Annotated in this window: 34 protein-coding genes and 1 pseudogene (2 of these 35 cut by a window edge); 8 read left to right on the top strand and 27 right to left on the bottom strand. The window is 40.7% G+C overall.

Annotated elements, in window-relative coordinates; translation table 11 throughout:
* A protein-coding gene (locus RMX98_RS10310; RefSeq protein WP_322680931.1) for a vWA domain-containing protein crosses the window boundary here: on the top strand, positions 1–213 show its 3' end. 1,221 nt of this gene lie to the left of the window's left edge; 213 of the gene's 1,434 nt are visible here — the last part of the coding sequence; the start codon falls outside the window, past its left edge; the stop codon is at positions 211–213.
* Positions 214–262: 49 nt separating this feature from the next.
* Here RMX98_RS10310 and RMX98_RS10305 read toward each other — a convergent pair whose 3' ends face one another.
* Positions 263–853: a hypothetical protein gene (locus tag RMX98_RS10305; RefSeq protein WP_322680930.1), complete on the bottom strand. Its 591-nt coding sequence runs from the start codon at positions 851–853 to the stop codon at positions 263–265.
* 645 nt (positions 854–1,498) lie between these two features.
* On the opposite strand from RMX98_RS10305, the gene RMX98_RS10300 reads away from it, so the two are divergent.
* Positions 1,499–2,329, top strand: a complete 831-nt coding sequence (locus RMX98_RS10300; protein WP_322680929.1) for a hypothetical protein — start codon at positions 1,499–1,501, stop codon at positions 2,327–2,329.
* A 23-nt stretch (positions 2,330–2,352) separates the two neighbouring features.
* Entirely contained in the window at positions 2,353–2,991 is a 639-nt protein-coding gene (locus tag RMX98_RS10295; RefSeq protein WP_322680928.1) for a ThiF family adenylyltransferase, read from the top strand.
* Between the two features lie 408 nt (positions 2,992–3,399).
* Here the strand turns inward: RMX98_RS10295 and RMX98_RS10290 are convergent, their stop codons facing one another.
* Positions 3,400–4,773 (bottom strand): cytochrome P450, encoded by a 1,374-nt coding sequence (locus RMX98_RS10290; RefSeq protein WP_322680927.1) that lies wholly within the window; start codon positions 4,771–4,773, stop codon positions 3,400–3,402.
* A 148-nt stretch (positions 4,774–4,921) separates the two neighbouring features.
* Between RMX98_RS10290 and RMX98_RS10285 the strand changes: the two are divergent.
* Positions 4,922–5,323: pseudogene (locus RMX98_RS10285) on the top strand (phosphodiester glycosidase family protein).
* Positions 5,324–5,399: 76 nt separating this feature from the next.
* On the opposite strand, the gene RMX98_RS10280 reads toward RMX98_RS10285, so the two are convergent.
* The 18 genes from RMX98_RS10280 to RMX98_RS10195 form a co-directional block, all read right to left on the bottom strand.
* Positions 5,400–6,458: a GHMP kinase gene (locus RMX98_RS10280; RefSeq protein ID WP_322680926.1), complete on the bottom strand. Its 1,059-nt coding sequence runs from the start codon at positions 6,456–6,458 to the stop codon at positions 5,400–5,402.
* Between the two features lie 287 nt (positions 6,459–6,745).
* Positions 6,746–8,764, bottom strand: coding sequence for an ABC transporter ATP-binding protein/permease (locus tag RMX98_RS10275; RefSeq protein ID WP_322680925.1), 2,019 nt, complete (start codon positions 8,762–8,764; stop codon positions 6,746–6,748).
* A gap of 161 nt (positions 8,765–8,925) precedes the next feature.
* Positions 8,926–9,456 carry an MFS transporter gene (locus RMX98_RS10270; RefSeq protein WP_322680924.1) on the bottom strand — a complete coding sequence of 177 codons (531 nt, stop codon included), beginning with the start codon at positions 9,454–9,456 and terminating at the stop codon, positions 8,926–8,928.
* Between the two features lie 86 nt (positions 9,457–9,542).
* A complete protein-coding gene (locus tag RMX98_RS10265; RefSeq protein WP_322680923.1) occupies positions 9,543–14,204 on the bottom strand; it encodes a non-ribosomal peptide synthetase in 4,662 nt (1,553 codons plus the stop codon).
* A 96-nt stretch (positions 14,205–14,300) separates the two neighbouring features.
* A complete protein-coding gene (locus RMX98_RS10260) occupies positions 14,301–15,278 on the bottom strand; it encodes a hypothetical protein (RefSeq protein WP_322680922.1) in 978 nt (325 codons plus the stop codon).
* An 86-nt stretch (positions 15,279–15,364) separates the two neighbouring features.
* Positions 15,365–16,621, bottom strand: coding sequence for a glycosyltransferase family 4 protein (locus RMX98_RS10255; RefSeq protein ID WP_322680921.1), 1,257 nt, complete (start codon positions 16,619–16,621; stop codon positions 15,365–15,367).
* Between the two features lie 215 nt (positions 16,622–16,836).
* Positions 16,837–18,639: an ABC transporter substrate-binding protein gene (locus tag RMX98_RS10250; protein ID WP_322680920.1), complete on the bottom strand. Its 1,803-nt coding sequence runs from the start codon at positions 18,637–18,639 to the stop codon at positions 16,837–16,839.
* A 22-nt stretch (positions 18,640–18,661) separates the two neighbouring features.
* Positions 18,662–19,828: an aldo/keto reductase gene (locus RMX98_RS10245; protein ID WP_322680950.1), complete on the bottom strand. Its 1,167-nt coding sequence runs from the start codon at positions 19,826–19,828 to the stop codon at positions 18,662–18,664.
* A 291-nt stretch (positions 19,829–20,119) separates the two neighbouring features.
* A complete protein-coding gene (locus tag RMX98_RS10240; RefSeq protein WP_322680919.1) occupies positions 20,120–25,069 on the bottom strand; it encodes a non-ribosomal peptide synthetase in 4,950 nt (1,649 codons plus the stop codon).
* A gap of 229 nt (positions 25,070–25,298) precedes the next feature.
* Positions 25,299–26,093 (bottom strand): SDR family oxidoreductase, encoded by a 795-nt coding sequence (locus tag RMX98_RS10235; RefSeq protein ID WP_322680918.1) that lies wholly within the window; start codon positions 26,091–26,093, stop codon positions 25,299–25,301.
* A gap of 13 nt (positions 26,094–26,106) precedes the next feature.
* Positions 26,107–26,793: a cupin domain-containing protein gene (locus tag RMX98_RS10230; RefSeq protein WP_322680917.1), complete on the bottom strand. Its 687-nt coding sequence runs from the start codon at positions 26,791–26,793 to the stop codon at positions 26,107–26,109.
* Positions 26,786–27,394, bottom strand: coding sequence for a LysR family transcriptional regulator (locus RMX98_RS10225; RefSeq protein WP_322680916.1), 609 nt, complete (start codon positions 27,392–27,394; stop codon positions 26,786–26,788). Before RMX98_RS10225 ends, RMX98_RS10230 begins: the two co-directional genes overlap by 8 nt.
* 16 nt (positions 27,395–27,410) lie before the next feature.
* Positions 27,411–29,630, bottom strand: coding sequence for a Rieske 2Fe-2S domain-containing protein (locus RMX98_RS10220; RefSeq protein WP_322680915.1), 2,220 nt, complete (start codon positions 29,628–29,630; stop codon positions 27,411–27,413).
* 83 nt (positions 29,631–29,713) lie between these two features.
* Positions 29,714–30,541, bottom strand: coding sequence for a hypothetical protein (locus RMX98_RS10215; protein WP_322680914.1), 828 nt, complete (start codon positions 30,539–30,541; stop codon positions 29,714–29,716).
* Positions 30,542–30,614: 73 nt separating this feature from the next.
* Positions 30,615–35,507, bottom strand: a complete 4,893-nt coding sequence (locus RMX98_RS10210) for a non-ribosomal peptide synthetase (RefSeq protein WP_322680913.1) — start codon at positions 35,505–35,507, stop codon at positions 30,615–30,617.
* The gene (locus RMX98_RS10205) at positions 35,508–39,596 is read right to left on the bottom strand and encodes an SDR family NAD(P)-dependent oxidoreductase (protein ID WP_322680912.1); all 4,089 of its coding nucleotides are present in this window, start codon (positions 39,594–39,596) and stop codon (positions 35,508–35,510) included.
* 1,233 nt (positions 39,597–40,829) lie between these two features.
* Positions 40,830–41,414, bottom strand: a complete 585-nt coding sequence (locus RMX98_RS10200) for a DUF99 family protein (protein WP_322680911.1) — start codon at positions 41,412–41,414, stop codon at positions 40,830–40,832.
* A gap of 292 nt (positions 41,415–41,706) precedes the next feature.
* Positions 41,707–42,021 carry a YciI family protein gene (locus RMX98_RS10195; protein WP_322680910.1) on the bottom strand — a complete coding sequence of 105 codons (315 nt, stop codon included), beginning with the start codon at positions 42,019–42,021 and terminating at the stop codon, positions 41,707–41,709.
* A gap of 439 nt (positions 42,022–42,460) precedes the next feature.
* Between RMX98_RS10195 and RMX98_RS10190 the strand changes: the two genes are divergently transcribed.
* The 3 genes from RMX98_RS10190 to mtnB all read left to right on the top strand — a co-directional run bounded on the left by RMX98_RS10190 (position 42,461) and on the right by mtnB (position 44,585).
* Complete coding sequence (locus RMX98_RS10190) at positions 42,461–43,033, top strand: cupin domain-containing protein (protein ID WP_322680909.1); 573 nt, start codon at positions 42,461–42,463, stop codon at positions 43,031–43,033.
* A 272-nt stretch (positions 43,034–43,305) separates the two neighbouring features.
* The gene (locus RMX98_RS10185; RefSeq protein ID WP_322680908.1) at positions 43,306–43,941 is read left to right on the top strand and encodes an HAD-IB family phosphatase; all 636 of its coding nucleotides are present in this window, start codon (positions 43,306–43,308) and stop codon (positions 43,939–43,941) included.
* A 5-nt stretch (positions 43,942–43,946) separates the two neighbouring features.
* Entirely contained in the window at positions 43,947–44,585 is a 639-nt protein-coding gene (gene mtnB, locus RMX98_RS10180) for a methylthioribulose 1-phosphate dehydratase (RefSeq protein ID WP_322680907.1), read from the top strand.
* A gap of 189 nt (positions 44,586–44,774) precedes the next feature.
* Here the strand turns inward: mtnB and RMX98_RS10175 are convergent, their stop codons facing one another.
* The 4 genes from RMX98_RS10175 to RMX98_RS10160 form a co-directional block, all read right to left on the bottom strand.
* Positions 44,775–47,567: a response regulator gene (locus RMX98_RS10175; RefSeq protein WP_322680906.1), complete on the bottom strand. Its 2,793-nt coding sequence runs from the start codon at positions 47,565–47,567 to the stop codon at positions 44,775–44,777.
* A 64-nt stretch (positions 47,568–47,631) separates the two neighbouring features.
* Complete coding sequence (locus tag RMX98_RS10170; protein WP_322680905.1) at positions 47,632–48,075, bottom strand: response regulator; 444 nt, start codon at positions 48,073–48,075, stop codon at positions 47,632–47,634.
* 180 nt (positions 48,076–48,255) lie between these two features.
* Positions 48,256–49,803: a sensor histidine kinase gene (locus tag RMX98_RS10165; protein ID WP_322680904.1), complete on the bottom strand. Its 1,548-nt coding sequence runs from the start codon at positions 49,801–49,803 to the stop codon at positions 48,256–48,258.
* Entirely contained in the window at positions 49,772–51,748 is a 1,977-nt protein-coding gene (locus tag RMX98_RS10160; protein ID WP_322680903.1) for a CHASE3 domain-containing protein, read from the bottom strand. Before RMX98_RS10160 ends, RMX98_RS10165 begins: the two co-directional genes overlap by 32 nt.
* Positions 51,749–52,296: 548 nt before the next feature.
* Here RMX98_RS10160 and RMX98_RS10155 point away from each other — a divergent pair.
* Positions 52,297–53,865 (top strand): GMC oxidoreductase, encoded by a 1,569-nt coding sequence (locus RMX98_RS10155; protein ID WP_322680902.1) that lies wholly within the window; start codon positions 52,297–52,299, stop codon positions 53,863–53,865.
* A 497-nt stretch (positions 53,866–54,362) separates the two neighbouring features.
* Here the strand turns inward: RMX98_RS10155 and RMX98_RS10150 are convergent, their stop codons facing one another.
* From RMX98_RS10150 to RMX98_RS10140, 3 genes are all read right to left on the bottom strand, one after another.
* Positions 54,363–55,997: a mucoidy inhibitor MuiA family protein gene (locus RMX98_RS10150; RefSeq protein ID WP_322680901.1), complete on the bottom strand. Its 1,635-nt coding sequence runs from the start codon at positions 55,995–55,997 to the stop codon at positions 54,363–54,365.
* A gap of 127 nt (positions 55,998–56,124) precedes the next feature.
* Positions 56,125–57,066 (bottom strand): LysR family transcriptional regulator, encoded by a 942-nt coding sequence (locus RMX98_RS10145; RefSeq protein WP_322680900.1) that lies wholly within the window; start codon positions 57,064–57,066, stop codon positions 56,125–56,127.
* Between the two features lie 251 nt (positions 57,067–57,317).
* Positions 57,318–57,671 carry the final stretch of a BMC domain-containing protein gene (locus RMX98_RS10140; RefSeq protein ID WP_322680899.1) on the bottom strand. It continues 435 nt past the right edge of the window, so the window shows 354 of its 789 coding nt (coding positions 436–789); its start codon lies off the right edge, out of view; its stop codon occupies positions 57,318–57,320.

The following is a 57,671-nucleotide window of genomic DNA, read 5'->3' as shown; positions in this document are numbered from 1 at the left end:
ATAATGCCCAATGTAGTGATTGTCCGTGTAGGTGGTCATTACGACTGGGTGGAGACACAATTGAAGCAGCAGCAAGCACCTGTAGATATGTTCACTTTTGCAGGTGACTACTACAGTTTGCCGAATATCGTCCCACTCCTGACGCGCCCCTCTCGTCTGGATTTACTGATGGAGATTTTGGATATGCCGTTGCCTGTGCGAGATGATAAGTAGAGTGTATCGGGGTGCGTCATACTTACTTCTAACGCATCCTGATATTATCTCACTTCACGTCTATAGATTTTCCAATCCCTTCATTTTTCAAGAAAACACTAGCTTGAGCAATCTGCCCGTAGTAACCCAAACTCAGGGTGCGCCATACATACAAAGTTGAAACAATACCTATTCCAAAAGCTAAAGCACTAAAGATAGAAAGACTTAATCGTAAACTAAAGCGCATTAGTGATAATTGAGACCAAACAAAAATAAGAGTACTAATGGCTAAAATAAAGCAATTTATACTCCATGCACGGACAATTCGTATCCTGCTCCTATCATATTCAAGCCGATTTATGATATTGATTGTTGCATAAGTGTAAACGTATATTCTTGCACTCTCAGATTCTTCCTTGTTAATAAATTTCTGTCTGCGAAGTCTCTTATCCCACTTGCCGTAAAGTAGAAAAGCGAGGTAATCAACGACTATACCCAGTACATAAACCACAGATAAAACGGGAATGAGTGCGACTAAAGCTGTAGTTTCTTTCCAAGGAATCCATGTATAACCAAATATACTCAATAATAAGATAATTAGCCAAATTGCTGCTCCTGTACCAATAACAATAAGTTCTACAAATAGAGCAGTTGTATTCATTACGAATCCTTCTGATAAAATGTCTCTCACACAAGTTTAGGATAAGACAATAACAGTGTCTTAATCCACTATGTGCATAGTGAGCTGCATTATTAAAATTACTACTGACTGGCTATACTTAGTCTATTTTGATGCCTTTTACTACTTACGTTAAAACGGTTGATTTAACAAATTTCCTGATCGCAAACAAGAGTCACATCGAAAAAGAAATAATTTGATCGCTCAACCCAATGAGGTAATACTGATGAGTGACATGAAAAATGCGTATAAATTAACAGCGATCGCTCTACTCCAAAATCTCTCTTTTCATCTCTTCCAATATTATGTAGTATGTTGTATTATATTAATATCCTGCGTGCCCCAACTCTTGGAGCCTACATACTAGTACGAGAGGAAAAGTAACACTGTCAAATACAGTGGGCGTGTGTGAACGGGGAGTGCGAAGAACCTGGGAGGTAGGCTTAAAAGTAGCCATCCTTGAAAAAGTGTGTAACAACTCACCAGTGGAGTCCCTCTAGTAACTGAGAACACGCAATGCTCCACCAACTTGCACGCAGAATTATATTAATTCGTAATTCGTAATTAAGAAAGTCAGATTTTATAGGGTTGCATTGGTAGCCTTATTTTTGAAAATTGGTATTAGTTATGACTAACATACTTAAGCTAATCAACCAAATTGCGATCGCAGAAGCACAATTATCTGCTACCCAATTCCTTGCACCCTGCGTCAAGGGTGGACGAGTTCGCACAAAGGTATCTGGGATGGTTTACACCTTCAGCCCAAAGCCTAGTAAATTTGAAGGTTGGGGCATCTTTCAGCCTGTGGATCAAAAAACCGCAACGGTTGTAGAAGAAGCAGACTTACCCCAGATTACAGAATATCTGCAACACTTTCCCCAAATACGACTGCGGTTAGCACACCAACTGCAAAAACAAACCTGGTTAGCATACCCTGTAAATGAAGCAGATATGCGTCAACGGTTGAAGGTAGTTAAGCCGATCGCAGTCCACTTAGTTACCGAGGGTATCGCCTTTGAGCAAATCATTGCCCGATGGAACGGACAGTCTTGTTGGTTCGAGGAAGTAGATCGCCGAACCGATCCGGTAATTGTTGAAACTCTGCAATCTACCATCAAACAACTCATTCCGGCTGAAGAATTACAGTTTAAAGGTATTACTCCAGAAATCCGCACAGTGTATGAATTAGCAACTCGGCGCATTGAGGGATTTACTCAACCCCAACAGGATGAAAAGCGATTGAAAAAGGCATTGCAAATGGGCGGCGGTACCTTAAATCAATTCCACGATCGCAACGATTATTGGACAGTCGATTGGACAACTGCTGATGGTGTTCGCCATAGTAGTGCGATCGCTAAAACTGATTTGACTGTTATCAGTTCTGGTATTTGCTTGAGTGGACGCGATCGCGATTTTGACTTGCAATCCTTAGTAGCTGTCATAGAACAACAAGAGTAGTTAATTACGAATTACGAATTATTATGAGTGTCTTTTTTCACGAACAGCTTTACCGCAGCAATGCTGTGATGGCAAAACTAAAAAATTATCCTGTAACCATTTGTGGCGCTGGAGCATTAGGAGCTAACATTGCAGAAAATTTAGCTCGCTCTGGTTTTGATAAACTTACAGTGATAGATCGCGATCGCATTGAAGAACGCAATCTTTCAACTCAGCCTTACTACCGTTCTGATGTGGGAGCGTTCAAAGCGAAAATCTTGGCAAACAATTTATATCGAGCAATTGGTACTAAAGTTGATGCCAAAACAAAGGAGTTGACACCAGCAAATACAACTCAGCTACTCAAAGATAGCCAGTTAATTGTCGATGTTTTTGACAATAGTGTGGCACGTCAAGCAGTGAAAGATTATGCTGACCAATTAAGCATACCTTGTCTTCATGTTGGACTATCGGCTGATTATGCAGAAGTGATTTGGAATGACGTTTACCGCGTTCCTTCCGAGGTTAATGATGATGTCTGTGATTATCCGTTGACGCGAAACCTGGTGATGTTAACCGTTGCTGTGGCGTGTGAAGCGATCGTTTCATTCATTGCCACAGCAGAACAGCGTAACTTCAGTATCACCCAGAAGGATCTAACTGTTCAATCTCTATTTTTGTAGATTGCGTGGATGCTTGTGATTTTAACAATAAATTGACCAAAAAGTGACTCGTAATATTATGTCCGCTTGATTACTTATTAAATCCGAAGAATTCCACCCCACTAAAACTGCGCTTTGTCTCCCCTCTCGAAAAGCGGGGAGGGGTTGGGGGTGGGGTGCAATGAATGTGGGAATCATAACTAATATATGCGGACATGATATACTTGACCATCAGCAACGTCGTGCTATGAATCAAATTGTGACTTAAAGGATAAGACTGCCGTAATTTAGCGTGGGGAAATCATCGCAAGCTTATCACTTGTATATGTGAAGGGCGATCGCCTCCGGCGGACGGGTACGCCATCACATTCCAATTTTTACTATATACTGATTTCTGGCTTAATCTTCTCCTAAAAAGTGCCCTAGAAGTTACTTCTTTACCCGTAAACGTACACCTCCAGGTGGGGCAAATACTATACCTCGACGTACTGGTTTAAGCGGCACTTGATCGAGTAATTCCAACGAATATTGTGAGAGGATAGTTGCCAACACTAGTTTCATTTCAAACAGTGCAAATGTCATACCTAAACAGCGACGATTACCGCCGCCAAAGGGTAAAAATTCATAAGGAGAAAACTGACGTTCTAGAAAACGTTCTGGCTGAAAACGCTGAGGTTCTAGGTAAATATCTGGACGATGATGAGTTAAATAAATGCAAGGAGATATCATTATCCCTTTTGGTAAATCGTAACCCATAAATTTCATGGGAGCTTTGAGAATGCGGGGAAAACTGAAGAAAGCCACTGGAGTAATTCGCAACGTTTCTGAACAGACAGCATTTAAATAAGGTAGTTGCGTAATTGTTGTGGGATCTGCATGAGCTAGATCGAGAGAATTCAATTCAAGTAGTAGTTTTTCGCAGACTTCTGGAACGTAATGAATCCAATATAATGCCCAAGCTAAAGAAATAGCTGTGGTTTCATGTCCAGCAAATAGCATGGTCATAAGCTCGTCGCGTAATTCGACATCGCTCATGGGTTGACCTTGTTCATCACGTGCAGACATTAACAAGCTAAGAATATCTTCACCGTATTCAGCTTGATGACGGCGTTCATGGATTTCTTGATAAATCAGTTCATCAAGCTGCTGTCTGCGTCTGATAAACTTGCCCCAAGGACTCCACGCACCTAAATCTCTTTGCAACGACTTAAAAAACAAAAAAATCGCACTTAAAGGTGTATTAAAGGTATCCAACATCTCAGTTAAGATGTGCTTGATTTGTTGGTAACGTTCTCCTTCCTTTAATCCGAAAACAGCTCGTAAAATTACCTGTAGAGAAATATCCTGCATACTCGCACGGGCGATAAACGGTTTGCCAATACTCCACTGGCTAGTGACCTGAACTGTAATTTCCCTGATTAACTCACCATAAGCTCGCATCCTTTCGCCATGAAACGTAGGCATTAATAGTTTACGCTGCTGCAAATGGCGATCGCCATCTAGCAAAATTACCGAATTAGCCCCTACTAAGGGCTGAATTATCTCATTTCCTGATCCGGAATCAAATAACTGAGAATCCGCCGTGAAAAGTGCTTGAATGGCTTGAGGATTACTAATAAGTATTTGTGTAGGAAAGCTAGCAAACTTAGAGGTAAATATATCACCATAGCGTCGTTGTGTTTCTTCTAGTATCTCGATTGGTTGTAAAATCACCTTTATGGTTCGCCACCAGTTATATCTGCGGTTGCCATCTGGTAGTTTAGTAACATTTTGCTCAGATAGATTTTCTTTTAAGGTAATCATTAGTTATTATCCGTGAGTTTGTTGTATTTGTTGCCGTTTTTGTATACTTATTGCCATCTGTAACATTTGCGATTCAAAACTTGCGTTTCATCCTTACCGTTGCCATATCCTGTCTTAATAATAGCGAGAGTTGCCAGCGCTTTGTAGGGTGTCTATCACCTGCGGCCCTCGACTGTTGAGACAGGGGCAAATTTGGCTGAAGCCGGATGTGGAAGGATTTAAAGATCCTGGTGTTTTAGGTACTGGTGCAAGAACTGCGATCGGGTTTCCTGCTGATGGTAAAAAGCTATTTTTAATCAATTTCGATAGTGGATTAACTTTACAACAAGAAGCGTAAGCAATGAAATCTTTCGGCTGTCACGAAGCAATGAATTTAGATGGTGGTGCATCGAAAGCCTTGGCTGCTAACGGTAAAATTTTAGTCCCTGCTGGACGCCCACTAACTAATGTGATTGTTGTTTATGATGGTAAGAATCCTGCACCTGCTGCTTTACAACAGTCATGGGTAAGGTTTCAAAAAGGCGATCGCCCCATAATGCCTGGTGGTTAAAAGCTTTTAATTGAGAGTGCTAGAGTGCGATCGCCTTTACTAATCAATTAATGCTTTTTGTCCTCAGCTTAATCAATCATAGGAGTTGGTGTCTTGAAATAGTTAACTTTAATGTTTGCATTTGAGGAAAATCGCGCTTAATAATGTCGATAGCTTTTCTTTGGCTCTCTTGATTTTTAACGATCAGTTGTGCAGTGCCATCGCCCTGAGAACCTACACCTTTCCCTCCGAAGATATAAGGCTCAAGAGGCTCGTGATGGAGAAGGAGATGCAGCTTTTTTGCAGTTAATTGATCGGGACAAGCCGGAACTACGTGCCGATCAAATTCAGCTTGGGCTTTTGTCATTAAAGCTCCAAGAAGTTGGGCATTTCCAAGTTGTATTGCTTCAACTGCTGCCTGGGTAATTTCAGAGCTAATAGAACCAAAATATTTTTGGACATTTTGGTGAATTTCATTAGTAGCGAAAGGATAACAATGATTCAATCGTCTTAGTATTTCTTGTGTGTTTTTACTGCCGCCGAGTTCGACAATCACAAAAAATAAATCTTCACTAATTTTCAGCTCGATCAAGTCAATTTTGTCACCATCAAATATCATCAATATTGGGCGATTTCCATAGGCACAAGCCTGATCCATTCGGCCGCAAAGACTAGGAGTGATTCTTTCTCCGAGATAGGCAAACTCCATTTCTTCACGAATTGTCATCTTCAAGTCATACAGACGATTAAAAGCCCTTGCAATCAGAACGCAAAAGGCAGCACTTGAAGATAATCCCTTTTGGATGGGTAAGTCGGTTAGATAATTATCAACCTCAAGTCCGCCGACAGGATAGTGAGTCAGAATTTGATAAGCTGTACCAGCAGCATAACTAAAAAAACCCCCCTGAAGCGCCATACACTTTAGGGTATTAGATTCCATAGGTAATCTCAACGGCCCATAAGCTCTGCCATCATTGAGAGAAGCACAAATAATTAACTCACTAGAATTAGGCTTGACATCGGCATAAATTCCTTGATTAGTACCAACAATTAAGGTGTAGCCCTTTCCGATATCAGGATTAATCCTGCGATATTCTCCTGCCCAATCGCTATGTTCTCCAAACAAACAAAGACGGCCTGGAACAAAAATTCTCATTTTAAGTTTCCTGTTGTTAATCGGGGTATATGCTATCCTGATTAATTTGAATCAACAAGTGACTACGAAATTGATTACAAATTCTTAAAGCAACTTTAAAAAGGTTCCTATTTTATGGGGCAATACGCTTGAGTTAAGCATTTTTATCTCCCCCTGCAACGCCAGCCCGCCTGCCTCAACAGTTTTATGAGGTGCGGTTGCTGTTAACTTTGCTGGCGGGTGTAAGTCCGTGGTGTGCGATTGGTTGGTAGTATAATATCATCCATTTTATTCAACTAAGCGAGGCTTTATGTAATCTGTACTCTTACCCATTTTAATACCTTGGGATCTTTATCATAGTGATAGATAACGCCGTTTCTAGTAGTAATAGACTCACCTTTGCTTGCCTTACTTCTAATAGTAGTAATGGAATAGGAAGTTAAGGCATTTATTTCTTTATGAGTAAGATTTTCGCTTGTGCTGATTTCTGACTCATTTTGAGTATCTTGAGAAGAATCATCTATTTTGATTTGAGTATTTGCGGTAGGTTGATTAATACTTAGTTTTTGATTTTGATAATCCTGAACAGTCACAAGCTGCCAACTAGAATCTTGTGCGAGTTCTAAAACCCATTGATGATAATTAAAAAGACTCTCACGATGTCCAACACTGATAAAAGTTGTTTTTGTTTCTTGTAATTGTTGATATAAATTACCTTCGTTTTTCAAATCCAAAGCACTCGTTGCTTCATCTAAGATAGTGAAGCTTGGATGAGTAACTAACAATCGTGCAAAAGCAAGGCGTTGTTGTTCTCCCAAGGATAGGATATTCTCCCAGGGGACTTCTGCATCAAAGCCGCCAACTTTTTTCACCAAATTTTGCAGGTTAACTTCTTGCAAAACATTTTTGAGCTCTTGATCGCTGACTTGACGAGTTGTCTGCGGATAAAGTAGTTGTTCGCGTAAAGTTCCCAAAATAATATAGGGACGTTGAGGTAAAAACAAAACTTGTTCCAGAGGAGGTCGTAGCAGACGACCCGTTCCCGCATTCCACAAACCAGCGATCGCTCTCAACAGAGAACTTTTTCCTCGTCCACTAGGGCCGACAATCAATAAGCCTTCTCCTGGTTGAACAGAAAGTGATAAATTTTCAACGATCACCTGTTCATAGTTTGGCGTTTGTAAGGTGACATTCTCGAAAGCTAAACGGTTTTCTTCTATTGTTTTAATAGTACTGACATTCTCAGGTTGTTTGGTAACTGCTTCTAACGCATCTGAAAACTCAGATAAACGCTCAACATAACTAGAAAATCGTCCAGAAGTCCCAAATTCTTTAATTAATGTTGCCATAGCATTGGCAAACTGATTACAAGCTACACTGGCTTGAACAACTTCTCCGAAATCAGCTTGACCGCTCATATATATAGGTGCGAGTACCAGATATGGGAATATTTGAATAGCAGACTTATATGCTCCGTCAAAAAGCTCTTGATTGTTCTCCCAATTAATCTTGCGTTCGACATTTCTCAGGAGATTAATAAATCTTCGTTGAATTATATTATATTCTTGCCTTTCTCCCTGAAAAAAAGCTATTGATTCAGCGTGATTACGAACATGAGTCAGAGAATAACTGTATTCTGCTTTTAGTTCTAATTCTTCTTGATTAATTTTATTCAATTGTTGACCTAAGTAAATAGCAATCAAGTTGCCTACGATTGTATAAACAACCAAAACAGTTGTAATAAATTGGGAAATTGACCAAAGAATTACTAAAAAAGTCGTCATTTCCAGCACTTTTTCTAAAAAAGTAGCTGAAAAACTCAAAGCATTGCTGGTAATGGGTTCTATTTCTTGGGATATTCGTTGATCTGGGTTATCAACATCGGATCTAAAGTTTATTTTATAATAAGCACGATTGCTCAAATATTTTGATAATGTATGATTATTTAACCATTTGTACCAATCAAGAGCGATTTTATTTCTAACAAGTTTAGAAAATCCGTTTAAGAGTGTTATGCAGACAAGAGCAGCAGCGAAAACTACTATTGTATTAATAAAGTTAGGATAATCTTTTTCTTCAATAACATCGGTTATATAGCGAGTAACGAAGCTATTAAAGGCAGTTACACCCACTAGCGTGATTATTAATAAAATCAGGAGAATCAGCATTCCCCATATCCGAATCACGTCTGAAAATAATCTTTCCTCGGACTCTGTTGGATACCAATAAGGCTGAACGATCGCTCTTACATTCTCCCAAAAATTATTAGAAGCCGGAGGAGAAGGATCTTTTTTTAAGGATTGACCGCGAGAAACTTTGGTTTGCATATTCTAAAATAAGCTGAACATCTTTTTTGGATTGAATGACAAAAATACTAATACCAATTATTATTAACATCCGCTAAGAGATTGTTTGAAAACTGTTTCGCTGTGACTTTTCAATCGCTCATTTAATCGCAAAAACTCTACCTTGTACACTAGGTTCTACTTTATTTTGCATGACAGCTTGGGTGGAACTGGAAATGATCGGTTGTGTTAGGAAAAATAAGAAGATACCAACAGTGAAGATGACAAGGGAGGCTTGCAAATCGGCGACGAAAATAAATACGCCACTCAAAAGCATACACCCGTATATGGCATATATATATGTTGCGTTCTAGTCCTCCCCAGATGCTGACGAGTAAGCCACCTGTCAAAATCGCAATGCCAAATAGCGAAAGAATAGTTCCCAAACACGCCAAGACATCAGCGAAAATCACTGTCTTGCGGCGATCCCACATATCTACTAAAGGCCCAGCGATCGGGGAAATTAAGATTAACGGTAGAGTATTGAACAGAGAGACTAAAGCAAACCGGGTAACTGATCCGGTGCGATTATAAACCCAGATATCTAAGGCAAAGGCAGTGGTACTGGAACCAATCAAAGCGATCAACTGTCCTATCCAAACAATGATCAACAGTTGTATTTCCCGCAAAGTATTCAGTCTTGTTTTTTCTATCATCTGTACGTTTGACATCATAATCAGGTATTTATTAGCTTTTTACTGTTCAAATCTTTTAATTACGAATTACGAACTGGTACTGAGCGTAGCCGAAGTATTACGAATTACGCACGGCATTGAGAATTATGCTTTTGAAATAGTAAACCAAGGTCACTCAGGCGGCATTCTGGATTATTAATTAGTAGCTCAAGCAACACTAGAAACTGAGTTACCACACGGCTAATAGTAGTAGTATCAAACAAATCGATTTTGTAGCACCATTTCCCTTCAATACTTCCTAATGTTGTTTGTTGAAGATAAATATCCCAATCAAATTCTGCTGTATTAGTTTCAATTGACCAGGGATAAACAGTTAAATTTGTCAGTTTTAAATCTGATGGAGGCAAGAAGTTAAACATCACTTGATATAGCAAAGAGTGGCTTGGTTCTCGTTTTGGCTGTAGTACTTCTACTAACTTCACGAAGGGAATTTGCTGGCGATCGCAGGCTGCCAAAAAACAGCCACGCACCTGATATAGCAACTCACTCAGACTTGGATCGCCCCCCAAATATGTACGTATTGGCAATGTGTTAATGAAGCATCCAATAAGTTCTTTAGTTTTTACTTGCTGACGATTGGCAAAAGGAGCGCCCACGATAATATCTGACTGTCCGGTGTAATAGAACAGCACTATTTTGAAGGCTGTTAGTAGAGTCACGAATAGAGTTACATTGTGCTGTTGGCTCAAATGTTTAAGAGCATTTGTTAGGCTTTTAGAAATAATGAAAGTTTGACTTGCACCTTGAAAAGTTCGTAGTGGTAAGCGCGGGCGATTGCTAGGTAACTCTAGTAAAAGTGTACTATTGCTTAGTTGCTGTTTCCAGTAGTCAAGCTCAGACACGAAAGCCGGACGAGCAACCCACTGCTGTTGCCAATGGGCAAAGTCAGCATATTGAATGGGTAAATCGGGAAGTGGTGAGGGCTGACCATGATAAAATGCTGCGTATAATTTTGTTAACTCCTGTAAAAACACACCCACAGACCAACCATCAAAAACCAGATGATGGATAGTTACTATGAGTAAATGCTCTGCATCAGAGAGCCGCAACAGTTTAATGCGTAACAATGGGCTTTGTTCTAAATCGAAAGGCTGGTTTTTTTCCTCAGTTACAAATCTTTGAGCCAGAGCTTTTCGCTCAGTTTTAGATTCAGAAAGTTTTCGCAAATCTATCACTGAAAATGGTAGGATAGGCTCTTGAATAATTTTCTGAACAACTTGTTTATCCGTAATAGTAAAAGTAGTTCGCAAAGCTTCGTGACGACGGACAATTTCCACGAGGCTTTGCACCAAGGCATTTACGTTGAGTAAACCCGTCAAGCGATAAGCCAGGGCAATATTGTAGACGGGAATGCCCGGATTTAATTGAGCTAATATCCAAAACTCAAGCTGAGTCAAAGAGATTGGCAACTCTTTTGTATTCCGAGGTACTGGTTTGAGAGATAGAGTAAAGTCATTTTGACAATAAGGCAAAGGGGAAAAAGGGGATAAGAAAGAATGATTATTTCTCCCCTGCTCCCCTGCTCCCCTGCTCCCCCCCTCCCCTGCCTCTTTTTGGCGGTATTCTGAAATCTGCCGATCTAGTTCGACTATTGTCGGGTAATCAAACAGCCAGCTTATGGGTAACTCCATCTTGAAGGTTTCTCGCAACCGAGCAATGACTTGCATTGCTGATAAAGAATGCCCTCCCAATGCAAAAAAGTTGTCATGGATACCAACTTGTTCCAACTCTAAAACATCGCTCCAGATTCCTGCTATAACATCTTCAGTAGCAGTACGGGGTGGGATGGAGTCTGTAGAGACATTACGCGTTTCCCTACTCGTAGGTTCTGGTAAAGCACGGCGGTCTGTCTTGCCACTGGGGGTTAGAGGTAGAGCATCCAGCAACTTGACAAAAGCGGAAGGCAGCATATATTCAGGTAGCTTTTGTTTGAGGTAACAAAGCAGTTCGCTGGTATCTAGGTGCTGTTTGGGCACAATGTAGGCGACCAGACGCTTATTTCCTAGTTGGTCTTCTCTTGCAATAACTACTGCTTCTCTTACCTGTGGATGTGCGGCGAGTACGGTTTCAATTTCCCCCAGTTCAATGCGAAAGCCCCGCACCTTCACTTGATTGTCAATGCGACCGAGAAATTCGATGTTGCCATCAGGTAAATAGCGAGCGCGATCGCCTGTTTTATACAAACGACTCCCATCCTTGGCAATGAATTTCTCAGCCGTCAATTCTGGGGAATTAATATAACTTCTGGCGATCGCCACGCCGCCAATATACAGTTCTCCCGGAACTCCAATCGGTAATGGTTGCAGATTGCGGTCAAGAATGTAGATTTGCGTATTTGCGATCGCTCGACCAATAGGTGGCAGTTGCGGCCAATTGCTGACAGAATCTTGTAAGGTAAAACTTGTTACTACATGACTCTCCGTTGGGCCATACTGATTTTGCAGCGTACAACCAGGAAGTTGCTCAAAAAACTTGACTAAATCGGGAGTAATTTGTAACTGTTCTCCGGCGGTAATAATTTGACGCAAGGATGCGGGATAGATTTGAGTAATAGATGCAGCATGAGCTAACTGTTGAAGGGCGACAAAGGGTAGAAACAGTCTTTCTATGTTTTCTTGGGCAATTAATTGTAATAGTGCAAACCCATCTTTCTGTATTTCTGCGGTAATTAAAACTAAAGTTCCGCCACTACACAAGGTAGAAAAGATTTCTTGAAAAGAGACATCAAAACTGATAGAAGCAAATTGCAAGGTTTTGGCAAAATTAACAGCACTTTCGCCCATTTGCCAATGTAAAAGGTTCGCCAAAGAACGGTGACTCATGGCGACACCTTTAGGTTTACCAGTTGAGCCGGAAGTATACATCACATAAGCTAAGTTATCTGGTGTAACTTCACTAGCAGGATTTTCCTGGCTGTTGTGGCAGAAAATCTCCGATTTATCTAAGCAAACAACTGTTAATGATGGCTGGGATAAGCTAATTGATGAATCTGTAAGTAACACCGACGCTTGAGAATCACTCAACATATAACTCAAGCGTTCTTGGGGCGATCGCGGATCTAAGGGTACATAAGCACCGCCAGCTTTAAGGATTGCCAAAATTCCGACTACCATCGCTAAAGAACGCTCAACGCAAATCCCCACCCGCACTTCTGGTTTTACTCCCAGGTTTTGGAGATGGTGCGCTAACTGGTTAGCCTGACAATTTAATTCACGATATGTCAGTTGTTGAGATTGGAAAGAAACTGCAACTGTATCTGGTGTTCGTTTCACCTGTTCTGCAAACAACTGAGCAATACATTTTTGGGGATAATCTGTTTGAGTATCATTCCATACTAAAATTTGCTGCTGTTCGGCAGCCGTAAGCATAGATATTTCTGGTACTGTCTGCTCGATGTTAGTAACCATAGCCTCTAACAAAGTCACCAGATGACCCATCATCCGGGTAATAGTTTTTTCATCAAAGCGACTACCATCGTAAAGAATGCGTAGAGATAATTCTTGTCCGGGTAGAGCGATGACTGTCAGGGGATAATTAGTTTGTTCAATGACTCGCCGTTTGGTAATCTGGATGCTTGCACCGGGATTTGATAATAAAGGATTTTGTGGGTAGTTCTCAAACACCACAATGCTTTCAAATAAAGGTAAATCTTGGGGGATTTCACTATTAGCTTGAATATCTACTAATGGAAACCAAGAATATTGCGATCGCTCTATCTGTTGAGCCTGCAATTCCCTCAGCCATCGCCATAAAGATGTTGCTGTTGGTACTTTCACCCTGACTGGTAGAGTATTAATGAATAGCCCCACCATAGATTCCACCCCCGATAAAGTAGGAGGACGACCGGATACAGTTGCACCAAATACCAATTCAGACTCATCAGTGTAACGACTAAGTAAAATCGCCCAAGCTGCTTGAATGAAGGTAGAAACTGTTAAATGATACTGCTGTGCTTGGGAGTGTAAAGCCGCAGTTATGGTTGCTGATAAACTGCACTGGTGTTCGTGATAAGTTTTCGGCTGAGGAGAATGTTGCAACTCACCCCGATTTAATAACAACCGAGTAGGACTAGTGAAGCCTTGAAGTTGTTGCTGCCAAAATTTTTCTGCGGCTATTAAATCTTGTTGCTGTAACCAATTAATATAATTTCGATAAGGACGGGGGGTATTTAAATATAAATATTCGCTTTTAATTAAAGCATTGTAAAAAGCAAAAAATTCTTTGCAGAGAATTGACAAACTCCAGCCATCAATTAGTAGGTGATGAAAACTCCAAATAAATTCGTAAGTATCATCAGCAACTCTAATTAAACTGAAGCGCATCAAGGGAGCTTTATCAAGAACAAAGCCTTGAATTCTATCTCTTTGTAAAAACGCTTCTAGATGCTCTTTTTTTGTTTTTTCAGATAAGGAACGCCAATCACATATTTGCCAATGTAGCTCTACTTGCTTACATACTATTTGGAGAGGCTTTTCTTGCTTTTTCCAAACAACCAGGGTACGCAAAACTGGGTGACGTTTGACTACTCGCGCACAGGTCTGTTGAAGCGAGTTAATATCTAAATTTCCAGATAGTGTAAGACAAAACTGCTCAAAATATACTCCTGACTCTGGCTCATGCAGAGTATGAAAAAGCATACCCTGTTGCAGATGAGAAAGAGGGTATATAGATTCAATATTTTTGTTTTTAATTAGTTGCAGTTTGCTAATATCATCCAGATATTTCATTTTGAGCCATAATTTGACAGGGCTAATACAAATTCTCCAAATTCAAAATATTCTAGAGAAATACTACACTTAAAAAAGTACAATTTTAACTAAAAATTATAGAGTACTTTCAAATAACTTTTCATCTTTTCCCCCCAAATACTTGATAACTAACTGACTGTTTGATTGTTCAAATTGTTCCATAAATTTTTGTTTTTCTTCTAGTGATATAAGAGTATCATCAACTAAAAAAGTGGGCAAAGTCGAGAAATAATTGCATATCATTTTATTATTACGTAAATACCTCAAAAAATCTTGATATCTTCGCCAATAATTATCATAAAAAATATTTACAACTTTTTCTATAACTATTTCATTAAAAATATTCATAAGTAAAAGTATTTTGGTCATTTTGACTGAAGGAGATACATTTATTTTATCAACATCATCGGCTTCAAAAATAATTTTATCTCCTAATAAATTGATTGCTTGTAAAAAATCATCAAAATTATTATTTTTCAGATTTTTTTTGTCAAAACGTCTAACAATAATATTTTTATATCCAAATATATCTGCCCAATTTTCTAATATTTGATAATAATTAAACATATATTTAAATTCATTAAAAAAATCTTTGATGCCTATTCTTGATGCTCCTATATTAACCATGTAACGATAACAGGATTCTAAGAAATCATCTTGCTTTCTGAAATAAATTACTATTTTAATTTCATAATCCTTTAATAAATTTTTGACTTTAGCAATTGTTTCAGATTTATAAAAGACATCATAAAAAGTAAAAGCCTCTGCCGAAATTATCACATTTTTAGGATTAATAGAATCTATTTCGGTTTTAAGACCTTCCCAAGTTGAAAACTGTGAAAGCAAATCATTTTTTTCTTTAAAATCAAGAAAAAATAGAGCTAAAAGATTATGGCAATAACGATCTTCTACTTCTTTAGCATTATTACGTATACCAGACATAGGATATAAATATCCATTTTTTAAAAGCTTATTTCTATTATTAAATAATATTTTTTGTAGAGAGCTTGTTCCTGTTTTAGGCATACCAATGTGTAAGTAAATTGTGGTCATTTTATAATCTCCTGAGTTAATTTATTGGGAAGGTAAGAATTTATGATTGGAGTAATCGCACTCTTAAACTGAAACTAAATTATTTATCAATCAATAGTGTTTCCACAAATTTGTTTATACCGATCCAATAAGCTTTCGCTCAAGCAATCCCAAGAAAACTTTTCAACTGCCCGTTGTCGTCCAGCTTTTCCCATTGCTTTGCTGAGATTCTCATCTTCGAGTAAGCACAGAATTGCCTCAGCTAGAGCATCAGCATCACTTCTCTCCACTAATAAACCTGTCGTTCCTTGCTCCACAATTTCTGGAAAAGCACCACTATAAGTAGCAATGACAGGCAATTGCATAGCCATTGCTTCGATAATTGGTATTCCAAATGGCTCGTTCCAAATTGATGGGAAGATAAAAATATCGCTTTGTTCATAATATTCAATTAACTTAAAGTTTTCGACTGTTCCCACAAAAAATACAGAATTAGCAGCGTTTGGAGAAATTATCTTCCGTAGTTGCGAACCATAGTTTTCTTTGTAAAAAGGAGTTAATTTTACTACATTGGGATCTTCTCTATTCATCATTTCCCAAGGTAATACAGCATTTTCTGGCCCTATTATTTTTAATTGCACGTTAGGATACTTTAATCTCACTTTATTAAATGCTTCTAATAGAATATGTACTCCTTTTTCTGGAGATATTCTACCAACAAACAATAATTGTTTAATCTTCTTTTCTCTTATTTTTACAGGTTCATTTTTAGGTGAAAAAATATTAATATCTACCCCATTAAAAATAGTTTTACACTTGATTTTGGGAAAGCTGCTGCGTATTTTATTAGTAACGTAATCGCTACATCCAATCACCAGATCGACTTGCTCAATTTGTCGTTCTATCATTACAGAATCAAGCTGTGTCAACCACTCAGTATTCATGTGCAAAACAATTTTAGCTTGAGGGTTAAATGCTCGGATGAGAGGCACAAATTGAGAAACAAGGTGCATATGGATAACATCACATTGCTGTGACTGTATATCTCTAGCAATTTGCAAATAATAACCTAAATAATATAGTTTAGAAGCAAAAAAGGGACGTTTAGGATTCGATATTTGCCAGTTATCAAGTAAATTCAATGGTTCCAATAGCTGATTGATAAAGCTTTTTGGAATTCTTCGATAAAGAATTCCTTCTTCGTAATATTCTAATTCTTGATGATGTGGAGCTTTTGAGCCATAGAAAATAACTTCATTAGAACGAGCTAAATAACGCCCCATTTGGTAAGAATATAGACATAGCGATCCAACAGTAGGTGGTTCTCCAAGAGTCCAAGGATAATCGAAAAAGGCAATTTTCATGTTTTTTATATTTATTGATTAAGAAAGTTGGTTTCTAGGAAAACTATGGAAATGAATGATAGTAATTGGTATTTTAACAAGTAATGAGATATAGCAATTATCTTTGATTTATAAATTCCTCAAGGAAGTAGGGAATAAAGAGTAGAGAGTGAATTTGCTTACGTTTCATTTAGGATGTAATACTGTTAGAATTTATAAATTTAGAAGATTCCAATTCAGTTATTTTTTGTCATTTTTAGGTCGTAAGGGTTCCAAAATGTTCCTGTAAGGGCAGAGTGTTCAATACCTTGAATCCGATTTCGGACTGCCACCATTGATAAAGGGTTGACTAAATAAATAAATGGTAGATACTCCTGAGTAATGCGTTGAGTTTCTGCATAGATAGCCTTGCGTTTTGCTTCATCTAATTCTGAGGCTGCTTGCATATATAAATCACCAATTTTTCGTTCCCAGCCTGCTATTTCTCGCCCGGTTATTGGCGTTTGTCCTGGTGGGGATAGTGGATTAAAAAAGTGCAAACCAGCATCAGGAAGCCAAACATTAGCCCAATCATTGGGTTCTTGACCGACTGCTACCTCAAGTAATTGGCATTCCCAATCAAAAGTTTGAGTCAATTTGTTAATGAAAATGTTAGTAGCTACAGGATTAAAATCAACAGTTATACCAAGGTCAAGCAAATTTTCTTTGATGATTACTCCCATTGCCTGCAAGATATTATTACTAGCATTTGTTGTGAGAGTAAAGCGAACAAGATTTCCTTGCTTATCTAATAAGTGATTTTGATTGTTATATTTAAAGCCTGCTTTTAAGAGTAGGTCTTTGGCTTTTTGGAGGTTGTATTCATATAATTTTAAACCTGCTTTTATGGGTAAATAATATTTGCTCTGTACTGCGATGGGTGAATTTTGTAGCTGACCTAATCCCCTATAGATATTGCTGAGTATTTGTTGGCGATTAATTGCATAAGCGATCGCTTGTCTAAATTCGACTTGATTAAACCATCGAGACTTGATTGGATCGACCAATAATTTACTATTTCTACTACCTTTATTGAGATTAAAAGTAATAGCACTTGAACCGATAAAAAGACCGCCATTATAAATAGTAAACTTTCCTTTCCCTTCTTCATGTTTTAATAAAGAAAAATAATTAGTATTAACGTTGATATAATCTAATCCTCCAGAACGGAATTGAACTAAAGCAGTATCTTGATTAGGAATAATTTGGGCAATGACACGTTCTATATAAGGTTGCGAATTGCCTTGAGTATCTTTACGCCAGTAATAAGGATTTTTCCGAAAAGTTATTCGCTGGCTAGGAGTATAAGATTCTATTATATAAGGGCCATTGACAATAATATTTTTTGGTGGAGTATCAGTTCCCCAAGTAGATAAAAATTTCGGTCTACCTTCGGTGTCTTTTTGTTTAACACTTTCTCGAAATACATGCGCTGGTAAAATTTCTAGCTTTGTTGCCCGAATAAAGGGCGCAAATGGTTCGGGTAATGTAAATTCAACGCGCAAATCATCTAATTTACGTGCTTTGGGAAATGTACGGTTTTTACCAATTAGGAAGAAGTCTTTAGCATAAGCTGGAATGACTGGATTGGCATAAATTTCATTGTAAGTAAAAACCACATCTTCCGCAGTTAGTGACTTACCATCTGACCATTTTAGACCTTTGCGGAGAGTGAATATTACTTGTGTTTTATCTAGTGATGTTTGCCAAGATTCAGCTAGACAAGGTTCAATTTCTCCCCGGCCATTTTCTTTAACTAGACCCTCATAATTAAATAGTAAAGTATAAGCTGATTCGAGTATTAAAGCTGGATTAAAAGTTGTGGGTTCATTTGGTACATAAATAATAATTTGGGATATTGGTTTTGCTTGGGTTGTTAAGTTAATTTGGTTAGAAAGAATTATTGCGATCGCAGTTACAAAAGCCAGCAAAATTACTAACCAACGATGGCGAATTACAGTATATTTTTTATTAATTTTTAATAACTTATAATTCAACATCGTGAAACCACTCCGCAATTTATTATTGACTAGGTTGAGATAACAACCTATGAGCATCTTCTAATAAAGCTGGTATTTTGTCAGCATGGGGACTATGACGCAAACAATCACTTAGATCGAATTGTCTAACTTTTTCTGCTGTCAGACCAGGGAACCAAGGATCGGCAGTATTTAAGTGGTTATAACGTCTTGTAGCATATTCAAACATATCAAAAGCGATCACTAAATTTCGCAACCATAAAATAACTGGAATATTAATCTCACCAGGGGTTTGGGGATATCTAGGTAAACCAGTGTGCCAAGTGCGATACCAGTCTTGTCCTAATGTGGCGATCGCTGCTTTCTCTAAACGGTTTAAAATTGGTGGTAAAATTTCATCTGCTCGATCTAAAAGTTCTATAACCTTCAAGTGTTCGTCAAAATCTGATGGTTTAGATGCGCCCAAGCTGAGAGTATGTACTTGCGGATGGCTCAAACAAAACAGATCGTTAAACACCATCGGGCTAAGAGGATAGCACAAGTCTAATAACTTTTGTGGAGGCTTATAAAGCATACCACCTTTATCTGATGGGCTAATAATAAATACACCCATGTCATGATGTTTGGCGGCTTCAATGGCGGGCCAATTGAATTGATTAATGTAGTACCAGTGGAGATTTACATAATCAAATTGATTGGTTTCAATGGTTTTGATAATTAAGTCTGTTGGAGCGTGGGTAGAAAAGCCAATAAACTTTACCTTACCTTGAGCTTGCAATTGTCGCGCTACATCAAGACAGCCATTGAGACGAATGCTATCTTCAAGATGTTGGTAATTATTAATGCCATGCAGTGTTAATAAGTCAATATAATCTAGCTTTAATAAAGCTAAAGATTTCTCACACAAACGGCGGAAGTCTTCAGAGTCAGATGTAGGAGTAACCTTAGTTTGGACAATAATTTTTTCTCGAGGCAATTTAGGTAAAATCGCTCCTAATTGCATCTCAGAAGTTCCATACATTCGGGCAGTTTCGATGTGATTGATGCCAATTTCTAAAGAACGGCGAATAGTGGCTTCTAGATTCTGTTGATTTTCATCGGGAATTTGTTCTTGAGTAAGCTCTTTATACTCAGTATAGACGTAGCGCATTCCGCCACAGGAAAAAACTGGCATTGGCAATTCTGTACGCCCGAATCTACGATATTGCATCATAAATGTGTTTTGATTAGAGCGATTCATTAATGACTTTTTGCCGAAATCAAGCCTTGCATTATTTTTAGATGAAACATCAAGTATGATTTTTCAATTATTTGATTGTTTTTTGTAAGTTCCATTTTGTTCACTCCTAAATTTAGATTTTGTTGTACAGAGTAGTTTAAATATTAGATAAGTAGGCGAAAATAAATTGAAGTTTAAGGTACTTCCAGCCGTAGGATAACGCACCTTGGATTGTTGACGGTGCGTTGCGCTATGCGACAACACACCCTACATGAAAATTCCTTAACTGTTTAATTGATATTGGATGGCTGCTGCTAGCTGAACTACAGTAGGTTTCTCAAACAGGTAGATCGAGGGAAGTTCTACTGGGAAAGCTGACTGTAGTTTGCATATAACTTCAAGAGCTTGAGCAGAATGTCCTCCCAGTTCAAAAAAGTTGTCTTGAGTGCTAATTCGATCTATCCCTAAAATTTCTTTCCAGATAGCTAACACAACTTCTTCGATAGGATTTTGAGGTGTAACAAAATCCTCCGATATTGGAGAGACAATAGTTTGAGTGGGCAAAGTTGGTAGTTCAGGTATTAAGATAAGTTCAGCTAGACGTTGGTTATAATTGGTCGTTATTTTTTCCAGCAAAGTCTGAAAATTATCGACCATCTTGGTAATAGTGGTAGCTTCAAATAAATCGGTTCTGTATACGAGCAAACCTTCAATACCTGTTGATGTTTCTTCGAGTGTTAACTCTAAATCAAACTCTGCGGTATCTTTTGTATCTCTAGCAATAAACTGCTCTTTCAAAGTGAGATTTGCAAATTCTAAATTATCCTCTGGAGTATTTTGAAAGACAAACATCACTTGATTTATTAATGTGTAACTAGGATCTCTGACTGGTTGGAGTTCTTCTATTAGCTTAATCAGGGGCATTTCTTGATGAGCGTAAACACCCAAGGCTACCTCGCGCACTCGGCTAAGTAGTTCTCGGAAGCTGGGGTTTCCTCCTAAGTTGGTACAAAATGGCAGTAAATTGACAAAGAAACCAATCAGTGCTTCAGTTTCTACTCTGGTGCGATTTGCCAGAGCGCTGCTGACAATAATATTTTCCTGTCTTGTATAAGAGAAGAGTAATGTCTGGAATGCTGCCAACAAAGTCATAAACAGGGTTACGCCTTCCTGTTGACTCAGTGCCTTGAGCGCATCGGTTAATTTTTTTGAGAGAAATACTGATTGACTTGAACCCTTGAAGGTTCGCGCTGGTGGACGTGGACGATCAGTTGGTAGCTTCAATATTGGGGGAGTAGTGCCTAAATGCTTTTGCCAAAACTGAAGCTGAGATTCTAAGACTTCTCCTTGTAACCACTGCCTCTGCCATTGAGCAAAGTCGGTATATTTGATCGGTAACTCAGTCAACGGCGACGGCTTACCCTCACAGAAAGCTTCGTAAACTTTTGCCAGTTCTTGAGTTAAGACACCAAAAGACCAACCATCAGCAACAATATGGTGGGTGACCGCAACAAATAGATACTCATGTTCGTCTAAGCGCCAAAGCTTGCTGCGTAATAAAGGGCCTCGTGCCAAATCGAAAGGATGCTTAATTTCTTTCTCAGCTAGTTGTGTAACTTGAGTTTCGCGTTCAGTTACGGAAATGTGCCGCAGATCGATTACGGAAAAGTCAAAGACAGGCTCGTTAACAACAGCATAAACAACTTGGCCATTCTTAACCTGAAAAGTCGATCGCAATGTTTCATGTCGTCGGACAATTTCTCTTAAACTTTCCTCTAATGCTTTCTCGTTAAGCGCACCTGTGATGCGATAGACCAAAGGCAGGTTATAGATGGAATTGCCTGGATAGAATTGGTCAAAAAACCAGAATTCTAGCTGGGTTAAAGAAATTGGTATTGGCTCGTTTTGCGAGGGCAACCGTTTTAGAGCTAACTCCTGCCGGTCTGGAGCTTTAGCTGTAGCGATTTTTTCGGCTAAAGGTGCGATCGCTGGCGATTCAAACAAACTTAACAGTGGTAATTCTATCCCAAATGCTTTGCGCGTTAAAGCAATCACCTGAGTTGCTAGTAAAGAATGTCCCCCCAAATCAAAGAAGTTATCGTAAATGCCAACTCGTTCTAACCCTAAAACATCTCTCCAGATCCCAGCCAAAATTTCTTCGGTAGGAGTACGCGGCTCAACAAAAGTTTGACTTAATTCCGGTCGGCTGGTTGTCGGTTCTGGGAGAGCGCGACGGTTTACCTTACCATTGGGTGTGAGCGGAAAAGATTCCATTTCGACAAAAGCCGATGGAATCATATAATCTGGCAGTTGCTCAGTCAAATAAGTCCGCAGTTGTTCGACTGTGATTGTCTCTCCTGCAATGGGGACAAAGTAAGCGACTAAATATTTTTCCCTAGCACTTTCCCCATGCACTTTAGCTACAGCTTGGTTAATTTGAGGATGTTTGCTCAGAACGGCTTCAACTTCTCCCAGTTCAACGCGAAAGCCCCGAATTTTTACTAAATCATCTATCCGTCCCAAAAACTCGATATTCCCATCTGGCAAGTATTGGGCTAAGTCGCCAGTTTTGTACAAACAACTTGATTTTAGATTTTGGATTTTGGATTTTGGATTTTCAGAACTTTCAGCAGATTGGAAATTTTCACTTGTGTCCCTCAATCTAAAATCTAAAATCGGCAATCCAAAATCGGTAAACGGATTGGGGAGAAATTTTTGATTGGTCAAATCTGCACGGTTGAGGTAGCCACGAGCCAAACCATCACCACTCACGTAGAGTTCCCCAGGAACGCCAATCGGCACGGGTTGAAGGTTGCCATCTAACAGATAAACTTGCACATTGACAGCAGCTTTACCAATGGGAGGATAAATCGGCCATTCATCTGGTTTTTGGCTAAAAGTATAAGCTGTCACTAAGTCAGCTTCCGTAGGCCCATAGAAATTGTAGAGCGTACAATTTTCCAGACGCTTAAACAGCTTAATCATCGGCTGTGTAATTTGCAGTTGTTCGCCACAAGCGATCGCTTCCCGAATATTCTGAAATAGATGTGCTTGCTCTGTGTAGATTTCTGCTAATTGCTGCCAAAGGCTAACTGGCAGAAAAACTTTACCAATTGGGTTATTAGCAAGTAAATGAATTAATTTATCTAAATCTTTGCGATCGCATTCAGAAATCATATACAGCGTGCCTCCCAAGCCCCACGCCACGGATATTTCGTGATAGCTGACATCAAAACTGAGGGAAGCAAACTGAAGTACACCAATACCTGTAGCCATTTTTGCCTGATGGTGTGCTACTAAATTGGCGAGCGATCGCTGGGTAACAAGAGTGCCTTTAGGTGTTCCGGTAGAGCCAGAGGTATATATTATGTAAGCTAAATTATCAGCTGCTACTTCAACTTGCAGATTACTCTGAGATTCTTTGGCGATTTCGTCTTCATCTTCATCTAACACAATCAGACGATGAGCCAAGTTGCCATCAAATAATGACTGCAAATGTGTTTGAGTTAAGATGATTGGTGCTTGAGAATCGTTGAGCATGAAGGCTAAACGCTCTGGCGGATAAGTAGGATCGAGGGGAACGCAAACTCCCCCAGCCTTGAGAGTTCCTAAAATAGCGATCGCAGCTGCTAGCGATCGCTCCACGCAAATACCCACTGGAGCATCTGGTTTCACACCCAAGCGTTGCAAGTAGTGGGCGATTTTATTGGCTTGCTGATTTAACTCCTCATAAGTCAATCGTTGGTTTTCATATACCACCGCTAAGGCTTGGGGTGTTCTTTCAACTTGCTCCTCAAATAATTGATGGATGCAACGATTGATCGGATGCGCTGCTGAGGTAGCATTCCACTGTACTAAAAGCAAATCTTGCTCTGCTGGAGTTAGTAACGGTAACTCGCCTGGAGTCCGATGAGGATTGGCGGTAATTCCCTGCAACAAAGTGAGGAAATGACCAGCCATGCGATCGATAATGTTTGCATCAAAGCGATCGCGATCGTAGTAAATCTTTACAGTCATTTCCTCGCCAGGAATTGCCAGCAGTGTGAGAGGATAATTGGTTTGTCCTCTGTCTTGTAGTTCCCCAATGCTTAAGTTTCCAGGAAGTTGTTGTAACGTTACATTTACAGGATAATTTTCAAATACAACCAGGCTTTCAAACAAAAGTTGAGTGCGAGGAATTTCACTTACGCCTTGAATATCGACCAGTGGAGTGTATGAATACTGCTCCCGTTCTATGTACTCTTGTTGCAACAACCGCAACCAGGTTAACAAATCGGTTGTATCCGGGATTTTCACCCGTGCGGGTAATGTATTAATGAACAATCCCACCATCGACTCCACACCAGATAAAGTAGGTGGACGACCAGATACAGTAGTGCCAAAAACCACGTCAGACTCACCACTATAGCGACTTAGTAACAGCCCCCAAGCTGCTTGTACCAAGGTGGCAAGTGTGAGATGATGTTGTTGAGCAAAAGATTTTAGGGTAGTTGTCGTCTCGGCTGATAGATGTTGCGATCGCACCTCAATATTTTGCTGTTGGTGAGAACTCTGTTTTAGCGATCGTTCAACTATCAAAGGCGTAGGTGCAGTAAACCCCTCAAGATTTTGTTGCCAGAAAGTCTTCGCTCCAGCCAAATCTTGCTGTTGCAACCAATTAATATAATCTCGGTAAGGGCGACTGGGAGCTAAATATAACTGTTGACCGTTCTGAATTGACTCATATAAAGCAAACAATTCTTTGAAGATAATCGGCCAACTCCAGCCATCAACTAATAGGTGATGAAAACTCCAGATAAACTCATAAGTTTCATCACCTACCCGGATTAAAGCAAAGCGCATTAATGGAGCTTTATCAAGTTCAAAACCTTGTTTTCTATCTGAATCTAAGAAAGAATTGAGCCGGATTTCTTGCTCCTGCTGAGGAAACATTCGCCAGTCTAAATTAGACCAAGGCAAATTCACTTGTTTACGCACCACCTGAACTGCTTGTTTGCGATTTTTCCAAACAAAAAGAGTCCGCAAAGCCGAATGTCGTTCTACCAATAGTTGCCAAGCTCGTTCAAATATACCTGAATCTAAATTGCCATGAATAGTTAATTGAAACTGCTCAAAATATATTGTCGATTCCGGCTCATAGAGAGTATGAAAGAGTATCCCCTCTTGCGTAGGTGAAAGAGGATAAATAGATTCAATATCTTTATTTTTACTTTGTTTTTGTGCAATTACCATTGTTTTTTAAAGATGATATTAATTAGGTTATTGCGATTTTCATTTAAGTGAGGTACAAGACCAATTTTTTAACGCAGAGGAGCGCAGAGTCAAGCGCAAAGGTACGCAGAGGTTTGCCCAATTTTCTTAGCAATGTATTAATCACCTCTGGGCCTCTGCGGTTCGTTTAAAAAAAGTAATTTTCATAAATAAAATAGAACTTATATAAACTAAAAGCTTACCCAATTTCTTAAAAAGCAGATGTTGATAATCCGCCATCTACTGGAATAGTAACACCCGTAATATAACTGGCACATTCTGACGCTAGAAAAGCTACCAAATTAGCAACTTCGCTAGAAAAACCACGACGACCAAGAGGAATCATTTTATTAGTTCCTTCAATGATTGAATCAACCGTTCGACCTTCCTCTTCGGCAAATACTTCTAAATATTCTCTATGCCTGGGAGTATCAATCAAACCAGGATTTACACAGGTAACTAAAACATTCCACTTAGCAACTTGCGAAGCAACAGTTTTAGTAAAGTTAATTAATCCAGCATTCGCCACTCCCGATTTCACAAGACGACTAGAAGGTTCTTTCCCTGATGTCCCAACAATATTGATAATGCGTCCCCATTGCTGATTTTTCATCGTTGGTAGCACTAAATTCGTCATGCGAATATAGCCCATTAACTTGCCTTCAAACACAGTTATCCAATCTTCATCAGAGAGATTTTCTATTGCTTCATTAGAAAAACTAGCCCCTTCTGAATTATTAACTAAGATATCAAGTTTGCCAAATTGGTTGAGAGCTTCTTGGACTAAGTTTTGAGAATCACTTGGATTTTGCACATCAGCAGAAATCGGGACAATTTTTGCTTGAGAACCAATCAAACCTTGATAAGCTTGTTCTAACCGCTCAGAATTTCTCCCACAAATTATTAACTGACAACCTTCTGCTGCCAGCTTTTGGGCAACGTTATAACCTATGCCAGCACTTGCTCCGGTCACTAAAGCTACTTTCTGTGTTAATCCTAAATCCATGATGAATATTCCTTTAGGAAGTAGTTAGCGCTGTCTTAAAAAAACTATCTTTGAGCGAAAAATGAGAGCGGGGTTTAATCACAATTTCAATCAAAGATACTGTTTCATCAGAAGAATTATATCCTCCATAAACAACATCAGCAGGAACATAATAAACACTACCATATTCTACCTGTTGCTGTTGTTCTGCAACTGCGATCGCTAATTTACCATTCAGGACTATTCCCATTATTTCATTAGCCGATTTGCGAATTGGGATTATTCCTTTGGGAGGAATTTGAGTGATAATAATCTCAAACCAAGAACCAACAACAGACTTACACTCAAAACCTGTAACTTCATCTTGAGTTGATGTAACTTTCAAAATAGCTTCCTCAGCTTCCTCTGAATTTGTGATACGTTTAACATCAAACGCTAACGCTGTTTCTGAGAAAAGATTTTTAGAACCATGAAGAACATTGGAACCAGCTACATAAACTTGCTCGAATGGCTCCAGAATTTCTTTAGTACCGTTGAGGTTAAATTCCAAACGTCCCGCAATTTGCATTCCAATTTGGCTTTCGGGATGTCGATGCAATTCAAAAATAGCTCCTGGGGGAATAGAAGCTAATTGCACAACTGTATCTTGACATTGAAAGGCGATTAACTCAACATCAGAATTAATTTTGATTATTTTTGGCTGAGGAAAATATTTAGACATTATTTTTTGCTAATTTTTTCTGAAAAATTGACCAACTCATCTGGATATTTCCGTAGGTTGAAATAAACTCTAAATCGTAGGCTTTAACAGCATTCTCATTAGTAATAGCCAAATCAGCTAAACCCTGCATTACTTGAATTGCTGAATCGCTGGTAGAAGGAGACAAATCTACTTGTATTTGTGTTCGATCTTGAGAATCTGGCAAGAGTTCTGTTAATAGAGGTAAAGGAGCAGGATGAGTAACAATTCTAGATCCGTTGAAAACTACCTCTGTATTTTTTTTCTTAGCCAATCCATAAACTGGAGTAGGATATATAAAAATGAAGCCTAAATCAAAACTTGGCTCCATATAAAACTCATTAATACGGTCGTAAGCATGAGGAACTAAAGCCAAATCCACCTTGTCTTGCAGCAAAGCTTCTCTAACATCTGTAAAACTATCAAACAACTGAGTTGATACACTCAATTGCTCTGAGAGCAGTTGATTAGTTATGTATTGGGAAGCATAATCGCTACTAGTAGCACTAGGCCCTAAAGTACCTATAACTAAATTGTTGGCAGGAGGGATACGAGGTTTAAATTCAATCTGAAATTCCAGCATAGTTTTTCCTGAGTACTCACAACGATCTTTTTTGGTGGCGAGTCATTGGCAGCTTGGTATAGATAGCCTCCTGAAACTTGGCCACGTCGAATTCAGCAATGCTGAATATTCCTAACTTTTCAAATAGCCGCGATGAAACGCTGTCTTGTGTAATATAGTTAACGCGAATGTCCTCATGTAAAGATTCGGCAAGAAGTTGAATGTTAGCTAGGCGTGCCTCTTCAATCGCTTTAGTATCAGGTGCATCAGGGTCGAGCCGATGACCGTAACTGCGGATGTGAAAGCGACACTCACGAGGGCCTGCGGGAACTAACGAAAAAACTTGAACGTGTTCGGGAAACAAGCTCAAAGACATAGGCATTGGTGTCTGTTCTTGAGACGACATTGAGCAGAAAGCAGAGTAACATAGAGGCTCAGGTAAAGACTGGGTTTTAGCTGCAATATCTTGTAACTGCTTCTCATGCTCCCAAGAGTGCCGCGCTACAGCTTTCATACTGTGATAATATGTCCACTCAATCGGGGTTAAGCTCTGTGAAGGAGGATCGCGATGAGGGATAATCATGCCATTGATTCCTTCACAATCGCTTGACACCCCAAATCGTCGGGTGAGTCCTTTATGCATCATTGGAAAGTGGTAGTCTTCAAGAAAGTTTTCCCACAGCAATTTGTAATCAACCTCTACATTAATGTCATAGCGACCCGGCCCACCAATGGGTTGCATATCTTGAAGTTTGTAGGGGTCTAATAAGTGAGGTTGATACCACGTATCAGCTAGTCTCGAACCCTCCCAAGTAAAGCGGATGAAAATAAATCCGTAAAAAACTTCAACATCAATGGGTTCTAAACCGTAATTGGGCAAACCAAATTGAGGATAGTTGCCTCGTTCTCTGACATCCTTGAGTTTTCCTGCAAATATTCCGCCATCCGTACCCCGAATCACATAAGCTCGTTCACCAACAATATCTAGCCAAGTGAAGTTACCCGGTTCTAGAACTTCATTCACATGGCAAACAAATTGCCAGGTGGGTTTGATTAGGTGTTCTATCTCTAGAGCAAATAATTCTGCATCGCCATAAATCCAAATAGGTAATGCTTCCCTTCTTTCGCTAGACGCGCCGGACTCTAAGTATTCCACACTATCAGCGTCAACCTGGATAGACTCTTTTAAAGTCAGGTATTTTTGGATGTTGCTACTATCAACTCGATGAAGGACTTGATTAAGTTCTGATGTTGACGAATTATAATCTACAGTCAAAATGGCTTGTTTGAGTTCCCCAATCAATGACTCAAGCAATAAATTGCTTGACAAAAGTCCTTCTTTGCGCCTCGTCTTCTGTTGTTGCTCAATGTCTGCAATCAGGTGTTTTAGTTGTTCCTCTAGATAACCAATCCTGAGCCAAAGGCGGATTTCTTCGGGGAGTGATGCACTTTCCCCTTCTGCATAACCTGGACTTACAGAATCTAGCAGTTTAGCGATGGCAAAGCCCGCCGTAGGCATCGCTATGCCAATATTTGGCTCGGTGTCAGTTTGTGCTGCTTGAGGAATGTGACTATTAGCACTCGAACTTTTCTCCACAAGCTTGGCAAAAACTGCCTGATTCTCATCAACATTGACCTCCAACTCTTGCAAACTATAATTTTTGAGGTCAAAATCAGCACCAAATTCTCCTCTATTTGCCCCTGGAGCATTCTTACAGCGACCATCTATACTAAATCCCCATCCATGATAAGGGCAAAGAACCGATTTATCTGCCCCAAGACAACCATGACCTTCAAAAACAGGTGCTTGACGGTGAGTGCAGACGTTGATAAAAACGCGAATTGTGCCGTCAACTTGGCGCACAGCCACCAGTGGTTCCTGAAAAATCTGAACAGTTACAAAATCTCCTGGGTGAGGAATTTCTGCTAATTGACAAATAAAATACCAATTTTTTGATAGTTCTGATGGTTCAACTGTAATTGAGCGAATTATTTTAGCAACAAAATAATCTATAACAGTTTTAAGATTAACTTTTGTATTATTAACTTGATTATATTTATTTACTACATCTGCCAAATGCTCATACGCTTGTTCGATGGTAGGATTACCCCTTCCATTTAACAAGGCTGCAACAAAATTATTCCATGTTACTTGGGACTTCTTCGCAGCAGCGATCGCCATACAAACAAGGCAATATTGTTGCCGACCAATTTCCACAAAAAACTGACATATTGCTTTCTGTTTTTCTAAAAACATTTCACCTTGTCCTACTTTTATGACATTAACAAATAAGTTGCTAATAGCCAATAAACAAAATTGGCTATTAGCAAAACTTAAGATTAATCTTCAAAAATTGGTTCAGGAATGACAGGCACTGGATGATCTAAACGATAGGCATTCCAAGGTCTAGTAAAAGCTTCTCTCTTCAAGTCTGAAAACTGTGCTAGTTGTTGATGAAAAAGATTTTCATAATAATCTAACTCTCTCTTTAAATAATAAGGGGCTTTGTCACTATACAATTTTACAAACATTCTGTATGTATTATAATGTTTTGTGGCTACATCCTCTGAGTAAGACATCAAATCGTCTTCAATGTCATTTAAAACTTCTAAAGGCCACATCAATTTTAACTCCTCATTCAACTCCTGATGTGGGTAGTTTAGTCCTAGCATTTTCAATAAAGTACAATGTAGAACTCGATAGTCAGAAGATCGTAATTCCTCTGCTTTTCTAATCATTGCATGGGTAATATGAGAAGTTTTTAATAACTGAGTCTCTAGCTCAAAATAATCTCCGAGTTTATTCAAATAATATTCAACTTTAAAATGTTTGATATTAAATTCTTCTAGCACAGATAAAATAATTTTTTGTTTTGATTCCCAGGGAGAATTTGAAAGTTCGTAATGGGAAGCTTCGCTTTGAAGTTGTTCGACCTCCTCATCAGTTTGATAAACTAGAGCTTCAATAAACCCTAGTATGGGATAGAACCGAAAGAAATCATTCATTGATAGATTATAAATCGGGAAATAGTAAAGTACAAACTCCCGGATTACTCGACAAGAACGCCGCATACTCTGATATGAGATGCAAGGCATTTTATAAGCAGTTTCAACAAATAAAGTTTTTTGTTCAAGCAAGCCGATAACTACAGATTTGGAAATTTTCATAAAATGCATAGTGATGGTTATTTAATAGTAGGTAAAACACCCGAAAAACACGCTTTTCTCTTTGTAGACGACTTCATTCAATTTCTGCTAGCAATTCGTCCAAAGCTTCTTGGCTAAACTCAACTTCTGGGAAATCTGAAGGAGTATAGCCACCTGCATCTGGGGATAAGCAGTGGGCAATAATAGTTTTTAAGGCTTCTATATACTCATTAGCCAGATTTTCTACAGTGGCCCGGCTATGGAAATGCTCGCTATATTGCCATTCCAGTTTCAGCCTCCCTTCTACAACTAATCCATTCACTGTTAACAAATGGTGGCGCTGTCCTTTGGGGCTGTGAATGGAACCGCTAGACTCTTGGGCATATTTCCATCCCAGGGTTGCTAACTGCGTTTGGTCAAATTGACCAAAGTAGTTAAAGCTCACCTCAGCTTTGGGGAACGCTTGTAATTTATTGCGTTCTGCGCTTCTCTGCGAGACGCTACGCGAACGCAGCAGCGCTTCTCTACGAGACGCTTTGCGAACGCTATCGCTCTCATCCAGGCTAAGATAGCGCCAGATGCCATAATCAATACCTCGGTTGGGAATACGTCGCAGTTGCTCTTTTACCGACTTGAGAACCTCTCCGGTATCGAAACGATCTTCAAGTTTTAACAGCACGGGGAATATACTAGTAAACCAGCCTACAGTACGAGACAAGTCCACATCCTCAAACAAGTCCTCTCGTCCATGACCTTCTAAGTCAATTAATAAAGAGTGAAAACCTGTCCAACGAGCGAAAGTCTGCACCAACGCTGTCAATAGCACATCGTTAATTTGAGTATTGTAAGCTCCAGGGACATCCTGTAATAGAGCGCGAGTCTGTTCTACACTCAGGTATACAGATACAATCCGACTGGAAGCTACAGTATTATCTTGGGCAACAGCAGCATAATCCAACGGTAAAGGAGCAATTGGGAACTGCATTGAGTCCAGCCAGTAATCTAGCTGTGAGTGGAGTTCTTGACTGCGGGCATAATCCTGCAATCGAATTGCCCAATCTTTAAAGGAAGTTGTTTTTGCAGGTAGTTGGATACTTTTGCCAGTTTCTAATTGTTTGTATGCCTCAGATAAGTCTTCTAGCAAAATCCGCCACGAGATGCCATCGACAGCCAAGTGATGGATGACGATGAGTAAACGTCCGGGAGAATTGCCTAAGTTAAACAAAACGACCCGCATCAGCGGCCCATCTGTTAAGTTCAGCGTCCTTTGTGTTTCGTCTGCTTTTGCTTCAATTGCCTTTAACTGTTCTGCTGGAGGCAGATATGACAAATCTGCAATGCCCAACGATACATCGCTGACATCACTGCTGTACTGCTGCCATTGCCCATCCTGCTGCACAAACCGCAGGCGTAAAGCATCGTGATGGGAGAGTAACTTTTGTAATGCCTGCTCTAGTAATTCCGGTTGCAAATTTGCCGGAACTTCTAGTAGGAAGGATTGGTTAAAGTGATGAGGTTCAGGTAGATTTTGCTCAAAGAACCAGTGCAGAATCGGTGTTAGAGGGACAATCCCTGTAACTAAACCTTGTTCTGATTGAACCAAGTTAATTGTACCAGCAACAGCAGCTAATTCAGCAATTGTTTGGTGTTGAAATAGTTGTTTCGGAGTAAGTTTTAGTCCGGCTTGATTAGCTTTAGCAATAATTTGCATACTAACGATCGAATCCCCGCCCAATTCAAAGAAATTGTCGTGGATACCAACTTGTTTTAGTACTAAAACATCCTGCCAAATCTTTGCTAAGACTTCTTGAGTGTGGGTGTGGGGAGAGACAAAGCCAGTTGATTCATCGAACTCGAACTCTGGTACTGGTAATGCACGACGATCTACTTTGCCGTTTGGGGTAATCGGCAAAGCTTCTAGAACTGTGAAAGATGCAGGTATCATGTAACTGGGAAGCTTTGACTTGAGAAACAGGCGTAGCTCATTACTGGTTGGCTGTGTCAATTCTGGGATGATATATGCTGCTAAACTCTTAATATTAGGTTTATCTTCTCTGGCAAGCACAACAGCATCGCGTACCTGTGGGTGTTGAGTCAAAGCCGCCTCAATTTCGGAAAGTTCAATGCGGAAGCCGCGAATTTTAACTTGGTTATCAATGCGACCCAAGAATTCTATATTGCCATCGGCTTGGTAGCGAACTAAATCGCCTGTGCGATAAAGCCGCTCAGAATTAGAGCATTGGTCTTTTATTTCTCCCCTGCTCCCCCGGTTACTGAGCGCAGTCGAAGTATGCTCCCCTGCTCCCCTGCCTCTTTGGAAAGGGTTACTAATGAATCTTTCAGCCGTCAGGTCAAGACGGTGGAGATAACCCCGTGCCAAGCTCTCACCACCAATGTACAATTCACCAGTGACACCAATGGGTACAGGCTGCAACAGGGAATCTAGTATATAAACTTGGGTATTAGCGATCGCCCGCCCGATCGCAGGTGATAAGGCTTGTTGTCTTTTCGGAACAGTACCAGAAGTTGTAACTACAGTATTCTCTGTTGGCCCGTAATTATTCACCACCTCAAAGGGATGAGAATCTGAAGGATACTGATGAAGTTGATCTCCACCTGTGAGCAAAGTTCGCAAAGCAGCATTCACCGGCCAATTTAATGACAGCATTTTCTCGGCCATTGGTGTCGGTAGAAAGCTAATGGTTATTGCCTTTGATAACAGCCAGTCTCGCAGTTGCTCAGGGTAAAGTCGGGTTTCATCATCGGGAAAGTGGATGCTAGCTCCCGCCGTCAAATAAGGCCAGATTTCCCAACCACAAGCGTCAAATGCTACTCCAGCAACTTGTGTTACTCGGTCAAGGGACGACACGGCAAAAGCTTGTTGATGCCAAAAGACGAGATTTAACAATCCTCGATGTTCAATTTGCACTCCTTTGGGTCTGCCGGTGGAACCGGAGGTGTAAATCACATAAGCTAGATTGTCAGTTGTCACTGTCTGAGGTAAATTCTCTGCGATCGCGCTGAAGGTTACGCTATCAAGACAAACTACCTGCGCTTGATGTGGCGGCAGCGTTGTAACCAGACTTTCCTGGGTCAGCAGCACCGATACCTGGGCATCTGCTAGCATGAACGCCAAACGCTCTTGGGGATATGCCGGATCAAGAGGTACATAAGCCCCACCTGCTTTGAGAATGCCCAGCAATCCTACCAACATTAAGGGCGAACGCTCAATGCAAATTCCCACTAAAACTTCTGGTTTCACACCAAGCGATCGCAGATAATGCGCCAACTGATTTGCACGTTCATTCAACTGTTGGTATGTGAGGGACTCGTCCTCATAGACTACAGCCACTGCATTCGGTGTTTTTTCAACCTGTTCCTCAAACAACTCATGGATGCATTTGCTCTTAGGATAGGGCGTATAAGTATCATTCCATTCCACTAGCAACTGATGTCGTTCCTGTTGACTCAGCAGTGGTAATTCACCAATGAGTTGATTCGGATTAGCAATAATCGCAGCTAACAAAGTTTGGAAATGACTTGTCATCCTTGCAATGGTATCTGGTTCAAATAGGTCGCTGTTATATTCCCACGAACCGATCAGCCCCTCTTTTGTATCCCAAACTGCCAAGGTCAAATCAAATTGAGATGTTCCACGTTCTACAAATTGAGGAGTTAGAGCAACATCAGGTAATTCTAATGTATCCAACAAGAAATTCTCTAAGACAAACACCACTTGGAATAGGGGATTGTAACTGAGAGAACGTTCTGGTTGCAATGTTTCTACCACTTGTTCAAAAGGAACATCTTGGTGAGTGTAAGCGAACGTTGCAACTTGTCGCACTTGAGAGAGAAACTCACTAAAACTCGGATTTCCCTCGATTTTGTGACGCAACACCAATGTATTGACAAAAAAACCAATCAATGGCTCTATTTCTCTGCGGTTGCGGTTGGCAATGGGGCTACCAATGCAGATATCATCTTGACCACTGTAACGAAACATTAAAACGACGAAAGCCGCTAGTAATGTATGGAATAGGGTAGCTCCTGACTGTTGGCTGAAGGTTTTGATTTGCTTGCTCAAATTCTGGTCAATTTGAAATTCCTGGGTAGCACCAGAGAAAGTCTGAACGGGGGGGCGTGGTTTGTCTGTCGGTAGTTCTAATAAGGGTGGCGCATCAGCTAACTGTTGCTTCCAGTAATTTAGTTGCTGTTTTTGAATTTCCTCAGTCAACCACTGTCGCTGCCAAACTGCAAAATCAGCATACTGGATGGGCAACTCAGCCAGGAGTAAAGGGGAACTAAGAGTAAAAGTTTGGTAGAGGCTGGACAACTCTTGGATGAATATCCCCATTGACCAGCCATCTGTGATGATATGGTGCATGATCAATACCAGCACGTGGGACTCTGGCCCCAGCCTTAGTAAAGTAACCCGCAATAAAGGGCCATTACTCAAATCAAAAGGTTGCCGAGCTTCTTTTGTGACAATCTGTTGTGCTTCTGATTCTTCTAAACTTTGCAAGTCCAGCACTGGTATGTTGATTGTCAAGCTAGGAGAAATGATTTGCAAGGGTTTCCCATCAACTGCTGGAAATGTTGTTCGTAGAATTTCGTGACGACGGATGATTTCATTTACACTTTGCTGTAGAGCTTCTACGTTGAGTACACCTGCAACGCGCAGCTGTAAACCCTCGTTATAAAACGGGCTTTGGCTCTCTAATTGATAGAGAAACCACATCCTCTGCTGGGCAAAGGATAAAGGCAAGTCTCCAGAGCGTTCTATAGATGGTATTGGCTCAAAGGAGGAGTCTGTTGCAGTCTGAGCTTCTTCTAGAAAAGCCAGGATTTCTGATTTGCGCCCTAGCAATTGGTTTTTGAGGTCTGGGTTCATCACTCCCTTGGGAGCGCGATAGTTTAACTGGCCGCCTTCCAGCCAAATTTTGATGCCTAAACTATTTAAATAAGAGACAAATTCTATTATTGTCATTTATAATACCCCTCCCTCATATTCTTTTTCTGCGTCATCCATAGCTACATTCCACTTTTTGACAACAGTTTGTAGCGCCTCAAGGCTTTCTCCCAAACCAGCTACAGTCGGGGATGCAAAAAAACGATTTGGCGACAATTCAACAGAAAAAGTCTCGCGCAACCGAGAAATGACTTGGAAGGCTAGCAAAGAATTTCCTCCTAGTTCAAAGAAGTTGTCGTGAATGCCGATTTGGGGTATGCCTAAAACTTCTTGCCAGGTTTGAGCTATTTGCTGTTCCGTTTCATTTCGGGGAGCGATCGCTTCTCTACGAGTCATTCCCCTAGCTAATAATTCTCGATCAATTTCGCCCTTGGCAGTTAGGGGCATTTGGGATAGTTGCACGAAGTCACAGTTAACGGTGGTTGTGAAGCGATCGCGCACTGTAAAATCTGATAACTCTGGTACAGCAACACCGTTATGTGTAGTGAAATAGGCAGTTAATTTCTGTAACCCTGGAAACTTCGATGTAAAACGCCGAATTTTGGGATTGCTACCATCTAACCCGACTATCATCTGTCCTTGGTCATGATATAAACCAGTCAAGAAGGAATATAATCCTTGTTGCAAGCTCATCTCATAAAAGCCTTGAGCGTGGGTGATTTCTTGCCTCTGATAACCCTTATTAATTCCTGTATCACGCCAAATTGTCCAAGCAAAGCAATAGCTGTGCAACACACCAATAGAACGTTGATATTGATTAAAGCTTTCCAAAAAATTGTTAGCAGCAGCATAAGCAGAAATTGTGGCTCCACCGAAGAAACTCGCCAAGGACGAAAAGCTAATAAAAATCCCTTCCTTTTGCTTGTTCAACAACTGATGTAGCACCCAAGCACCTAATACTTTGGGTCGTAAGATTGCAGCTAAACTTTGTGGTGTTTCATCCACTAGCATTTTTTCCTCGTAAGTTCCCGCCAGATGAATCACCCCATCTAGCTGACTTCCCCAGTTAGCCTTAACTTTTTCTACCACTTGTTGAACAGCTTGCAAGTCGCAGATATCCACTGCCTCATAAACCACCGAGCCAAGCTGCTTTAATTCCTGATACAGCTTTACTTTTTCTAATATTTCTGTAGAGAGGTTAGATATAATATCTTCACTTGTTAAATGAGTCCGACCTACTAATAATAATTTGGCATTAAAAAACTTAATTAGATATTTAACAATTTCAACCGCAACACCCCCAAGCCCACCACTTATCAGGTACATTCCCCCTGATTTAAAAGGAAGTTTTTGCTTCGGTTTATCTTCTAAATTAACTTTTTCTAAACCTGCAATCAAACGCTGCCCATTTCGATAAGATACCTCTTCCTCTTTTGATAAAACCTGGAGTTCTTGTAGAATATAGTTTCCATTCACCTGTATCGAATTTGGTGTCAAATCGATGTGACGACAATTTAACCAGGGGATTTCCTGGGGAATAGTTTTAATGACACCGAGAACTGGAGATTTTTCATAAGCTATCTTGTCTGTTGGTTGCGTAGACTGGGTGTAGCTAGAAACAAATAATAACTGAACTAAATCTTGGAAATTATGATTTTTTGCTAGGGCTTGAACAAGAAACAATAAACTGTAAATTCCCTGCTTTTGGGCTTTTTCAAGAGCTTCTATGCTCTTTATCTCTCCTTGATATTCTTGATAATTCCACAAATGGATAATTTTACCGATGGTCAGGTTATCTGCTTTTATGGTCTCAAGCAATAGCTGATAATGGTCTGCATTTCCAGGAGTTAAAAAGAAGTGATTGGGACTTTTTTTAGCAAAATTTGCTCCAGGTGAGACACACAGATATGGCAGGTTTTGCTGTTCTAGTTGCTGACAAATAAATGTCCCCAACCCTAACTCGTCGAGGAAGACTATAGTTAGACAAATTGGGGATAAAGTCTTCAAAACGTTGGCTTGCTTGGGTCGCCAGACTTTTTCGTAGAACCAATCAGGAATAGTGTTACTATTGCCTAGTAAGATATCAAATTGTTTAATAATTGAGTTGAACTCGCCTGTATGAAAGCGATCGCTAAGTTGCGATCGCTGGATTTTACCAATAACAGTTTTGGGAATATCTTCTTTAGCTAATAAAATTAAATAATCAGGATTTAAGCCGATTTTGTTCACCACTGTCTGGCGAATTTTATTCAGTAACTCTAACAGTTTAGCTTCTTCTATAATCGGCGAACTGAAGAAAATAGCCAGTTTCTCTGTTGCGTCATCAGCATTGCATACTGCACAGGCGGCAGTGTAGGACACTTCAATTTCTGCAATTTCTTCGACTACTGCTTCAATTTCATGGCTGTAGTAGTTAGCTCCATTGATGATAATAGTTTCTTTGGCACGACCACTAACCACTAATTGTCCGTTGGTAATAAATCCTAAATCTCCAGTGTCAAACCAGCCATCTTTTAAAAACGATTGACTATTGGCATTGTGGTTGTTGTAATATCCCGGAGAAACTGCATCGCCCTTAACTTGCAAACGCCCGATGGTGTCTTCTCTTAATACAGAGTTTTGCTCGTCTACTATGCGAATGGTAATTCCAGGAATGACTGAGCCTAAATCGGTAAAAGTACTGTAATTCGGATGGTCTATTTCTACTCGTTTAATAGTACCTTGTAATCTAGATTTCTCGACTCTATGGAACAACAAAGGTGCTTCCTGGAGGGGCTGATAATATGTAATTCCCGAACCCATTTCAGCCATACCAAAAGCGGGACGAATTGCCGTTGCTTTGAGTCTGTATGCAACCAAATTTTTTCGAAAATCCTCCACAGCTTTACTAGATACTGCTTCACCAGCTGTCAATAGAAATTTCACGCACGATAAATTCCAGTTCTGTTCTGGTTCTTGTTTGAGGGAGTCATTAACTATCGCATAAGCAAAGTTGGGGGCCCAGCTATGAGTGATCCGGTATTTATGAATCAAATCCAACCAGTTGAGGATGCGACCCAAAATATATTCTTTTTGGGCATAAACCAAGGTGCAACCCAATTCAACACCACGGATATGCCAGTCGGAAATGCTGCCAATGTGATCGAACGGCAGCCAATTTAAAATTACATCTTCTGGCTCGTGTTGATTAAGTAGGTTAGCCCCTCTGGCGCGAGCAATGAGATTTTGATGAGTCAATTGAACGCATTTTGGTATTCCTGTACTACCAGAAGTTAGGTTGAAAAGAGCTACCTCATCTGGTTGACTATGGTGATATTGTTTGCTGGCAGTATGGTTTTTTAATACTTCAATTGTGCTTATCTTGAGGCGTTCTATTGGTAGCCATTGCGATACTAATTCTATCTCTGGTTTAAGAACTTCCGTAGTTAAGATGACTGGACTATCTAAAAACTGCCAAATATGACAAAGCTTATCCACCACCTTGTTTGATTCTCTATAAGTAGGTGGCACTTCCATGATTATGGGTACAAAGCCTCCCAATATGCAGCCCCAAAAAGCTGGAATAATGTCACAGCTAAGTTCCATCTGCAATATGATTTTGTTTTTTGGCTTGAGTCCCAACTTTCTCAAACCAGCAAGAATTCGCTTGGCAACTTCCAGTAACTCAGTGTAGGATTGGCGTAGTTCTGTGCCATCGGGCAACAAGTAAATAATTTTCCCACCTGTAGCCTGTTGAGCAGTTCTTTGCAAAACTTCAGCTAAGGTAATAGGTGCATGAGGATCATCCGGGAGAATACTGCCGTGGCTAATGGCAAGTGGCTTCGGCTCTAAGAAATGTTGTTGTCTATCTAGTTGGGAACCTCTGGGAATTGGGACAACATTAGCGATGGGCAAAGCCCCAGCTTTGGCGATCGCATTCTTGTCTTGCCAATCTGGGATTAAATCTGATAGATGGAGTAAGGGGATATTCTTTTTCAACTCCTGCACCACTACCACTGCCTGTTCAATTTTGTGATGAGAGTTAAGTTGCTTTTCTACTTGCTCAATTAAACTTTTATCAATGATAGGAATATTCATCAGAGCCAATTCGTCTACCTTTCCTGTGGCAGTTAAAGGTAGGTTTGATACAGGTACTAAGGCTTTTAGTAATAACGCTTCATCGGGCACACTATCAAGGTAAGAACAAATTTTTTCTAGCGAGATATTGGAGCTTGGAACAATATATATTATGATTTCCAGGGGAGATTTTTTCTTTACAATCGCTGTACATTCGTTTATTGAAGTTTTCTCCAATAAAACTAATTCAAATTGAGTTTGAATTTGCTGTATTTTTTCCCAGTATAAACTCTCTTTCCCTGAAGGATTCATTTTATTATTAACCCCTTAGTTATAAATAGTGGTTAAAGGCTACAACTTTATACTCATAATTACTCATTGATGGAAATATAAATTTATTGTTACCAACGCTCATTTTTATATTGCAAAAGGTAGAATTTATTTATTTTTAATGGTTAATGTTCATTCAGAAGTATTTTTTATTGAGGTGTTGAATCGTAGCTTATATTTGACCAGTAACCTCTTTGACTAGCTCGTTTAGAATTTTACTGCGGTTAAGAATTGAACATAACTTTTTCCTTTATAATTTTCTAGGGTAATATCTCAATTTTTAGTTAAAACAAGCTTGCTTAATTAAAAACAATATGCTGAACTTCCACTTATGAATCATCTCAGCTTTATCAATAAAATGCAATAGGAGTAAAACTGTGAATTAGACAGTAAATTAGACAGTTAAGTGGACAGTTAAGACAGTTAAGCCGATGATTAAAATATTTAAAATACTAAATAAAAATAATTACTAACTGTAACTTTCTGGATGACTATCACAAGCGCAGAGTTATCACTCCAACACCAGAGCAAGAAGTCAAAACTCAGATTCTGCCTAGATACCGCCATCTTGAGTTTTTGCATCCACACAGGTCGAAGATTTAACCGCGCAATATCGACTCATACGACCATTTTTCCAGATTAAGGACAGGCGCGGTAGAATCTTCTCTACGAGACGCTACGCGAACGCTCTTATGATCCCCCTTGACGTTAACAGCCAAAACTGAGTTTTCAGCCAACATTCTTGCAGCGTCCTGTATAGAAACGAGTGCGATCGCAATATAGCAATCCTAAATGAGTCGTGAAAATCTCAGATTCCTCTCTCTGCGTTCTCTGCGCCTCTGCGGTTAATTTATTTTTACAAATAATTTAGGACTAATATATAGGACTCATATTTGATTTCTGAAAAACTTCATTACAACTCAAAGAGGCTTCTTGACTGTTACCTATTACCTATTGCCTCTTACCTCTTGCCTATTGCCTCTTGCCTATTACCTCTTGCCTCTTGCCTAAGGATCAAGCCTGTCGCCCACTTTCACCTTTGACAACCGCAGAAGCGATCAAATGGGCCAGACGAAGAGCCTCTGGTACGTGTCCACAGTCTGTAAGATGCTGAAGCACTTGGGCTGTAACATCTGGTTCTGCACCACAAACCTGAAAATAAAAGGGTGGATGCTCGTAAACAGGCCCAGCACGATCTATAGCTTCCAATCGTTTTTCTGGATGCGGTAGTTGTTGCATAGCGTATGTCATTCCCTTGAGGTTAGGTTGCTTTCGCATTACTGCAACACAAGGGCGCTCTAATTTTGCTGCTAACAATGGTAGGTCTATGATATTGAAGCCACCCAAAGAAATACCATCCAACAGTACTAAATGAAGATGTGGTAAAAATTTGCCACCAATTAGTAACTGACACAGTTTTTCTGTAGCATCCCAACCATCAGGCTGTATCTCTCCCCAAACCATACCTTCAAATCTAGTTCCTGCACAGATGACACCTGCAACCCCCACAGGATTATTCGCGCTTCTCATAAAAGGAGCATCATCAAAACCGATGGCGCGAATTGTGCGGTGATTTCTCAACAGAGTTGCTAGTTCCATTGGTGTTGCTTGAAGGTTGCTTTTTCAGCTTAACAATACCAACTCTAACTCTAATAGGTGGCTTAACTAAGTAGGTCGGCGTAAATAATTATTGTTGAGATAAGGCAGGGGGCAGCACTTCGGCTACGCGGAAATCGAGCGAAGTCGAGATTCAGTGACCGGGGGCAGGGAGCAGGGGGAGAAAGAGTTTGAGCCTTATTTACTTTTATTTACACAGTTTGGTTTTATTGCGCCGACTTACTTATCTCCCTTCACTGAACAGAAATGTTAGACAGCAAGAAATTGCTTCTACTTATTCACGCTCTGAAAAGCGATCGCGTCCAATGTGAACTTCCCACTCCACAACTCTAGCAGAGTTCGCTAGCATACCATCTCGCACACGAGGACTGCTGTTTACAAGAGCTTGAGCCTGTTCAAAATTTTCTGCCTGAATTACCCAAAGCCCAGTTCCATCATGGGGAAAAAACGGCCCACAGCACAGTAGTTTTCCTTTCTCATGTTGCTCATTAAACCAAGCGAGTTGATCTTGGTCATGCTCTGGGTGATTTTTTTTATACTCGTAATACTCTGGAACAGTTGCAACCACAACGGCAAAAAGCTTAGACATAATGCTCTGGTTATTGATTTGAGATAATGTTTAGATTGTATGCCCCTTGAAATACTTCTGCGTCATGAAATAGCGAGTGTATGTTCAAAAATCAGTGTTAACTCTGCCCTAATCTACAATCCTATATTCTTGTTAAATAAATATAACCTGACTTTTCACACGAAATCCTCAAGCCCCAAAATGACCTTTTGCATATATCGTGAAAAGCCAGATCAATATACTCACATAAAGAGATAAAATAAGTTTACTTTTGTAAAAAAGTGGACATCTGTGGAAGCTCTAGATACTCATTTAGTCCATTCGCAAGCAACAGTAGCCAAGCTAAAGGGATTAGCCCTTCTGCAAAATCTGAAAAAATGGAATACTTTTTAAATAGTATCTTTGCTCCTGAAGTTATGCCTTGAAAGCTTGATCATACCTATTTTACTGGAGGTCAAAAATGGCAATTCTCAAACTAGAAAATGGAACTCTCCACACCGACTTAATTCACATTGCCCAGGAATTAGCCTCCCTGAATATTCAAATTAATCGCTGGACTGTAACAGATAACCCAAAACTCCAACATTTGTTGGCACAAGATAATCTCAACGAAGATGAAAAAGAACAAGTACTCAAAGCTTTAGATAGTTACTTTGAGCAACTACAACAGACAGCAGGCTATAAATCTCGTGATTTGGTTGTCCTTCATCCAGAGATTCCTAACCTTGATGGGTTAATGGCAAAGTTTGACCAAATTCATACCCATACAGATGATGAAGTCCGCTATATCATTGATGGGGAAGCGATTTTTGGCTTTGTACGTTCTGATGGTAGTCAAGTAGAACTGACTGTACAACCAGAAGAATATATCAACATCCCAGCCGGAACCGAACATTGGTTTTATCTTACCCCAGCAAAGCAGGTGAAAGCAGTACGCTATTTCATCACCACAGAAGGTTGGACACCCCAATATACAGGCAGAGAAATTCGCACCCGCCAAAGTTCAGTTAAGAGGATGTCTGAGAAGTATTAAATATTTCGCTTGATCCCCCCCAGCCCCCCCTTAAAAAGGGGGAAACCGGAATCAAAGTCCTCCTTTTTAAGGGGGATTTAGGGGGATCTACAAGTCTCAAATACAACACCAAAAAGTTTTCAGACATCCTCTAAGAAAATAATCTGTTGAGGCAGGGGGAGAAAAAATGCTTAACCCAAGCGGTATTGCCCGCCAACCCCTGGTGAGGTAAATTCAAAATTCAAAATTCTCAAAATTTTTGTAGAGAGCGTCATTACAAATTACGAAATAGTATGAAGCGGATTGTTTTTTGTGACTTTGATGGCACTATTACAGTTGATGAAACTTTTGTCGCGGTTCTGAAAAAATTTGCACCGATACTTTCTGCAAAATTACTACCTGAAATGTATGCGAAAAGGCTGACGCTGCGAGAGGGAGTCAAGCAAATTTTGCAATCAATTCCATCTGCAAGTTATCCAGAAATTCTTGAATTTACTAAACCTCAATTGATACGTCCTGGATTGATAGAATTGTTGGATTTTCTAGAGGGTCAGGGAGTTTCATTCATAGTAGTTTCTGGAGGACTACGGAAAATGGTAGAGGTTGTTTTAGATGGGATAGGGATAGTGCATAGAGTAGAGAGAATTTATGCTGTAGATGTAGATATTAGCAGTGCTTATTTAAAAGTAATTTCTCAATACGAAGGAGATACAGAACTTATCGCTAAGGTGCAGGTTATGGATCAATATCCAGCCGATGAAAAAATCGCTATTGGTGACTCCATCACCGACTTAAATATGGGATTGCAAGCTTCTGTTGTATTTGCACGCTCTCAGTTAGCAAGATATTTAGATGAACACCAAAAACCTTATATTCCCTGGAATGATTTTTTAGAGATACGCGATTATTTAGCGAAATCGTGGAGTTAAATTCAATGCCTTGCCCAACAATAGCAGATCCTCGTTTGCAACTAATTGCAACTGCTCGTTATTTTTACCAACAAGGTTGGATGGTAGGAACTGCCGGCAACCTCTCAGCTCGCCTGCCTGATGGTAGCTTCTGGATTACAGCTAGTGGTAAATTTAAGGGCAAGTTATTACTAAGTGATTTTGTTCGCATTGATCGAGATGGCAAAATGGAAGCATCTGCCACTAATTTGTTACCTTCAGCCGAAACAGCAATTCATCAGTTACTTTACCGCCTGTTTCCAGAATCACAAGCTTGTTATCATATACATTCGATTGAGGGCAATTTGGTTTCTCGCTTTGTTGAAGGAGATAGTTTACCTTTACCACCGTTAGAAATGCTCAAAGGTTTGGGAGTTTGGCAAGAAAACCCCTGTTGTGCAATGCCAATTTTTGCTAATCATCTCCAAGTTTCTCACATTGCTGTTGATATTGAAAAACGCTTTGCCGTAACTCCACCGCAAATACCCGCATTACTAATTCGCGATCATGGTCTCACAGTCTGGGCTTCTTCTCTTGAGGCTGCTCGTAATTATATTGAGCTATTAGAGTACATTTTTCGCTACATGGTGGCCGCCTGTAGGCTAGGCATCCATCCATATTTGTAAGAACTGCTATAGGAATCCGGTTTGATTACTGAAATCACTTGGCTTAGTAGACAATAGGCAATAGGTAATAGGCTAAGCAATAGGCAATAGGCAATAGGCAATAGAATTTCAGAAGATTAAGGTATACCGAATTTTTTTCACGCAATCAAATATGAGTCTTATAGTATTTCGGAATACCTGTCCTCTGCCTTACTGGCTCTGTTTAACCAAGTCGGTAATCGTCTCAACCAGGTTTGCTGGATCGATCGGCTTCGGAACATGCCGTTGAAAACCCGCCTCTATAGCCTTTTGATAGTTAATTTCTCCAGCAAATGCTGTTAGGGCGATCGCAGGAATCTTCCCGCCCTGTTGGTACGGCAAGGCTCTCAGCTGGCGTACCAGCATATAGCCATCCATTTCTGGCATCCCAATATCGCTGAGTAGCACGTCTGCTCTGGACTTGGTTAAAGTATCGAGAGCTTCAACAGCTGAGGTGACAGTTGTTACATTCGCCCCATACATCTCTAGCATGAAAGCAATAAACTCCCGTGTATCTGTGTTATCATCTACCACCAAAACTTTGATGCCATGCAAATTTAAGGATGGCTCAGACGGTTTACTGTCCGTTTTCTTCTGGGATGGAGTTGCCATGAGCGGCAGTCTCACAGTAAAGGTTGTTCCCTGATCTTCACCTGCACTTTCTACCCGAACAGTTCCGCCATGCAATTCGACTAAGTGACGGACGATCGCTAACCCTAATCCCAGCCCACCAAACTTTCTGGTTGTAGCACTATCTGCTTGGCGGAAGTATTCAAACACATAGGGGAGAAAGTTAGGGTGAATTCCTTGACCTGTATCGATAACAGTAACTTCGGCAAAAGAGCTAACTTGTTTCAGATGGATCTCCACTCGTCCCCCGATGTCAGTGAACTTAATTGCATTCGAGAGGAGATTCCAAATCACTTGCTGTAACCTATTTGGATCGCCCAAAACTTGCCCGACATTTGGTTCAAACCTAGCCTGAATTTGAATTGACTTACTTTCAGCCGCTAGCCGCACAGTTTCCATTGCAGCTTGAACCATCGATACTAGATCCACTGGGCAAACCTGAAGGCTAAGTTTGCCTTGCAAAATTCGGGAAACATCCAGCAAGTCTTCAATCAGTTCAGACTGCAACTTGGCATTGCGTTCGATCGCACTCAGAGCATAAGCGGTCTTGGCTTCGTCAAGCTTAGAAATTTGGAGCAGCTTAGACCAACCCAGAATTGGATTCAGGGGCGATCGCAATTCATGGGATAATACTGCTAGAAACTCATCTTTAATTCGGTTGGCTTGTTGCAATTGTTGAGCTTGTTGCTGGATTGAAGCTAGCAGGTTTGCCCGCTCAATAGCGATCGCCATCTGCTCACAGGTGGATTGCAGCAGATCGATTTCTTCGGGAGTAAAGCTGGTGCGGGTGCGGCTAGCAAAGGAAAGCGTCCCCAGTAACCGCCCCTGCACAATCAACGGTTGTCCAGCACAAGCTGTAATGCCCATTGAACTGACAAGCTGCGCGTTGGGATGGGTGGAGATTTGCGCTTGATCGAAGACAATTTGCTGCCGCTCTTGTGCCACTAGTCCGCAAAGATATTGACCAAATTCAATCCATTCGAGCGACTGAGCCGTTCCCTCAGAGATTCCCTCATAGTTGTTCAGATGCAGCATTAGCTGGTTGTCTTTTTCCTCAACCATGTAGTTGTAGTAAGAATGTAACTCTAGCTGGGCTGAGAGCTTGTTAAATAAGTTATTCATCAACTGCATGGGATGTTCCGTGGCCAGTAAATCGCTGGTCGTTTCATACAGCAGATGCAGCCGTTCTTCAGCTCGTTTGCGTTCGGTAATGTCGAGTGCGGTTCCCAGGAACCTTACCGCTTGCTTGGATACTCCCTCTCCTTCTGATTGCACTTGCCCATTAGCGAATAGCCACCGCTCAGTTCCATCCCTCCACACGATCCGATAGTCAATTTCATAAGTACCCGATGACATCGGGTTGAGCGCATTGCTGATGGTGTTGACTACACGCTCCCGGTCATCTGGGTGGATGCGCTCTATTACCATCGGTAAGGGGATAAGCGCGGTGTCATCCGGTTCGCCCCAAATCTCGCGCATTCGCTTGTCCAACTCCACAAGGTTCGTACTGGGGTCATAATGCCAAGTCCCAAGCCGACTGATGTTAATGGCAAGCTGTGCGCGTTCCTCACTCTGGTGTAGAGCTTTTTGTGCCTGTTTGCGTTCGCTAATATCCTCTATTAAGCCGTCAATAACGGTTGTACCATCTACTTGGGTAAAAGTTGTACTAATTCGCACCCAAATTAGAGTACCATTGGCTCGTCGCAATTGCATCTCGCGATCGCGGATTTCGCTATTTTGCTTTAATTGGTTGAGAACTTGGGCATAGTCCAATGGTTGGAAATAAGGCTCAAGGGTTTGACTTGCGGGAATTTCAGTTAGAGAATTTAAACCCAACAGCCGCAGAAACGCGGGATTACCTTCGAGCAGAGTGCCATCTGCCGTTAAACGATAAATTCCCACATTTAAATTATTCAGCAAAGTTTGAAGGCGTGATTCTAGCCTGACTGCTTTACGTTGAGCTTCAGTCCGCTCTATTGCTCGACGGACTGCTGCGGGTAATCGAACATAATGCTTAGGAGACTTAATAATGTAATCTTCCAATCCCGATTTCATCGCCTCAACGGCAATTTCCTGAGTACCACTATTGGTAAACATTATTACTGGGCAATCAGGATAACGGTTTTTAATTGCCCGGATCGCGGTTAAGCCATCACTCCAGCGTAATTGATAGTCAGTTATTACTAAATCAAACTGTCCTGTTTCCAGTGCTTCTTCCAAGTCTTTTGCTTGAACAATTTCCTGAAACTGGAGGTCAAAAAATTCTTGCTCTAGTACATGAATCGCCAGTAGGCGGTCATTCAAATTATCATCAATTAGAAGAATGCGTAACATCTAACTACATTACATTTATGTAAGGGTGACAGTGAAAAGAATGCCCAAAAAATGTTTAAACAGTTCAAAATTGCGGTCTTTCGTTAAACATAATCCAGTGGAGATTAAGGGTTATAACAATTTCTACTAATTCATTAAAAATAACTGGTTTAACTATGTAAGCATTTACACCTATGTCATAGACATGATTGATGTCGGTATACTCTCTCGATGAGGTGAGAACTACGACAGGTAAGCGCTTGAGTTCTGGTTGCTGCCGTAACCACATCAAAACCTCAGCCCCGGATCTGCGGGGGAGTTTCAGATCGAGCAAGATTAGTACAGGCAAGGGATAACGAGTGCGATCGCCATAAGGTTCCTGCCCAGACAGATACAGCACTGCTGCATCGCCATCATTTACCACCTGAACTGGATTGACAATGTTAGCCTTGCGGAGCGCGCGTTGCAGCAGCAGCACATCTTTGTGATTATCCTCTACAAGTAAAATAGTGTCTTGCTCTTTACTCATGAAATTTCTAGTTTGAAAGGCAGAGGTGGAGGCAGGAGGCAGGAGGCAGGGGGCAGGGGGAAAGACAGTTTTTCAAAACTTACTGTGTACCCCAGAGCGTAGGGCAAGGGTTTTGCACCAAGTATTTAAGAGTGTAGAAAGAATTTTATGTTGGCCCGTAATCAAGGCGATTAAAAGATTTTAGGGATTTACATCTATAACTATAGGTAAATCTATCCAAAATCGGCTTCCCTGTCCAGGTTGAGATTCTACACCAACTTGGCCACCCATACGTTCGACTCCTTTGCGGACAATTGCTAAACCGATACCACTACCAGGATAAACTTCATAGCTGTGTAGGCGCTCAAAAGCATTGAAAATGCGTTTTTGGTATCTTTCCTCAATACCAATGCCGTTGTCTTCCACCCATAAGCGAACTAATTTATTACGTTTCTCAGTCCATATCCGTAACTGAGGTTGGATTTCCGGTGCAACAAATTTAATCGCATTGGTTAGCAAATTGGTAACTACTTGAATCAAAATAGTAGGGTTTCCCGTAACTTCAGCTAAAGGCTCTTCAACTTGCACTCTCGCCTGTCGCTGTGTTATCTCTAATTCTAGCTGTCTCAGTATTTGTATCATCAATAAAGATAAGTTAATAGGTTGTAATGGCATTTCAGTCCGGCTGAGGCGACTGTATTCAAGCAAATCTTGAACAAGCTTGTCTGCTTGCTGTGTACTTGCAATAATGCGCTGCAAATAGTCTTGATGGTTCTCTAGGTTAGATTCCCTATCCTGGTTCTCTAGGAGGATTGAACCAAACATTTGGATAGCGCGTAATGGTTCGCGCAGATCGTGGGAGATTGAATAAGTAAATGCTTCTAAATCTTGATTAGCCACTGCTAATTCCTGATTTTTCTGCGCTAAATTTCGATTTGCTACTTCTAATTCGGCTGTACGCTCCCTGACTCGCTCCTCTAAGGTTTGGTTAAGTTGCTGAATTTCAATTTCAGCTTGTTTACGAGATGTAATATCTTCAATTAAGCCATCTATTACCTGTTGTCCCTCAAAGACATTCAGGGCTATGCTTAATCCAACCCAGATCGGTCTTCCATCTGCTCGTTGTAATTGAATTTCTTGCTCTTGCTGTTGAGGTGGCGGCAGTTTTTGTAGTATTGAGTAGTATTCATTGATGTTCAATAAATTCATCGCTGAGGCTTGGGATAATGAATCCAGCCCCAACAATTCCAGAAACGCTGGGTTACACTCAATAAAATTTCCATCTGGATAAGTACGAAATATACCTAGTTTTAATTGGTTGAGCAAACCTTGAAGACGAATTTCAAGTAAGGTAGCTCGTCGTTTGATTTCTGCTCGTTCTAGTGCAACTCGCACAGCAGCCGGTATGCGAATGTAGCGGTTGGGTAATTTGAGGACATAATCATCTAGCCCAGACTTCATTGCCTCTACCGCAATTTCTTCACTACCTGTATTAGTAAACATAATCACTGGACAGTTGGGATACTGTTGTTTAATTGTATATAAAACTTCTAGTCCAGTACTCCAACCCAATTGATAGTCGGTAATGACCAAATCGAATTCACCTGCTGCTAATGCACTAGCAAAGCTAGAGGCTTCACGAATTTCTTGAGGTTGAAATTGCGGAAATTCTCGCCTCAGTTCTCGGATTACTAAAGCGCGATCGCCTGGATTGTCATCAATTATCAGAATGCGGAGTACTTGCGTCATTCGTATCATTACTGTGAGGATCGGCTTTTGGCAGGGCAATCCAAAAGCGACTACCAGTACCTAATTGCGATTCTACTCCGGCTCGACCGCCCATTCGCTCTAACCCTTTGCGGACAATTGCTAAACCAATACCAGTACCTGGATAGATTTCAACGCCATGCAGGCGTTCAAACACCCGAAAAATGCGCTCTTGATGTTCTGGCGCGATGCCGATGCCGTTGTCTGCAATCGATAATTGGATCGAATCTTGCTGTTCCTTTGCATAGATTTCTACTTTTGGTTGTATTCCGGGCTGCACAAATTTCATTGCATTGCTGAGTAAATTGGTTACTATCTGGATAAGCGTAGAGCGATGAGCCATCACTAGCGGCAAAGGTTTTGCTACCGTAACTTGTGCAAGCTGTTCTTGAAGTTCTTTGCTGAGTTGTTTTAAAGCTTCCTCAACAACATCAGTTAAATCAACTTTTTGCATTTGAATTTGGGCACGGCTGAGGCGGCTGTATGCCAGGAGTTCGGCAATTAGGGTGTCCATTTGGACTGCACCCTCTGTAATATATTGAATGTATTCTTGCCCAACAGAGTCTAGTTTGTCTGTGTAGTCTTCTTGCAATGCCTGAGCAAAACCTTGCATAGTACGTAACGGTGCGCGTAAATCGTGCGATATCGTGTAAGTAAATGCTTTTAACTCTTGATTTGTTTCTTGCAACTGTGCAGTGCGTTCGGCAACACGCTGTTCTAGTTCCAAAGCGTAATTTTGAAGTTGTTCGCGTAGCAGAGATTGTTGGATAGCGATCGCTAACTGAGCCGCTACCTCAACCACAACATCTTGTGCTTGAGCATCAAAAACGGCTTTCTGAGTCGCCGCCAAGTTGAGTTCTCCTAGCAGCGTTTCTTCAACTAACATCGGAATCCGCAGACAACAACGCATTCCTGCCGAATGCAATCGTGCTAAAACAGGCGGGTAAAGCTCAACATTTGTCAAGTCTTTAATATAACTAAGGTTTTGCCGTAAGCTTTGCTCAGGCGCAAAGTCTGATACTGACATCTTTGTGCCTTCAAGCGGTTGTAATTCTTTAGTGCTGCTGCCTGCGACAATCTCAGCTGTACCTGCCTCAAAATTAAATAGGGCAACAAATGCTTGCTCATAGGGTACTAACTGACGCATTTGTTTGAGTGCAGTTCGGACTAGAGATTTGATCGACTCAGCTGCTAGAATTGCCCGATCAATATTATGTAACGCAGCAAGCCTTTGAGCAGAAAGCTGAACATTTTCAGTTTGTACTTGGGCAGTCTTGAGAGCATTCTCATAATTGTTAGACACATGGGAAATTTGCCGTCGAATATAAAAGGCAAGGACGCCACCAGCAGCAAGCGACAGGATTATGCTAGTAAAGATGACTCGTTCAGTAGTCTGTTGGACTGCTTGGTTGCGCTGATACCGTAGCTGCTCTTCAGTAGCAATAAATTCAGTAATTTGATTTCGCATCGCGTCCATACTTCGTTTGCGAACCTCAATTGCTGATAGGGCTTCAGTTTCGCCTCTTTGTTTGCGGGCGATCGCTTGGGAAATAGAGTTCTTCCAGCCTGTTTCCTCTGCCTTGATTTGCCTTAAGCGTTGACTTTGTTGGGGATTATCTGAAACTAAATCACCCAACTCATCAAAAGTAGTATTAATGGTAGAGTTTGCTTGTTGATAAGGTTCAAGAAATTCTGGGTTATTTGTAATCTGATATCCACGGACTCCTGTCTCCAGATCAAGTAATAGTTTTTGTAAGCCATTTGCTCTGGCAATTACTTGATCGGTGTGATCAACCCATTGCATAGCCGAAAGCAGGCGGTTAATTTGCCAGATTGAAACTCCTGACAAGGACAATAACAGGATAATCGGCAGAGCGATCGCGCCGATCAGCCTGCGTCTGAATCCAATTTGAGTAATTTGCAGCATTTACTTATGCTATAGCAGCCCTTGTACAGTAAGCGCTGATTTATAAACAAAAGCTTAAGATGCCATTCGCTTTAGCATCAGACGAATCAATGAGCCATAAATCATAGCTTCAGTGACACACTCACACACTGCTTAACGGCTTGAGCAATTCTTCGCGAAAATACTCTAAAATCTGGCAAGCCGCTTCATTTACATAAACATGTTTTTGGCAATTTGGCAGATCAACTATTTTTGATACTGATATTTTTGGGATTGTGCAAGAAGTGTAACAGAAGTTGCTTTAATCCCGCATTTCTCACAAGCTTGAGGGGATATTGGGCAGAGGGGCAGAGGTGCAGAGGTGCAGAGGGGAAAGACTTACTGCAACTGCTCCCCTGCTCCCCTGCTCAAGCGCAGGCTTATTCGAGATGTGGTGAGAAATCCGGGTAATCAGGTGTCGAAGTTTTTAAGTTACTTCTGTAATTCCTTGAAGACATTAATTGCAGCTAGTCATTTCAACTTAGATGTAAAAGTGTCGGTGCATAATCAGCTCATACAGGAGATTAATTATGTCGGGCGTAATTAAACGTCGTCAATTTATTCAGGCAACTCTAGCAGCAACAGCAAGTATAGCTGTGCCTAACATTGCCTCTGCTAACTATCGTGGCGAAGAATGTGTAGAAGCGCTGGTGATTGGTAGCGGTTTTGGTGGAGCCGTTGCAGCCTTGCGCCTTGGTGAAGCTGGAATTAAAACTATAGTCTTGGAGCGAGGACGACGATGGCCAATCACCAAGGCAGGTAACACTTTCTCCACATATCAGAATCCAGATGGTCGCTCTACTTGGTTAAGCCCGACTACAGTTATCTTCAACCAAGTTCCGATTGATGTATACACTGGCGTTCTTGATGTTAAGGTAGGCGATGGCATTATTGCCTATCGTGGGGCAGGAGTGGGAGGCGGTTCATTAGTCTACAACGCAGTTAGTTATCAGCCAACTAAAGAACTTTTTTATCAAGTCTTTCCACGCAGCATCAAATATGAGGAACTGGATAAAGTTTACTATCCAAAGGTGCGTTCCATCCTCAAACCATCTCCTATACCGGATGAGATTCTAGAAACTGACTACTATTTGGCAAGCCGCATCTTATTAAAGCAAGCAGCCAAAGCTGGTTTAAGAGCTAGGAAGCTTGATGTAGCTGTTGATTGGGATATCGTTCGACAAGAAATCGCGGGTAAGAAGGTTCCTTCTGCGATCGCAGGTCAAGTTTACTACGGTCTTAACAGTGGTGCAAAAAATAGCTTAGATCGAAATTATCTCAGCATGGCAGAAGCTACTAAAAAGGTGGAAATCCGACCCTTGCATGTGGTAAACACGATCGAGGAATTCCATAATGGGCGTTACCGTGTTACCTGCAATCAAATCAATGAGCGGGGAGTTGTACTGTCCAAAAAATCCTTTATCTGCCGCTACCTGTTTTTAGCAGCCGGTTCCATTGGCACTACCGAATTGCTTTTACGTGCCAAGCACAATGGGACATTGCCTCGCCTGAACAATCAAGTTGGAAAATTGTGGGGAACTAACGGTGATGGAGTGAGTGCGATCGTTACTTCTAGTCAAACTAATCCCACACTGGGCGGGCCAGCATCGGTAGTAATTGAACACTTGGACAATCCCATCGCTCCAGTAGTCATCGAGCAACTTCCTTTTCCGATAGTTCCACAAGGTGTGTTAGCTCCTTTGAGCCTTGCGATCGCCAAACCAGAGGGCTATCTGAGCTACAATACTTCAACGCAATCAGCTAATCTGTTCTGGCCGAAAAACTCAGCCAACAATCAAAAAATTATCCAGGCTAATCAGTATACTTACCAACTACTCAATCAAGCCAATGCTACCACTTTTGGTGCACCGCTTGACTTTAGTGCTACAGCGCATCCCCTTGGTGGTGCAACTATGGGTGCTGTATGCAACACTTACGGCAAAGTCCACGGCTATTCTAACTTATTTGTTGTTGATGGTTCTCTGATTCCTGGTTCGACTGCCTGCACTAATCCGTCACTAACGATCGCGGCTTTAGCGGAGCGGTGCATGGATCGCTTTCTCAACAAGAAACTTCCTGAAAGCATGGAATGGGAATAGAGATATTAGTATAACCGTAGTCACATATAGGAATCCGGTTTGATTACTGAGGCTTAATAGGCAATAGGCAATAGGCAAAAGGCAATAGGATTTCAGAAGATTAAGGTATACCGAGTTTTTTCAAAAATCAAATATGAGTCCTATAGGTTAGGACATGATAACAAGCGTGAATACTAGGAACAGTAATAGGAACAGTAATAGTTTTACTCCTGCCTCCTGCCCCCTGCTTCCCAATACGGTTCGGTTAAAGGGGAAAGGGAAAAGGGGAAAGGTTTTGAATACATCCTTTACCCTTTACCCCTTACCCTTTCCCCAGACCACAAGAAAAATGAAAAATGCTTATCCGAACCGTATTGCCCTGCCCCCTGCTATAGTATCGGAACAGAAAACTGAGATCAATTGCATTACACGAATTTTCACCTCCGATGTATAGCAGTTTTCCATAATCTGTATGTTCTGCAAGGTCAGACAATGCCTCCTTGAATTTTTGGAATTCCTTAAATATCTAACCCAACTACCATTAAGTCAGGCGGATGTTCAACATTAAACTGGTAATATATCTCTCGTCGCTCTTGGGGTGGAAGAGTTAACACCCATTCTAAAATTCCCATTTCACCAAGTTGAATTTGTGGGTTGCTACGACTAAGACGTACTTTAATTTGCTCGTTGCGGCTAACTGGCAGTTGTTCAGTTAGTTTCAAATTTACTTCTTTTTCTAGTAAGTTAGTGACGATCAACCGATAACTATAAGTAATGCGGCGTTGATTGCTAATTAATCTTTTATCTACTAGACGTTCAACTAAGTCGCGCTCAATTTTTAAACCTTCGTCAATTCCTAAGTTCAGTTTGAATTCTTGCCCTGGTGCAATATTTTCTAACTGAGTTGTCCCAATAAAAACGTTATCGCGGAAAATATTCGCTTTACCTGGTAATAAAGTCGCACCGTTGGGACTATTTTTCACATTAGCTTGTAGATAAGCAAAACTTACCAAGCGCGGCATTGCTACATAATCGAAGCTACAAGGATAATCATCGTTAAAAATTGTAGTTTTATGAGGTGCGCCATCACTGGGAATGTTACCACCACCATTCAGTTTAAAGGTGACTACACTCCCTTCTTTAGATACTTCTGCTGTAACGGTTTCTGCTGGGATGAGACTATCTTCCATAACTTCGTCTTGTTCTTGCCAATCCGTTCTGGCAGCAGCAGATGGCTCTGGTATGCTAGGCAGTAGTGGTGGCTGGGCGGCAGCTAGTTGAGATCGTCGTCGCATTCTTTGAGGAAGTGGGGCATCAATATACCAGGGTTCAAGTTTGGGTGGAAGTGTACCTAATCCTGGTTTAGCGGTAGAAAGAGTGAGATTTGCCCCAATCCAATCTTCGCCAGTGCTTTGAGTGATTTCTGCAAGGTAACTCAGATGTACAATCTCGCTGGTAGTGCTAAAGCGCAAGTCATAAAGGGGATTCCAACTAGCGCGATTTACTATGTAGGATACCTCTAGTTCAAATTCGCCTTCACCCGCGACTTCAACGGCGACAACTAAGCTAAAACTCTCTTTGGGATGGGGTGTTTGGACTATCTGCAATGACGTGTGGAGTGCTTGCAGTTGTTTGTCTAATTCCTGCTGTTGGGTTTTGCACTCTCCAGATGCGATCGCATATTCACTATACTGGCTTCCGAGAAAATTTAAGAAATCTAAAGTCTCGCTGAGGCTAAGATTTTTCCGAGACAAACTCTGTGAAAAGGGTTCTTCTGTTTTTTCACGTAAGCCGACGATAAAACTAGATTGCAATGCTAAAGCATCCACCTGGGCTTGTAGGTGGCGTTTTTCTGCTTCTAATTGCTGAATCTGCCTTGTCAAATGTGCTACTCGTTCCGCTATCGGTTCAGTAGTGTAGATGCGATCGCTACTAACTCCCACCAAGCGCACCCCTACGCTTCCTGTACCGCTAACCCTGATAGACTCAGTTTCTAGAGTCATTGGCACTGGGGTAATTACTAATTCCTGTTCAATTCCTCTTAAATCAACTACACCCCGTCGTGTAACCAATGCTCTGTCAGAATACACAGTAACAGCTACAATCTCGCTTTGTACTGTTTTGCGCCAAGTCGGTATTTCCGGGTTAACCACTGCCAGTTTTCCCCCATTTTTAATGATTCTGCTGGTTAATTGTCAATGTTTCCCGGTCTAGCAGTCAACCCCTTTAAGGAATTCGTAATTCATAATTACGAATTACGAATTACGAATTACGAATTCCTTACCCATGAATTGGTTCAAGCTTGCTAGAAGCAGTATCAGAATTTTTGTCGACAAAATTCTTTGCCGCACCTAGTAGATACTCATAATAGGCACGAGCAACGATAGACAGCTGCTTGCCAGATGGGTAAACCATATACCAATGTCGCTGAATCGGGAAATGTTGTACATCTAAAATGCTAAACTCTGAAGCGTCTGATAGTAAGGTATGACGAGATAAAACAGAAATACCTAAACCACCTGCGATCGCTTGTTTAATTGCTTCGTTACTTCCCAATTCTAGCTTGACTTTTACCGCCACTCCTTCTTCTTCAAATAGCTTTTGAACAGCGCGACGAGTTCCTGAACCTGGTTCCCGCATAATAAAAGGTTGGTTAGACAGGCGTTGTATAGGAATATTTTTTTCTTTGGCTAAGGGATGATTAGTCGGTGCAAAGACTATCAAGGGGTTTTCTAAAAATGGTTCACAAGTCACATCGATATTGTCTGGAATTTGACTCATAATATATAAGTCGTCCAGATTCTGACTCATCCGTTCCAAAATTTGTTCGTGATTTGTTACTTGCAGCGAGATATCAATCCCTGGATAAAGTTCGCAAAAGGGCCCTAACAAACGTGGAATAAAATATTTAGCTGTTGTAATCACTGCCAAACGTAATTGTCCCTGTTTTAGCCCTTTTAAATCTGCCACCTTCATTTCATACTGGGCTATATTCTCAAAAATCTGCCGACAAGTGGCAAATAATTCTCGTCCTGCTTCCGTCAGATACAATCGCTTCCCCACTTGCTCAAATAATGGCAACCCTACCGATTTTGTGAGTTGCTTGATCTGCATAGAAACGGTAGGTTGGGTGAGAAACAATTCCTCCGCAGCACGAGTAAAGCTACTGTGCCGTGCCGCCGCCTCGAACACCTTTAACTGGTGCAGCGTCGCTTGGTTCAAGGGTGATTCTCCTATATATAGCGATTAATAGATATAAAACTAGTATTGCTGAACACTGGCAAATGATATAGTTATGCTCACAGAAAGTTACGAGTTTCATCATAGACAAAACTCTATCATTAGTATTAGAATAAAGGTATTTTATTTATGGAATCAAGAAGGTATTATCAGAACAGCTAAAGCGTAAGATGCCTTCTATCTGCCGATGAATGTTGAATGATGAATGAGGATGTTCCAAAATTCATCTATCATCATTCATCATTCCATAATTCTTCTTGAACTTTTGTCGGTAGCTTGGTTAAGTCTGGTAATCTTAATACCTCGATTTCTGCAACTTGTTCTTTAATATTCACTGGCAAGTTTAACGGTTCGCGTTCTTCTATCCAGCAACTTGCTAATGGCAAGGTTAACTCCATTTCGTCTAGGGGTCGAGGAATTACCATTACTGCATTCAATTCCCCAATGCGTTCTGCTTCAAACATTCCCGCTTCCACTGCTACTGCCACATTTGCTACAGAACCACGAATAATTGCTGTACACAAACCCCCACCAATTTTCTCATAAGCTGCTAAATGAACATCAGCAGCTTTGAGCATGGCATCACA

The sequence above is a fragment of the Nostoc sp. DedQUE02 genome, from assembly GCF_034531035.1.
Lineage (GTDB): Bacteria > Cyanobacteriota > Cyanobacteriia > Cyanobacteriales > Nostocaceae > Nostoc.
This window is presented reverse-complemented; position numbering and strand designations above follow the sequence as displayed.

What these genes read in the sequence shown, in the direction of transcription:
- RMX98_RS10245 (WP_322680950.1), bottom strand. Translation starts at nt 19,828, where the DNA reads ATGCAATATCGTAGATTCGGGCGTACAGAATTGCCAATGCCAGTTTTT.
- RMX98_RS10290 (WP_322680927.1), bottom strand. Translation starts at nt 4,773, where the DNA reads ATGATTACCTTAAAAGAAAATCTATCTGAGCAAAATGTTACTAAACTA.
- RMX98_RS10165 (WP_322680904.1), bottom strand. Translation starts at nt 49,803, where the DNA reads ATGACGCAAGTACTCCGCATTCTGATAATTGATGACAATCCAGGCGAT.
- RMX98_RS10300 (WP_322680929.1), top strand. Translation starts at nt 1,499, where the DNA reads ATGACTAACATACTTAAGCTAATCAACCAAATTGCGATCGCAGAAGCA.
- RMX98_RS10225 (WP_322680916.1), bottom strand. Translation starts at nt 27,394, where the DNA reads ATGCTGGAATTTCAGATTGAATTTAAACCTCGTATCCCTCCTGCCAAC.
- RMX98_RS10195 (WP_322680910.1), bottom strand. Translation starts at nt 42,021, where the DNA reads ATGTCTAAGCTTTTTGCCGTTGTGGTTGCAACTGTTCCAGAGTATTAC.
- RMX98_RS10210 (WP_322680913.1), bottom strand. Translation starts at nt 35,507, where the DNA reads ATGACAATAATAGAATTTGTCTCTTATTTAAATAGTTTAGGCATCAAA.
- RMX98_RS10265 (WP_322680923.1), bottom strand. Translation starts at nt 14,204, where the DNA reads ATGAAATATCTGGATGATATTAGCAAACTGCAACTAATTAAAAACAAA.
- RMX98_RS10220 (WP_322680915.1), bottom strand. Translation starts at nt 29,630, where the DNA reads ATGTTTTTAGAAAAACAGAAAGCAATATGTCAGTTTTTTGTGGAAATT.
- RMX98_RS10270 (WP_322680924.1), bottom strand. Translation starts at nt 9,456, where the DNA reads ATGATGTCAAACGTACAGATGATAGAAAAAACAAGACTGAATACTTTG.
- RMX98_RS10190 (WP_322680909.1), top strand. Translation starts at nt 42,461, where the DNA reads ATGGCAATTCTCAAACTAGAAAATGGAACTCTCCACACCGACTTAATT.
- RMX98_RS10275 (WP_322680925.1), bottom strand. Translation starts at nt 8,764, where the DNA reads ATGCAAACCAAAGTTTCTCGCGGTCAATCCTTAAAAAAAGATCCTTCT.
- mtnB (WP_322680907.1), top strand. Translation starts at nt 43,947, where the DNA reads ATGCCTTGCCCAACAATAGCAGATCCTCGTTTGCAACTAATTGCAACT.
- RMX98_RS10295 (WP_322680928.1), top strand. Translation starts at nt 2,353, where the DNA reads ATGAGTGTCTTTTTTCACGAACAGCTTTACCGCAGCAATGCTGTGATG.
- RMX98_RS10200 (WP_322680911.1), bottom strand. Translation starts at nt 41,414, where the DNA reads ATGGAACTAGCAACTCTGTTGAGAAATCACCGCACAATTCGCGCCATC.
- RMX98_RS10305 (WP_322680930.1), bottom strand. Translation starts at nt 853, where the DNA reads ATGAATACAACTGCTCTATTTGTAGAACTTATTGTTATTGGTACAGGA.
- RMX98_RS10250 (WP_322680920.1), bottom strand. Translation starts at nt 18,639, where the DNA reads ATGTTGAATTATAAGTTATTAAAAATTAATAAAAAATATACTGTAATT.
- RMX98_RS10185 (WP_322680908.1), top strand. Translation starts at nt 43,306, where the DNA reads ATGAAGCGGATTGTTTTTTGTGACTTTGATGGCACTATTACAGTTGAT.
- RMX98_RS10240 (WP_322680919.1), bottom strand. Translation starts at nt 25,069, where the DNA reads ATGGTAATTGCACAAAAACAAAGTAAAAATAAAGATATTGAATCTATT.
- RMX98_RS10170 (WP_322680905.1), bottom strand. Translation starts at nt 48,075, where the DNA reads ATGAGTAAAGAGCAAGACACTATTTTACTTGTAGAGGATAATCACAAA.
- RMX98_RS10260 (WP_322680922.1), bottom strand. Translation starts at nt 15,278, where the DNA reads ATGACCACAATTTACTTACACATTGGTATGCCTAAAACAGGAACAAGC.
- RMX98_RS10230 (WP_322680917.1), bottom strand. Translation starts at nt 26,793, where the DNA reads ATGTCTAAATATTTTCCTCAGCCAAAAATAATCAAAATTAATTCTGAT.
- RMX98_RS10255 (WP_322680921.1), bottom strand. Translation starts at nt 16,621, where the DNA reads ATGAAAATTGCCTTTTTCGATTATCCTTGGACTCTTGGAGAACCACCT.
- RMX98_RS10155 (WP_322680902.1), top strand. Translation starts at nt 52,297, where the DNA reads ATGTCGGGCGTAATTAAACGTCGTCAATTTATTCAGGCAACTCTAGCA.
- RMX98_RS10160 (WP_322680903.1), bottom strand. Translation starts at nt 51,748, where the DNA reads ATGCTGCAAATTACTCAAATTGGATTCAGACGCAGGCTGATCGGCGCG.
- RMX98_RS10215 (WP_322680914.1), bottom strand. Translation starts at nt 30,541, where the DNA reads ATGAAAATTTCCAAATCTGTAGTTATCGGCTTGCTTGAACAAAAAACT.
- RMX98_RS10280 (WP_322680926.1), bottom strand. Translation starts at nt 6,458, where the DNA reads ATGAGAATTTTTGTTCCAGGCCGTCTTTGTTTGTTTGGAGAACATAGC.
- RMX98_RS10235 (WP_322680918.1), bottom strand. Translation starts at nt 26,093, where the DNA reads ATGGATTTAGGATTAACACAGAAAGTAGCTTTAGTGACCGGAGCAAGT.
- RMX98_RS10175 (WP_322680906.1), bottom strand. Translation starts at nt 47,567, where the DNA reads ATGTTACGCATTCTTCTAATTGATGATAATTTGAATGACCGCCTACTG.